Source organism: Arthrobacter sp. NPDC097144 (assembly GCF_044762205.1).
Taxonomy (GTDB): domain Bacteria; phylum Actinomycetota; class Actinomycetes; order Actinomycetales; family Micrococcaceae; genus Arthrobacter_B.
Window position 1 is genome coordinate 389,262 of sequence record NZ_JBIWDW010000003.1, and the last position, 54,387, is coordinate 443,648.

General features: G+C 65.1%; 59 protein-coding genes and 1 tRNA gene (1 of these 60 cut by a window edge). 27 read left to right on the plus strand and 33 right to left on the minus strand.

From position 1 onward, the window contains the following. Positions 1–177: 177 nt before the first annotated feature. Complete coding sequence (locus ACIQXM_RS08870) at positions 178–1,005, plus strand: sugar-binding transcriptional regulator (RefSeq protein WP_400930531.1); 828 nt, start codon at positions 178–180, stop codon at positions 1,003–1,005. On the opposite strand, the gene ACIQXM_RS08875 is transcribed toward ACIQXM_RS08870, so the two are convergent. Then, on the minus strand, positions 1,002–2,486 hold the full coding sequence (locus ACIQXM_RS08875; protein WP_400930533.1) for a mannitol dehydrogenase family protein: 1,485 nt from the start codon (positions 2,484–2,486) through the stop codon (positions 1,002–1,004). The genes ACIQXM_RS08870 and ACIQXM_RS08875 overlap by 4 nt on opposite strands. 228 nt (positions 2,487–2,714) lie before the next feature. Here ACIQXM_RS08875 and ACIQXM_RS08880 point away from each other — a divergent pair, with 228 nt between their 5' ends. The 3 genes from ACIQXM_RS08880 (at position 2,715) to ACIQXM_RS08890 (ending at position 6,135) form a co-directional block, all read left to right on the plus strand. Next, on the plus strand, positions 2,715–4,493 hold the full coding sequence (locus ACIQXM_RS08880) for an L-lactate permease (RefSeq protein ID WP_400930535.1): 1,779 nt from the start codon (positions 2,715–2,717) through the stop codon (positions 4,491–4,493). A gap of 2 nt (positions 4,494–4,495) precedes the next feature. Further along, positions 4,496–5,893 (plus strand): FAD-binding oxidoreductase, encoded by a 1,398-nt coding sequence (locus ACIQXM_RS08885; RefSeq protein WP_400930536.1) that lies wholly within the window; start codon positions 4,496–4,498, stop codon positions 5,891–5,893. Between the two features lie 101 nt (positions 5,894–5,994). Further along, positions 5,995–6,135, plus strand: a complete 141-nt coding sequence (locus ACIQXM_RS08890; protein ID WP_400930538.1) for a hypothetical protein — start codon at positions 5,995–5,997, stop codon at positions 6,133–6,135. A gap of 18 nt (positions 6,136–6,153) precedes the next feature. On the opposite strand, the gene ACIQXM_RS08895 is transcribed toward ACIQXM_RS08890, so the two are convergent. Continuing rightward, on the minus strand, positions 6,154–7,344 hold the full coding sequence (locus ACIQXM_RS08895) for an XdhC family protein (protein ID WP_400930540.1): 1,191 nt from the start codon (positions 7,342–7,344) through the stop codon (positions 6,154–6,156). A gap of 87 nt (positions 7,345–7,431) precedes the next feature. Here ACIQXM_RS08895 and ACIQXM_RS08900 point away from each other — a divergent pair, with 87 nt between their 5' ends. Next, positions 7,432–8,277, plus strand: coding sequence for an HpcH/HpaI aldolase/citrate lyase family protein (locus tag ACIQXM_RS08900; protein ID WP_400930542.1), 846 nt, complete (start codon positions 7,432–7,434; stop codon positions 8,275–8,277). A 28-nt stretch (positions 8,278–8,305) separates the two neighbouring features. Here ACIQXM_RS08900 and ACIQXM_RS08905 read toward each other — a convergent pair whose 3' ends face one another. The 3 genes from ACIQXM_RS08905 to ACIQXM_RS08915 form a co-directional block, all read right to left on the minus strand. Beyond that, entirely contained in the window at positions 8,306–8,887 is a 582-nt protein-coding gene (locus ACIQXM_RS08905) for a dienelactone hydrolase family protein (RefSeq protein ID WP_400930544.1), read from the minus strand. Between the two features lie 9 nt (positions 8,888–8,896). Next, positions 8,897–9,364 (minus strand): ribonuclease E activity regulator RraA, encoded by a 468-nt coding sequence (rraA, locus tag ACIQXM_RS08910; RefSeq protein ID WP_400930546.1) that lies wholly within the window; start codon positions 9,362–9,364, stop codon positions 8,897–8,899. Between the two features lie 71 nt (positions 9,365–9,435). Further along, the gene (locus ACIQXM_RS08915; protein WP_400930548.1) at positions 9,436–10,008 is read right to left on the minus strand and encodes a TetR/AcrR family transcriptional regulator; all 573 of its coding nucleotides are present in this window, start codon (positions 10,006–10,008) and stop codon (positions 9,436–9,438) included. 121 nt (positions 10,009–10,129) lie between these two features. Here ACIQXM_RS08915 and ACIQXM_RS08920 point away from each other — a divergent pair, with 121 nt between their 5' ends. Next, on the plus strand, positions 10,130–11,653 hold the full coding sequence (locus ACIQXM_RS08920) for an MFS transporter (protein ID WP_400930550.1): 1,524 nt from the start codon (positions 10,130–10,132) through the stop codon (positions 11,651–11,653). A gap of 41 nt (positions 11,654–11,694) precedes the next feature. Here the strand turns inward: ACIQXM_RS08920 and ACIQXM_RS08925 are convergent, their stop codons facing one another. Next, on the minus strand, positions 11,695–12,141 hold the full coding sequence (locus tag ACIQXM_RS08925; protein ID WP_400930552.1) for a universal stress protein: 447 nt from the start codon (positions 12,139–12,141) through the stop codon (positions 11,695–11,697). 144 nt (positions 12,142–12,285) lie between these two features. On the opposite strand from ACIQXM_RS08925, the gene ACIQXM_RS08930 reads away from it, so the two are divergent. Continuing rightward, the gene (locus ACIQXM_RS08930) at positions 12,286–13,455 is read left to right on the plus strand and encodes a multidrug effflux MFS transporter (protein WP_400930554.1); all 1,170 of its coding nucleotides are present in this window, start codon (positions 12,286–12,288) and stop codon (positions 13,453–13,455) included. Positions 13,456–13,767: 312 nt separating this feature from the next. Further along, complete coding sequence (locus ACIQXM_RS08935; RefSeq protein WP_400930556.1) at positions 13,768–14,676, plus strand: SDR family oxidoreductase; 909 nt, start codon at positions 13,768–13,770, stop codon at positions 14,674–14,676. A gap of 83 nt (positions 14,677–14,759) precedes the next feature. Here the strand turns inward: ACIQXM_RS08935 and ACIQXM_RS08940 are convergent, their stop codons facing one another. Beyond that, the gene (locus tag ACIQXM_RS08940) at positions 14,760–15,701 is read right to left on the minus strand and encodes a hypothetical protein (RefSeq protein ID WP_400930558.1); all 942 of its coding nucleotides are present in this window, start codon (positions 15,699–15,701) and stop codon (positions 14,760–14,762) included. 126 nt (positions 15,702–15,827) lie between these two features. Here ACIQXM_RS08940 and ACIQXM_RS08945 point away from each other — a divergent pair, with 126 nt between their 5' ends. Beyond that, positions 15,828–16,328 (plus strand): DUF456 domain-containing protein, encoded by a 501-nt coding sequence (locus tag ACIQXM_RS08945; protein ID WP_400930560.1) that lies wholly within the window; start codon positions 15,828–15,830, stop codon positions 16,326–16,328. 30 nt (positions 16,329–16,358) lie between these two features. Here ACIQXM_RS08945 and ACIQXM_RS08950 read toward each other — a convergent pair whose 3' ends face one another. Then, complete coding sequence (locus tag ACIQXM_RS08950) at positions 16,359–17,846, minus strand: S10 family peptidase (RefSeq protein ID WP_400930562.1); 1,488 nt, start codon at positions 17,844–17,846, stop codon at positions 16,359–16,361. 293 nt (positions 17,847–18,139) lie between these two features. On the opposite strand from ACIQXM_RS08950, the gene ACIQXM_RS08955 reads away from it, so the two are divergent. Further along, the gene (locus ACIQXM_RS08955; protein WP_400930564.1) at positions 18,140–19,021 is read left to right on the plus strand and encodes a manganese catalase family protein; all 882 of its coding nucleotides are present in this window, start codon (positions 18,140–18,142) and stop codon (positions 19,019–19,021) included. A 20-nt stretch (positions 19,022–19,041) separates the two neighbouring features. Here the strand turns inward: ACIQXM_RS08955 and ACIQXM_RS08960 are convergent, their stop codons facing one another. From ACIQXM_RS08960 to ACIQXM_RS08980, 5 genes are all read right to left on the minus strand, one after another. After that, entirely contained in the window at positions 19,042–19,416 is a 375-nt protein-coding gene (locus tag ACIQXM_RS08960; RefSeq protein WP_400930566.1) for a hypothetical protein, read from the minus strand. A gap of 10 nt (positions 19,417–19,426) precedes the next feature. Continuing rightward, a complete protein-coding gene (locus ACIQXM_RS08965) occupies positions 19,427–20,149 on the minus strand; it encodes a GAF domain-containing protein (RefSeq protein WP_400930568.1) in 723 nt (240 codons plus the stop codon). 165 nt (positions 20,150–20,314) lie between these two features. Beyond that, entirely contained in the window at positions 20,315–20,563 is a 249-nt protein-coding gene (locus ACIQXM_RS08970; RefSeq protein ID WP_400930570.1) for a hypothetical protein, read from the minus strand. Next, on the minus strand, positions 20,560–20,907 hold the full coding sequence (locus ACIQXM_RS08975; RefSeq protein WP_400930572.1) for a hypothetical protein: 348 nt from the start codon (positions 20,905–20,907) through the stop codon (positions 20,560–20,562). The genes ACIQXM_RS08970 and ACIQXM_RS08975 overlap by 4 nt, the downstream gene beginning before the upstream one ends. Positions 20,908–21,071: 164 nt before the next feature. Further along, positions 21,072–21,836 (minus strand): ANTAR domain-containing protein, encoded by a 765-nt coding sequence (locus ACIQXM_RS08980; RefSeq protein WP_400930573.1) that lies wholly within the window; start codon positions 21,834–21,836, stop codon positions 21,072–21,074. A gap of 135 nt (positions 21,837–21,971) precedes the next feature. Here ACIQXM_RS08980 and ACIQXM_RS08985 point away from each other — a divergent pair, with 135 nt between their 5' ends. The 4 genes from ACIQXM_RS08985 (at position 21,972) to ACIQXM_RS09000 (ending at position 26,550) form a co-directional block, all read left to right on the plus strand. Beyond that, positions 21,972–22,853 (plus strand): manganese catalase family protein, encoded by an 882-nt coding sequence (locus ACIQXM_RS08985; RefSeq protein ID WP_400930575.1) that lies wholly within the window; start codon positions 21,972–21,974, stop codon positions 22,851–22,853. 65 nt (positions 22,854–22,918) lie between these two features. Beyond that, positions 22,919–23,938 carry a glycosyltransferase gene (locus tag ACIQXM_RS08990; RefSeq protein ID WP_400930577.1) on the plus strand — a complete coding sequence of 340 codons (1,020 nt, stop codon included), beginning with the start codon at positions 22,919–22,921 and terminating at the stop codon, positions 23,936–23,938. Positions 23,939–24,082: 144 nt separating this feature from the next. Then, the gene (locus ACIQXM_RS08995) at positions 24,083–25,435 is read left to right on the plus strand and encodes an MFS transporter (RefSeq protein WP_400930579.1); all 1,353 of its coding nucleotides are present in this window, start codon (positions 24,083–24,085) and stop codon (positions 25,433–25,435) included. Then, entirely contained in the window at positions 25,432–26,550 is a 1,119-nt protein-coding gene (locus tag ACIQXM_RS09000; protein WP_400930581.1) for a zinc-binding dehydrogenase, read from the plus strand. The genes ACIQXM_RS08995 and ACIQXM_RS09000 overlap by 4 nt, the downstream gene beginning before the upstream one ends. Here the strand turns inward: ACIQXM_RS09000 and ACIQXM_RS09005 are convergent. Continuing rightward, positions 26,547–26,945 (minus strand): META domain-containing protein, encoded by a 399-nt coding sequence (locus tag ACIQXM_RS09005; RefSeq protein WP_400930583.1) that lies wholly within the window; start codon positions 26,943–26,945, stop codon positions 26,547–26,549. The genes ACIQXM_RS09000 and ACIQXM_RS09005 overlap by 4 nt on opposite strands. Beyond that, positions 26,942–27,937: a magnesium and cobalt transport protein CorA gene (locus tag ACIQXM_RS09010; protein WP_400930585.1), complete on the minus strand. Its 996-nt coding sequence runs from the start codon at positions 27,935–27,937 to the stop codon at positions 26,942–26,944. Before ACIQXM_RS09010 ends, ACIQXM_RS09005 begins: the two co-directional genes overlap by 4 nt. 217 nt (positions 27,938–28,154) lie before the next feature. Here ACIQXM_RS09010 and ACIQXM_RS09015 point away from each other — a divergent pair, with 217 nt between their 5' ends. Further along, positions 28,155–29,087 (plus strand): acetamidase/formamidase family protein, encoded by a 933-nt coding sequence (locus ACIQXM_RS09015; RefSeq protein ID WP_400930587.1) that lies wholly within the window; start codon positions 28,155–28,157, stop codon positions 29,085–29,087. A gap of 63 nt (positions 29,088–29,150) precedes the next feature. Here ACIQXM_RS09015 and ACIQXM_RS09020 read toward each other — a convergent pair whose 3' ends face one another. The 3 genes from ACIQXM_RS09020 to ACIQXM_RS09030 all read right to left on the minus strand — a co-directional run bounded on the left by ACIQXM_RS09020 (position 29,151) and on the right by ACIQXM_RS09030 (position 32,153). After that, a complete protein-coding gene (locus ACIQXM_RS09020; protein ID WP_400930589.1) occupies positions 29,151–31,064 on the minus strand; it encodes a heavy metal translocating P-type ATPase in 1,914 nt (637 codons plus the stop codon). 74 nt (positions 31,065–31,138) lie between these two features. Next, complete coding sequence (locus ACIQXM_RS09025) at positions 31,139–31,888, minus strand: IclR family transcriptional regulator (protein WP_400930591.1); 750 nt, start codon at positions 31,886–31,888, stop codon at positions 31,139–31,141. Positions 31,889–31,928: 40 nt separating this feature from the next. Beyond that, complete coding sequence (locus ACIQXM_RS09030; RefSeq protein WP_400930593.1) at positions 31,929–32,153, minus strand: hypothetical protein; 225 nt, start codon at positions 32,151–32,153, stop codon at positions 31,929–31,931. 154 nt (positions 32,154–32,307) lie between these two features. Here ACIQXM_RS09030 and ACIQXM_RS09035 point away from each other — a divergent pair, with 154 nt between their 5' ends. Continuing rightward, positions 32,308–32,823, plus strand: coding sequence for a DUF664 domain-containing protein (locus ACIQXM_RS09035; protein WP_400930595.1), 516 nt, complete (start codon positions 32,308–32,310; stop codon positions 32,821–32,823). Between the two features lie 17 nt (positions 32,824–32,840). Here ACIQXM_RS09035 and ACIQXM_RS09040 read toward each other — a convergent pair whose 3' ends face one another. Continuing rightward, complete coding sequence (locus ACIQXM_RS09040) at positions 32,841–33,260, minus strand: four-helix bundle copper-binding protein (protein ID WP_400930597.1); 420 nt, start codon at positions 33,258–33,260, stop codon at positions 32,841–32,843. Between the two features lie 247 nt (positions 33,261–33,507). Between ACIQXM_RS09040 and ACIQXM_RS09045 the strand changes: the two genes are divergently transcribed. Next, positions 33,508–33,580 (plus strand) — tRNA-Ala (locus ACIQXM_RS09045). 156 nt (positions 33,581–33,736) lie between these two features. Continuing rightward, complete coding sequence (locus tag ACIQXM_RS09050) at positions 33,737–34,291, plus strand: multiprotein-bridging factor 1 family protein (RefSeq protein ID WP_400930599.1); 555 nt, start codon at positions 33,737–33,739, stop codon at positions 34,289–34,291. A gap of 129 nt (positions 34,292–34,420) precedes the next feature. Here the strand turns inward: ACIQXM_RS09050 and ACIQXM_RS09055 are convergent, their stop codons facing one another. Beyond that, entirely contained in the window at positions 34,421–34,564 is a 144-nt protein-coding gene (locus ACIQXM_RS09055) for a hypothetical protein (protein WP_400930601.1), read from the minus strand. A gap of 206 nt (positions 34,565–34,770) precedes the next feature. Here ACIQXM_RS09055 and ACIQXM_RS09060 point away from each other — a divergent pair, with 206 nt between their 5' ends. After that, the gene (locus ACIQXM_RS09060; protein WP_400930603.1) at positions 34,771–35,655 is read left to right on the plus strand and encodes an NAD-dependent epimerase/dehydratase family protein; all 885 of its coding nucleotides are present in this window, start codon (positions 34,771–34,773) and stop codon (positions 35,653–35,655) included. Positions 35,656–35,774: 119 nt separating this feature from the next. On the opposite strand, the gene arfB is transcribed toward ACIQXM_RS09060, so the two are convergent. Together arfB and ACIQXM_RS09070 are read right to left on the minus strand one after the other, a co-directional pair. Continuing rightward, positions 35,775–36,197, minus strand: a complete 423-nt coding sequence (gene arfB / locus ACIQXM_RS09065; RefSeq protein ID WP_400930604.1) for an alternative ribosome rescue aminoacyl-tRNA hydrolase ArfB — start codon at positions 36,195–36,197, stop codon at positions 35,775–35,777. Positions 36,198–36,275: 78 nt separating this feature from the next. After that, a complete protein-coding gene (locus ACIQXM_RS09070) occupies positions 36,276–36,719 on the minus strand; it encodes a MarR family winged helix-turn-helix transcriptional regulator (protein WP_400930606.1) in 444 nt (147 codons plus the stop codon). Positions 36,720–36,779: 60 nt separating this feature from the next. Between ACIQXM_RS09070 and ACIQXM_RS09075 the strand changes: the two genes are divergently transcribed. Further along, the gene (locus ACIQXM_RS09075) at positions 36,780–37,148 is read left to right on the plus strand and encodes a VOC family protein (protein ID WP_400930608.1); all 369 of its coding nucleotides are present in this window, start codon (positions 36,780–36,782) and stop codon (positions 37,146–37,148) included. Positions 37,149–37,164: 16 nt separating this feature from the next. On the opposite strand, the gene ACIQXM_RS09080 is transcribed toward ACIQXM_RS09075, so the two are convergent. After that, on the minus strand, positions 37,165–38,451 hold the full coding sequence (locus tag ACIQXM_RS09080; RefSeq protein WP_400930610.1) for a Y-family DNA polymerase: 1,287 nt from the start codon (positions 38,449–38,451) through the stop codon (positions 37,165–37,167). Between the two features lie 8 nt (positions 38,452–38,459). Beyond that, on the minus strand, positions 38,460–38,891 hold the full coding sequence (locus tag ACIQXM_RS09085; RefSeq protein WP_400930612.1) for a LexA family protein: 432 nt from the start codon (positions 38,889–38,891) through the stop codon (positions 38,460–38,462). A gap of 166 nt (positions 38,892–39,057) precedes the next feature. On the opposite strand from ACIQXM_RS09085, the gene ACIQXM_RS09090 reads away from it, so the two are divergent. Further along, complete coding sequence (locus ACIQXM_RS09090; RefSeq protein ID WP_400930614.1) at positions 39,058–40,203, plus strand: glycerol dehydrogenase; 1,146 nt, start codon at positions 39,058–39,060, stop codon at positions 40,201–40,203. A gap of 5 nt (positions 40,204–40,208) precedes the next feature. Here ACIQXM_RS09090 and ACIQXM_RS09095 read toward each other — a convergent pair whose 3' ends face one another. The 6 genes from ACIQXM_RS09095 to ACIQXM_RS09120 all read right to left on the minus strand — a co-directional run bounded on the left by ACIQXM_RS09095 (position 40,209) and on the right by ACIQXM_RS09120 (position 46,096). Continuing rightward, positions 40,209–41,501, minus strand: a complete 1,293-nt coding sequence (locus tag ACIQXM_RS09095; protein WP_400930616.1) for an ABC transporter permease — start codon at positions 41,499–41,501, stop codon at positions 40,209–40,211. Further along, positions 41,498–42,175 carry an ABC transporter ATP-binding protein gene (locus ACIQXM_RS09100; protein WP_400930618.1) on the minus strand — a complete coding sequence of 226 codons (678 nt, stop codon included), beginning with the start codon at positions 42,173–42,175 and terminating at the stop codon, positions 41,498–41,500. The genes ACIQXM_RS09095 and ACIQXM_RS09100 overlap by 4 nt, the downstream gene beginning before the upstream one ends. Beyond that, positions 42,172–43,776 carry a hypothetical protein gene (locus tag ACIQXM_RS09105; RefSeq protein ID WP_400930619.1) on the minus strand — a complete coding sequence of 535 codons (1,605 nt, stop codon included), beginning with the start codon at positions 43,774–43,776 and terminating at the stop codon, positions 42,172–42,174. The genes ACIQXM_RS09100 and ACIQXM_RS09105 overlap by 4 nt, the downstream gene beginning before the upstream one ends. After that, complete coding sequence (locus ACIQXM_RS09110; RefSeq protein ID WP_400930621.1) at positions 43,777–44,685, minus strand: hypothetical protein; 909 nt, start codon at positions 44,683–44,685, stop codon at positions 43,777–43,779. It abuts the gene before it with no gap. A 302-nt stretch (positions 44,686–44,987) separates the two neighbouring features. Beyond that, a complete protein-coding gene (locus ACIQXM_RS09115; protein ID WP_400930623.1) occupies positions 44,988–45,353 on the minus strand; it encodes a hypothetical protein in 366 nt (121 codons plus the stop codon). Between the two features lie 59 nt (positions 45,354–45,412). Continuing rightward, a complete protein-coding gene (locus ACIQXM_RS09120) occupies positions 45,413–46,096 on the minus strand; it encodes a DUF6308 family protein (protein WP_400930625.1) in 684 nt (227 codons plus the stop codon). A 78-nt stretch (positions 46,097–46,174) separates the two neighbouring features. On the opposite strand from ACIQXM_RS09120, the gene ACIQXM_RS09125 reads away from it, so the two are divergent. Genes ACIQXM_RS09125 through ACIQXM_RS09135 form a run of 3 tightly spaced genes read left to right on the plus strand, consistent with a single transcriptional unit; the run spans position 46,175 to position 48,585 of the window. Continuing rightward, positions 46,175–46,729: a GNAT family N-acetyltransferase gene (locus ACIQXM_RS09125; RefSeq protein ID WP_400930627.1), complete on the plus strand. Its 555-nt coding sequence runs from the start codon at positions 46,175–46,177 to the stop codon at positions 46,727–46,729. Positions 46,730–46,780: 51 nt separating this feature from the next. Continuing rightward, positions 46,781–47,710, plus strand: a complete 930-nt coding sequence (locus ACIQXM_RS09130; protein WP_400930629.1) for an ATP-binding cassette domain-containing protein — start codon at positions 46,781–46,783, stop codon at positions 47,708–47,710. Further along, a complete protein-coding gene (locus tag ACIQXM_RS09135; RefSeq protein WP_400930631.1) occupies positions 47,707–48,585 on the plus strand; it encodes an ABC transporter permease in 879 nt (292 codons plus the stop codon). Before ACIQXM_RS09130 ends, ACIQXM_RS09135 begins: the two co-directional genes overlap by 4 nt. A gap of 23 nt (positions 48,586–48,608) precedes the next feature. Here the strand turns inward: ACIQXM_RS09135 and ACIQXM_RS09140 are convergent, their stop codons facing one another. Together ACIQXM_RS09140 and ACIQXM_RS09145 are read right to left on the minus strand one after the other, a co-directional pair. Beyond that, positions 48,609–49,193, minus strand: coding sequence for a GNAT family N-acetyltransferase (locus tag ACIQXM_RS09140; RefSeq protein WP_400930633.1), 585 nt, complete (start codon positions 49,191–49,193; stop codon positions 48,609–48,611). 9 nt (positions 49,194–49,202) lie between these two features. Beyond that, positions 49,203–49,805, minus strand: coding sequence for a GNAT family N-acetyltransferase (locus ACIQXM_RS09145; protein ID WP_400930635.1), 603 nt, complete (start codon positions 49,803–49,805; stop codon positions 49,203–49,205). Positions 49,806–49,916: 111 nt separating this feature from the next. Here ACIQXM_RS09145 and trxB point away from each other — a divergent pair, with 111 nt between their 5' ends. Continuing rightward, the gene (trxB, locus tag ACIQXM_RS09150) at positions 49,917–50,894 is read left to right on the plus strand and encodes a thioredoxin-disulfide reductase (protein WP_400930637.1); all 978 of its coding nucleotides are present in this window, start codon (positions 49,917–49,919) and stop codon (positions 50,892–50,894) included. Between the two features lie 60 nt (positions 50,895–50,954). After that, positions 50,955–52,184, plus strand: a complete 1,230-nt coding sequence (gene manD / locus ACIQXM_RS09155) for a D-mannonate dehydratase ManD (protein ID WP_400930639.1) — start codon at positions 50,955–50,957, stop codon at positions 52,182–52,184. A 45-nt stretch (positions 52,185–52,229) separates the two neighbouring features. Here manD and ACIQXM_RS09160 read toward each other — a convergent pair whose 3' ends face one another. Next, positions 52,230–53,561, minus strand: coding sequence for an Nramp family divalent metal transporter (locus ACIQXM_RS09160; protein WP_400930641.1), 1,332 nt, complete (start codon positions 53,559–53,561; stop codon positions 52,230–52,232). A gap of 235 nt (positions 53,562–53,796) precedes the next feature. On the opposite strand from ACIQXM_RS09160, the gene ACIQXM_RS09165 reads away from it, so the two are divergent. Then, positions 53,797–54,387, plus strand: partial view of a DUF222 domain-containing protein gene (locus tag ACIQXM_RS09165; RefSeq protein WP_400930643.1) — the start only. It continues 1,212 nt past the right edge of the window; only the first 591 of its 1,803 coding nucleotides appear in the window; its start codon is at positions 53,797–53,799; its stop codon lies beyond the right edge, outside the window.

The following is a 54,387-nucleotide window of genomic DNA, read 5'->3' on the forward strand; positions in this document are numbered from 1 at the left end:
ATTGGGCAACAGCCCCGGTGGTTTTCGAGGGCAGGCTTTCGGACAGGAAGGGCAAGGGCCATTACCGGAATAGACGAATCCCATGAGGAGCTGCTGGCCAGGATCGGGCGTGACTACTACCTCAACAACCGCTCCAAGGTGGAAATAGCCCGGACCTGCGGCATTTCCCGCTTTCAAGTGGCCCGCTATCTGGAGGAAGCCCGGGCACTCGGGATAGTGCGCATCGACATCCGCGTCCCCGCGGCGACCTCCGGGGGCGCCGAACCAGCCCGGCTGGCGGCTGCCCTCGGCATTGAACAGGTGCGCATCACGTCCACGGGCCCGGACGCCCGCACCACCCGGGAATCCATGGCGCAGGCCGCCGCGGAGGAGCTCATGGCGGCAGTTTTCGACGGCGCCGCCGTGGGCATGTCATGGTCCCGCACCCTTGACCTCGCAGCGGGTCATGTGACGGCGCTGCCACCGTGCAGTATTGTCCAGCTCGCCGGGGCGCTGCCGGTTCCCGGCAGCGGAAATTCGCTGGAACTGATCCAGAACCTGGGCCGGCACGACGGCGTGGAAACCTGGCCGCTCTGGGCGCCGCTGGTGGTGGATAACGCCGCCACGGCGCAGAGCCTGCGCGGGCAGCCCGAGATCGCAGAGACCTTGGCCCGGGCAGGCGCCCTGGACGTCGCCGTCGTCGCCGTGGGCGCCTGGCAGCCGGGTCTCTCCACTGTCTGGGACCGGGTGGACAACCGGGTGCGGCTGGCGGCCGCACGCGCCGGCGCGGTGGCTGAATGCTCCGGGCGGCTCCTGGACGCGGCGGGCAAGCCTGTGGAGTCGGAGCTGAACAGCCGCGTTGTGGCGGTAACCATCGAGCAGCTGCAGCATACTCCCCGCGTCATTGCCGTGGCCCAGGGCGCCGCCCGGGCCGAAGCGGTCCGGGCAGTGCTGGCAGCCGGCTTTGTCACCACCCTGCTGGTGGATCAAGAGCTGGCGGCAGCCCTTTCCGGCAACGCCGTCTAAGCCTGGCTTCCCGCCGCCAGATTGCTGACGGTGGCTACCGCTCCGGCCTGGTGCAGGGACTCCAGGGCAGCGGTGTAGGCCTGGACAAACCGGTCATTGGACGCCAGATCGCCAAAGAGGTCAGCGTTCGAGATGAAGGCCAGGGGATCTTCGCGGTTCCGCGCCGCTGAAGCCATCAGGGTTTCCCGCAGCCGGTCCACCACCTCGATCGCTCTGCCCTGCTCATCTGTGCCTTCCGCGTAGCGGGCCCAACCGGCCACAATGGTTGCCGAACGGTGGATCTCCCCGCCTGAAGCCAGGTTTTCGCGGATCACCGGCAGCAGCCATTTGGGTATCCGGTCCGAGCTCTCGGCACAGAGCCGGGCAAGGGTGTCACGGACGTACTCGTTGGAGAACCGTTCAATCAGGCGGTGCTGGTATGCGGGGAGGTCGACGCCGGGAAGGGGCGCCAGCGTGGGGCTCGCCTCCCGCACCATGTACTCCAGCAGGAAATCGGCGAAGAGCGGATCCTGGCTGACTTCATGTGCGTACCGGTATCCGGCCAGATAACCCAGATAACACAGGCCCTGGTGGCTGGCGTTGAGCAGGCGCAGCTTCATGAGCTCATACGGTTCAACGTCGTCCACCAGCTGAACGCCCGCGTCCTCATAGGCAGGACGACCCTGCGGAAAATCGTCCTGCAGCACCCACTGCTCAAAGTCCTCGCTCACCACCGGCCAGGCGTCCTCCACGCCAAAGTCCTCCGCCACCATCGCACGGTCCTGGTCCGTGGTCACCGGAGTGATCCGGTCCACCATCGAGTTGGGAAAAGCAACGTTCTCCTGCATCCAGGCACCGAGCTCCGGATCGCGCAGGGAGGCGAAGGCCGTGAACATTTTGCGGGCCACCTCGCCGTTGCCCTGGATGTTGTCACAGGACATAACCGTGAACGGCGGCAGGCCCCTGTCCCGGCGCCGCTGCAGTGCCTCCGCAACCAGCCCGAAGACCGTGGCCGGAGTAGCACCCGGCTGCAGATCTGCCGCAACTGCGGGGTTGCCGGCGTCAAATTCCCCGGTGACGTGGTGGAAGTTGTACCCGCCCTCCGTGATGGTCAGCGAGACGATCCGCGTGCCGGGGGCAGCCATCTTCTCAATGACCGCTTCGGGGTCCTCCGGCGCCAGCAGGTACTCGATGATCGACCCGATGACGCGCCCCTCGCGGCTGCCGTCAGGATTCTTGAGCACCAAGGTGTACAGGCAGTCCTGGGCATCCATGACCGTCTTCATGGCTGCGTCGCCGGGCAGGACCCCGACGCCGCAGATCGCCCAATCCCGGGCCCCGCCGTCGCTCATGAGCCGGTCCAGATACATCGCCTGGTGGGCCCGGTGGAATCCGCCAACACCAAAATGGACAATGCCAACGCTGAGCTGAGACCGGTCATAGGAGGGAACGGACAGGTTGCCCGGCAGGTTGGATAGGGATGCGCTGCTGAGTTTGCTCATGGTTCCGCCTCGTGGCCGACAGTCGGATAGGTGCCGCTCAACCTACCATGTGAGCAAAATTCGGTCCTCAGATGAGCGAATGCCCCGCGCGGTGAGGAGGGATGGAATTCCTCCGCCACCGTTGACCCGCCCCTGGTTGCGGCCTACTCTCAACCCATCGTCACCGCGGATGATGCTGGAGCGGCAACACCGGGCAGACGGACGTGAAACAAAGACAAAGGAGTTTTTGTGAGAACACCGCTTGCTTTTACCCAGCCGCTGGACCCGATTGGCGATTCCCTCGTCCTGTCCGCCGTGCTGGCGGCCCTGCCGCTGCTGCTGTTGTTTGTCCTGCTGGGTGTCTTCCGGATGAAGGCCTATCAGGCCGGTCTCATCTCGCTGGTGCTGTCCATTGTGCTGGCAGTCGTGGGATGGCAGATGCCCGCGGGACAGGTGGCAGCAGCCACCGGGCTGGGTGCGTTCTACGCCATCTTCCCCATCCTCTGGATCCTGATCAACGCCCTGTGGATCTACAAGCTAACGGTTGCCACCCCCTGGTTCGAGGTCCTGGGACGCACTATCCGTTCCATCTCCGACGACCTGCGGATCCTGTCCATCCTGATCGCCTTCTGCTTCGGTGCACTGCTGGAATCCCTCGCCGGATTCGGCGCGCCGGTGGCCATTGCCGCTGCCATGCTGATGGCGGCGGGGATGAAACCGCTCAAATCCGCAATTGTGGCGCTGCTGGCCAATACGGCACCCGTAGCCTTCGGTGCCATGGCGGCCCCGATTATTGCGTTGAACGGTGTCACCGGAATTCCGCTTCACGAGCTGTCGTCCATGACCGGGCGGCAGACACCGTTCATTGCGCTGGTGGTACCGCTGATTCTGGTTTTCCTGGTGGACGGCAAGCGCGGGCTGCGGCAAACGTGGCCGGTTGCCCTGGTGTCCGGAATTGTCTTTGGGCTTTCGCAGTTTGTCGCCTCGAATTTCTTTGTGGTGGAACTGACCGACGTGGTGGCTGCCGTTGCCACCGTCGTTGCCGTGCTGCTGATGCTGCGGGTCTGGCAGCCAGCGGAAATCATCGGCATGTCGGGGCAGGTGCAGGGTGCCGGGGACGTCCGGGAGGAAGAGGCAGCACCCCGCGAAACGGTGGATGCAGCCGGCGCGGGAAGTGCAGGAAGCTCCCTGGAAGGCCCGGGGCCGGAAGCTTCGGACAGGGGCCGTCATTCGGCCGGACTGCCGGGAGGGGGAGCCGCTGAGGGCGGAAGCACTCCCCGTCCGGATGCCCGCAGCGTATGGATGGCCACGGCCCCGTACCTGATCATCATTGCCGTCTTTTCCCTTGCGCAGATACCGGCTGTGAAGGCCTGGCTGATGGAAATCGGCAGTGTCACCTTCCACTGGCCGGGCCTGGACGTCGTGGATTCGAACGGCAAGCCCGTCAGTGCCCAGACGCTGCGCTTCGACCACATCCGGGCCACCGGAACCCTGTTGCTGTTCGCCGGAATCCTGACCATGCTGCTGTACCGGATCCGCCCCGGCCAGGGGGTCAAGGTTTACGGAGAAACGCTGAAACAGCTGCGCTGGACCATTGTGACGGTCTGTGCCGTGCTGGCGCTGTCCTTCGTGATGAACCTTTCCGGCCAGACCACCACGCTGGGCGTGGCCCTGGCCTCGGCCGGCGGGTTCTTTGCGCTGCTCTCACCCCTGCTGGGATGGATTGGCGTGGCGCTGACGGGTTCGGACACGTCCTCAAATTCGCTCTTCGGCCAGCTGCAGGTGGCAGCTGCCAATGAGACGGGGCTTTCGGCCACCCTGATGGCGGCGTCAAACTCCTCCGCCGGTGTCCTGGGGAAGATGCTCTCGCTGCAGAACCTGGCCATCGCCTCTGCAGCGGTGGGCCTTGAGGGGGCCGAGAGCACGCTGCTGCGCAAACTCATCGGTTGGAGCCTTGGCCTGCTGGTGCTGATGACGCTGCTGGTCTGGCTCCAGTCAACCTCCATCCTCGGCTGGATGGTCCCGTAACTGTGAGCATTTTCTCCGGCCCTGACGCCGCCGTCGGGCCAGCAGGTCCGGCGCCGAGCACCGCACTGCTGGATCTGGCGCCGCACGCTTCCCGCGAGGCAGCGCATCGGGAGCATGCCAGCACGGACCGCTCGGGCTTCGTGGCGGACTCGCACCCGGACGGTGTGGTGTTTGCCGAGTCTGCGGAGGAGGTGGCGGCGACGCTGCGCCTGGCCACCCGGCATCGGGTACCGGTGGTACCACGCGGTGCCGGCACGGGCCTGGCCGGCGGATCTTCCGCGCGTTCAGGGGAAATTGTCCTGGACGTCTCCCGAATGAATAAAATCCTGCGCATCGATCCCGTGGAACAGCTGGCCGTGGTCCAGCCCGGTGTCCTTAACGCGGAGATCAACGCGGCGGCGGCGGAATACGGCCTGTTTTATGCGCCGGATCCTGCCAGCACTGCCATCTGTTCCATCGGCGGCAACATCGCGACCAACGCCGGCGGAATGCGCTGCGCGAAGTACGGCGTCACCCGGGAATCCGTGCTCGCCCTCCGTGTTGTCCTGGCCGACGGCCGGGAACTGCGCACCGGCAGGGAAACCATCAAAGGGGTCACCGGGTATGACCTGAACGCGTTGATCATCGGCTCGGAAGGAACCCTGGGCGTCGTCGTCGAAGCCACGCTGCGGCTGCGCCCGCTGCCGGTGGCCACGGCCACCGTGGCGGCGTTTTTCCCCGACGTCGAAAGCGCCGCCCGGGCGGCATCGGCGGTGGTGGCCGCCCGGATCCAGCCCTCCATGATGGAACTGATGGACGGGCCCACCCTGGAAGCGGTTGATGCTGCAACGGGCACTGATTTCCGCTCCCGCGGCGCCTCGTTCCTCCTGGTGCAGACGGACGGGTACGGTGCCTTCCTGGAACAGGACATAGTGCTTCAGGCCGTCCGCGACCATGCTGCCTCGTGCGGGAAAGCCGCCGACGACGAGGAAGCGGCCGCCATGGTCCGCGCCCGCCGGGACGCCATCCCCTCACTGGAGAAGATCGGGCGGGTTTCGATCGGGGACATCGGTGTGCCCCGTGGCCGGTTGGCCGAAGCCGTCACCGGGCTGGAAGAAATTTCTGCTGCCACCGGAGTGCGGATTTTTACGATCGCCCATGCCTCGGACGGAAACCTGCACCCCATGATCGTGGTGGATCCCGGGGACTCCGTAACGGACGGGCCGGCCAAGGACGCGCTGGGCCGGATGTTCTTCCTGGCCAAGGGGCTCGGCGGAACCCTGACCGGCGAACACGGGGTGGGCCTGCTCAAGCGGGACTGGGTGGGAGCCGAACTCGGCGCCGTGTCAGTGGACGTGCAGCACGCCATCCGCCGTGCTCTGGACCCGCTGGGAATCTTGAATCCGGGAAAGGCCATCTGAGGTCCGGTAGCATTCGGGGCACCGGCCGGGTGCTGAAACAATCCCGGAACGCTGATCTACGGGGGAACATGATGAGTATTGGTTCAGGAATAGGTGCACTCATGATTATTGTGTACTTCTTGGTGGTTGCCGCGGTGGCGATTTTGGCGGTGTGGGCCCTGGTGCTGCTGGTCATCTTCCTGCGGCTGCGCATTGCCGAACTGCGCGCTGCGGCTGCTGGGTCCTCGTCTCCCCGCCGCTAGGCGCCTCACCTGCCACCGTCACGGTGCGCACACAGCGGCAACGTCCCCCGAGCGGGGCCCGGCGGGATGCAGGGGTCCGGACACGGCAGTAAGGGGCGCCCCGCTGCGGTTGCCGTTTCTCACGGCCACCATGTGGGCCAGAATGGAAACAGCCACCTCCGCCGGTGTGAGCGCACCAATGTCCAGCCCGACGGGCGAATGCAGGCGGGTGAGGCGGTCCTCGGAGACCCCTGCGGCCCGCAGCGCAGCCATGCGCTGGGCATGGCTGCGGCGAGATCCCATGGCGCCCACGTAGGCGAGATCCCGCTGGAGGATATACTCCAGCACCGGCAGATCGAACTTTGCGTCGTGGGTCAGGACACAGACCAGGGAAGTGGCATCAAGTTCTCCCGCCTCGGCGCGCTCGCGGAGAAACGTGTCCGGCCACTGCACTGCCACTTCTTCGGCCTCGGGAAAGCGGGTTCGGGAGGTGAAGGCAGGCCGGGCATCGCAGACGGTGACCCGGTAGCCGAGCTGATGAGCCATGGCCGAGAGCGCCGCGGAGAAGTCATTCGCGCCCACCAGGTACAGCCGCGGGGCCGGCTGCCGGGATTCCAGGAACAGGATGATCGGACTGCCGGTGAGGCGGACCGTCCCGGTATAGCCGCGGCAGATCAACTCCCGAAGGTGTTCAGCTGCAGGAGCCGCGGTGACGCCGGCAATTTTCTCCAGCGCGGCTTCCAGCCCTGACACGGAAGGATCACCAATAACGACGGCGCCGCCCTCCCCGTCAGCCCGGCGCACCACCGCTGCCGGGCCGCCGTCGGGCAGAAACAGGCAGGCGCCGGGACCGCCGGGGGGATAAAAGGGCTGGATCAGCACCTCCAGCGTCCCGCCGCAGCTGAGCCCCACGGCGAACGCGTCGTCGGCATTGAAGCCGAAGGTTTCTGTGCGCGCCCTGCCCTCCCCAAGAGCTGAAAGTGCAGCTTCAACCACTGCGGATTCCACGCAGCCCCCGGACAGTGAACCGGTGACGGCTCCGGAGCCCGAAACCAGCATGGAGGTACCTGCAGGCCGGGGAACGGAACCGGAAGCGTCGATGATGGTCGCAACGGCGCAGGCGCTGCCGCTTTCGAGAATGGATACGAGGTGGTTCACATACTCCAACATGGTGCTGATACCCTCCAGCAGCGCTCCCGGCCGGCACATAATTGCAGGGAAGCGTAGCACGGGCTTCCCCTGCCGGAGCCGTCATCATCGGCGGTGCCGCAGCCGCCAGTTGGAATAAGGCGGCGGCTGGAAAGTAGGGTCTATAGTATGGCCCCTTTTCGTAACAGCCGCGCCGCGTCGCTGCCTGCAAAACTGTCCCGCTCCTGGCTGCTCGCATCAGCTGCTGATGAAGCCAATTTTGGGCCGGCGCTAGCGTCGGAGGCGGATTCCGTGGTGTTCGACATGGAAGATGCCGTCCCGGCACCCGACAAGGCCGCTGCCCGCGAACGCGTTGTCGAGGCGCTTTCCACCGGAATGACCGCCTGGGTGCGCGTCAACGGCATCGAGACCGATTACTGGGCTGATGACCTGGCCGCACTGTCCAAGGCTCCGGGCCTGCGCGGCGTCATGCTGGCCATGACGGAGAAGCCGGAGCAGGTCACCCACACTGCCATGCGCCTGCAGGCCGGAACCCCGGTGCTGGCCCTGGTGGAATCCGCCCTGGGCATTGAGAACGCAACGGCGATTGCTTCAGCTCCGGGCACTTTCCGCCTTGCCTTCGGGGTGGGTGACTTCCGCCGTGATACCGGCGCCTCTGATGATCCGATGGCCCTGGCCTACGCCCGCTCCAAGCTGGTGGTCGCGTCCCGCGTGGGTCAGCTGCCCGGCCCGATTGACGGCCCCACCGTGGGTGCCCTGGGGGAGAAGCTGCTTGACGCCTGCAAGGTGACCCAGTCCATGGGAATGACCGGCAAGCTCTGCCTGCTGGCGGATGCCGCGGACACCATCAACCACGGATTGTCCCCGAGCGAGTCCGAGGTCCAGTGGGCCCACGAGCTGCTCGAAGCGCACGCAGCCGGTGCCGTGGTGGGCGACGGCTCCTACCTTCCGCGCCTGGCCCGTGCACAGAAAATCTCTTCGCTGGCCGACTCCTACGGCCTCTGGAACGCCTAACCCTTCCAGAGCCTCCGCCGGCGGTGTGCTAACGCTCCACCCGGGCCAACAACTCCAGCACCCGCGCCGTGAGCGCGGGTGCTGCTGTTTCGTCATAGTCCTCCGTGCTGATGTCCGCAAACAAGTGGGCGGTGCCCGGATACAGGAAAAGCTCTGCGTCGGCGGTGGTCTCCACGAGGTTTTGGGCCGCGCTGAGGTCACCCTCGTCCACAAAGACGGGGTCGTCCTCCATGCCGTGGATCTGCACGGGGACCCCCGCGGGCCACGTATCGCCAAAGACGCCGAGCGGAACGCAGGCGCTGATCAGCACCGCACCCCGGGCGCCGGTACGGGTCTGCGCCAGCCGCTGTGCCGGCATCACCCCGAGCGAAAATCCGATGTACACCGTCTCCGGCGGAAACCGCGCGGCGATGTGGACTCCGGCGTCCTCCAGCGCCTGGAAGCCGAGCTCCTCCGCGTAGGCGATTCCCGTGCCGAGGTCCCCGAAGGTGCGTCCGTCATAGAGGTCGGGGACGTTGACGGTATGTCCGTTTTCCCGCAGCACTTCTGCAAAGGCGTCCATCCCCGGCGTCAATCCCCGGGCGGAGTGGAACAGCAGGACGTTGGCCATGAATCTCTCCTAGCGTTCTACCAGAATGCCGTCTTCATCGGCGTAAAGGACTGCGCCCGGCCGGAACGTGGCCCCGCCAAACTCCACGGGAATGTCCACCTCGCCCACGGAATCCTTGGCGCTTTTGCGCGGATTCGAACCCAGCGCCTTGATGCCCAGCGGCAGTTTCGCGAGGGCTGCACGGTCCCGGACACCGCCGTTAATGACGACGCCGGACCAACCGTTCTCCACGGCCGCGGCGGCGATCAGATCCCCCATCAGGGCGGTGTTCAGTGATCCGGCACCGTCAACCACCAGGACTGCACCGTTGCCGGGGGAGTTCAGTACGGCCTTGACCAGGCCGTTGTCCTCCCGGCAGCGGACAGTGCGGACGGGGCCGCTGAAGCCCGTGTGTCCGCCCAGGTCCTGGAGCTGAAGGGATACCGAGGCCAGGAGCTCACCGTGCTCGTCATAAAGATCTGCTGTGCTGATGTCCATGGACCCACTGTGGCACAGGGGGACGGATGCTGCCGGGAGGCGGCACCGGGAACGGGCGGAGCGGGCAGCGCCTACCGGGACTGCGGAAGGCTGGCTGCATGGGACTTCAGGACGTCCACAACCTCCAGCAGTTCAGCGACGGACTCCGTGGTGGTGGAACCCTTTTCCCGCGGCCAGCCGCCCGGCAGCCCCTCGTTGTAATAGAGCCCGTCGCCGAGCAGGACAATGGCGCGCGCAATGGCCGGCTGGCCAACTTCGGCCAGAACCAGGTCCATCCAGCCGCGGTGGATCCGTTTCAGCAGGGCGGAAGCGTCCGGGTCCGAAGCCTGGGCCAGGCGAACGACGCCGATCAGCGCCCGGTCCAGTGCGCTTCCCACATAGACGGATTCCCGCACGAGGTACCGGGACGGGCCTTCCGGATCGGCGCTCATGGACCTCATGTCCTCCGCCGCCAACTCTTCAAGGCGGGCGATGAGGGCCGCAGCCAGGGCTTCCTTGTTCTTGAAGTGGTACAGCAGCCCGCCTTTGGATACGCCGGCCAGCGCGATTACGGCGTCCATGGTGGCGCCCCGGGGACCCTCATTGATGAGGAGTTCCTCATAAGCGGAGAGGATGCGGTCCCGGGTCGAAGTGTGTTCAGGCATACGTTTACGCTACGCCATCTTTTGCTGTACAGTCTAGACGGTACAGTAAGTGGCTCGGGGCGTGCAGACTTCCGCTCTGCCGCTGCTGCCGCCCCCCCTATCACCCGCGAAGGAGACAGCTGTGCTTGCCGTACAGGAAACGCCCCAAATCCATCGAGCCGGACGGCGCGAATGGCTTGGCCTTGCCGTCCTGATGCTGCCGGTGCTGCTCATCTCCATTGACAACAACGTCCTCAGCTTCGCCATCCCGTCGCTGTCCCAGGCCCTGGCACCCAGCGGCACGCAGCTGCTCTGGATTGTGGACATATATGCCCTGGTCCTGGCCGGACTGCTGGTTCCGATGGGCAGCTTGGGGGACCGGATCGGCCGCCGTCGTCTGCTGATGATCGGCAGCGTCGGTTTTGGTGTCCTGTCTCTGGTTGCAGCGTTTGCCCCCAGCGCTTCCATGCTGATCCTGGCCCGGGCCCTGATGGGTGTTTTCGGTGCCATGCTGATGCCGGCCACCCTGTCCCTGATCCGCAATATCTTCACCGTTCCGTCCCAGCGGCGCGTTGCGGTGGCCATTTGGGCGGCGGGTTTCTCCGGCGGTGCGGCTCTGGGCCCGATCGTGGGCGGCGTGCTGCTGGAGAACTTCTGGTGGGGATCGGTATTCCTGCTCTCCATTCCGGTGCTGCTGCCGCTGCTGATCTTCGGACCCATCCTGCTGCCCGAATCTAAGGACCCGAGCCCGGGCCCCGTGGATGTTCCCGGGGTGGTGCTGGTGATGAGCTCCATGCTTGCCATCACCTACGGCATTAAGTCTTTCGCGTCCGACGGCGTTGTCCACGGCCTGCCGTTCATCCTCGCAGGCCTGGTGCTGGGAGCGCTGTTCGTGCGCCGCCAGCTGAGCCGCGAAAAGCCGATGCTGGACGTACGGCTGTTCCGTAATCCGGTGTTCACGGGTTCCATCAGTGCCAATCTGCTCAGCCTCTTCGCCATGGTGGGCTTCATCTTCTTCCTGTCCCAGCACCTGCAGCTGGTAGTGGGACAGTCGCCCATCGAAGCGGGCCTGACGATGCTTCCCGGACTGGTGCTGACGATCATCACCGGCCTGGCTGTGGTGCCCTTGGTCAAGCATGTGCGGCCGGCTTACGTAGTGGCCGGCGGGCTGCTGTTCAACGCCGCCGGCTATGCCCTGGTGTTTTTCGCCGGACAGTCGGTCACCCTGCTTCAGCTGGTGCTGGCCTTCCTCTTCCTGGGCGTAGGCGTGGGGGCAGCGGAAACCATTTCCAATGACCTCATCCTGGCCAGTGTTCCGCCGTCCCGCGCCGGTTCCGCTTCGGCGATCTCCGAGACGGCCTATGAGATCGGGTCCGTTCTGGGTACTGCAGTGCTTGGCAGCATCCTCACGGCCGCCTACCGCAATGGCGTGCAGGTGCCTGCCGGGCTGAGCCCCGAACAGGCCGAGTCTGCCGGGGAAACCCTTGGCGGTGCCGTTGATGCAGTGCAGGCGCTGCCGCCGGAGCAGGGTTCGGCCCTGCTGCATTCGGCGCAGGCCGCGTTCGATTCAGGTGTCAGCGTCACGTCCCTGATCGGCGTCGTCATCATGCTGGCTGCTGCCGCCGGTGCGGGAGTGCTGCTGCGCAAGGCCCCGGCCGGACACTGAGTTCCGCCGCAGTGTCCCGCACCAAGGGAAGGCGCCCCCCGCTAAGCAGATTCGCCCCGGTGCACGATCAGCACCGGACAGTGGGCATGCGCTGCCAGGGTTGAACTAACGGAGCCGAGCAGCAGTCCGGCGAAGCCTCCGCGCCCGCGGTTGCCCACCACAAGCATTTCCGCTCCGCGGCTGACCTCGATGAGGAGTTCCACCGGCAGTCCCACCAGGGGAGTCTGCTTGAGATCCGGAGGGATGTCGTCGCCGAATGCTTCCTCCACGGCCTCCGCGAGGGTCTGCGAGGCCTGGGTCTGCGGAGACCACACTTCGGAAGGAACGGGCGGAGCAAGGGAAATGCTGTACTCCCAGACCGTAACCACCTCCAGTGAACACCCCAGCACAGCAGCCAGGCGCCGGGCCTTCCAGAGCGCTTCAATGGAAAGCCGGGAGCCGTCCACACCCACAACTATGCGCTTGCGGTCCTGTTCACTGGTGCTCATGATGCATCCCGTCCTTCTTGTTGGTTTGGGGTATGCCGGCTGGTGTGCTGTGCTGCCATCCTCCCCCTGAATGGAGCTCCGGGGGAGGGTCCCCGTACCATCAGGCCTATGTTCAGTCCTTTTCGCCGCACGCCGGTCACCTCTATGACCACCGGCTTGCTGCTGGTCCTGGCGCTGCTCTCGGCGACCGGGCCGTTTGCAACCGATCTGTACCTGCCGTCCTTCCCTGCCATGACAGTTGAACTTGGCACCTCTGCCACCGGCGTCCAGCTGACTCTTACGGCTTTCCTTTTGGGCATGGGGGCGGGGCAGCTGGTATTCGGACCGCTTTCAGACCGGCACGGTCGGTTTCCGCCGCTGCTGCTGGGCTCGGCCGGTTTTGTCGTGGCTTCGGCGGTCTGTGCGCTGGCCCCCAACCTGGCTGTGCTGGTGGGAGGGAGGCTTCTCCAGGGACTGTGTGCTTCCGCCGGAGTGGTCATTGCCCGGGCGATGGTCGCTGACCTTACAACCGGCATGACGTCGGCACGCACCTTCAGCCTGCTCATGACCATTGGCGGGGTGGCGCCGGTGGTTGCACCCACGGCAGGCGGACTGCTGGCGGAAAGCCTGGGCTGGCGGGGCGTCCTCTGGGTGCTGGCCGGGCTGTCCCTGGTGATGTTTGTCTGCGTGGCCGGAGTGCTTTCGGAATCCCAGCCGCGGAGCCGCCGCAGCAGCGGGCCCCTGCTGGCGGGGCTTGCCGGCGTGGCGGGAAACCGGAAATTCCTGGGTTACGCCGTCCTGTTCGCGAGTACTTTTGGCGTGCTCATGGCTTATATTTCGGCGTCCCCCTTTGTCTATCAGAACCTGATGGGGCTCTCAGCGTCCGCCTACGGGATTGCCTTCGGCGTCAACGCCATGGGGCTGGTGGCTGCCGGGTTCATCTCTGCTCGTCTCGCCCGCCGGATACCGCCGCGCAGAACTGTCACGGTGGCTGTGTCCGTACTTCTGATCATGTCGCTCGCCGTGCTCGCCCTTTCCGCCGGGGGTGCTCCGCCGCTGCTGCTGGCGATCCCCATCTTCTGTGCGGCCACCTCGGTGGGATTCATCATGGGCAACACCACTTCGCTGGCCCTGGCGGAAGCGGGCACCGCGGCCGGAAGCGGATCCGCCATCCTGGGCGGAGGACAGTTCTTCGCCGGAGCGCTGGTCTCCCCGCTGACGGGGCTGGCCGGGAAGGAATCCGCGGTGCCGCTGGCCATCATTATGAGTCTTTCCGCCCTGATGGCCGCAGCCGCGCTGGTGGCCACCCGTCCGCGCACCCCGGCGGATCGGTAGACTCGACGGACTATGCGAACCATGAACAAGTACCGAACGCTCATTGTCTGGCTCCTCGTCATCGCGCTGGTGGGCAGCGTCAGTGTGGGGTTCCTCGGCTTGATCTTCTAGCGCCCGGATCCTCCCGGCGCAGGGCCCTCAGTGCGCGCCTGCCTGCGCCTCGGTTTGATGCGGCTGCGGGCGAAACTTGAGTCCCCCGGGCCCGCGGGTCTAGGGTAGTAAGCATACTTACGCTTCTCTTGAGGCAGTAAAAGTGACTGTCTCAACTGGCGTACCGCATGCAGAATGACCTACCGAAAGTGGGGAAACTCTATGACCAACGGCAGCACAAACGATCAGTACACCTTCCAGAATCCCGTCGACCGCTTCCCGACGATCACTCCGCCGAAGCAGGACCAGCCCGAGCCCGGCCTGGACGCCACCCTGGAGCCGCAGACGGACCGCGGGGAGGATTCGTACCGCGGAACGGGCCGGCTGGAAGGCCGCAAGGCCCTGATTACCGGCGCTGACTCCGGCATTGGTGCCGCAGTGGCCATCGCCTACGCCCGCGAAGGCGCCGACGTCGCCCTGGCGTACCTGCCCGAGGAGGAGGAAGACGCACGTGAAATCGTGCGCCTCGTGGAGGCAGCCGGCCGCAAGGCCGTGGCCCTTCCCGGCGACGTGCGCGATCTCGCCTACTGCAAGCAGCTGGTAGCGGACGCAGTTGAGGCCCTGGGCGGCCTCGACATCCTGGTGAACAACGCCGGCAAGCAGGTTGCCGTGGAGAACCTTGAAGACCTCTCCGACGAGCAGTTGGATGACACGTTCAAGACCAACATCTACGCCTTCTTCCGCATCACCAAGGCGGCCCTGCCGCACATGCCCGCCGGATCGAGCATCATCAACACCACGTCGATCCAGGCGTACAGCCCGTCGCCCTTCCTGCTTGACTACGCCAGCACCAAGGCGGCCATCAACAACTTCACGAAGGGCCTTTCGCAGCAGCTTGCACCCAAGGGCATCCGCGTGAACGCCGTGGCTCCGGGCCCGTTCTGGACGCCGCTGCAGGTCTCCGACGGCCAGCCAAAGGATGCGCTGCCGGAGTTCGGGAAGGACACCCCGCTGGGCCGTGCCGGCCAGCCGACCGAGCTCGCACCGGCGTATGTCTTCCTGGCTTCCCCGGAGTCCAGCTATGTCATTGGCGAAACCCTGAACGTCAACGGCGGAATGCCCACTCCGTAACCGGACAGGCATTTCGATCCCGGAAACAAAAGAACCGGCCCGCACCTTTCAAGAAGGTGCGGGCCGGTTCTTTTTCATTCCGCCTAGGCGCGGATCTCGGTGTCGCTGAAGTCCGCGCGGTCGATCCGGCGGTGATAGCGCATGCCGGCCAGGCCGCCCAACAGCGCGCCGACCAGGGTGGCAGCCAGTGTGGCAGCCACGGCAATCCACGTTGCCGCATTGGCGCCGTCCAGGTCCTCCGGCAGCGGGGCCACCGTGTTCAGCTGGCTGATGCTGCGGATGTCGTCACCGAAGATCAGCCCCAGGACCACCACTGCGACTCCGGCGATCAGGGCCCACAGCCAGACGGCCAGGCCCTGCTTGAAGCCGTTGAAGCGGGCCATCCGGCCTGCCACGTAGCCGCCGGCAAAGTAGGCCAGAAGCAGGATCACGAGCAGGATGACGGTGCCGATGATGCCGGCACTCTGGTTGGCCATCGCCTGGTCCAGCGACTGGCCCAGGTCATTGTCGGTGGAGAAGTCGACGGCGGCACCAATGGCCGCAGCCAGTGCGGACAGGAGCACCACCATCCCGGTGGCGGTCAGCCAGCCGAAGAACGCGGCACCGAACTTCATGCCGCCGAACCGTTCCTTTTCCAAAGCCAGGCGGGCTTCGCGGTTGGCCTTCTCCGGCAGGGCGGAGCCGGTGCGTTCGCCGCGGGCAGCGTTCCCGCCGGTCCGGGCGCCGTCTGAAGCGCCGGGGCGGGCGGTGCCGCTTGGGCGGGTAACGCCGGTGCCGGTGTTGCCGGCGTCCGGGCTGTACTCGGCGTCGGCATAATCCGCGTGGGGATCCTTGGTGTGGCTCAGCGGCAGTGCCCGGGTGCGTCCGTCGTCGTTGGCAGCCGCTGTGCTGCCGGCGGTGGTTGCACCGGCAGGATGAGTCGGTGGTGTCTCTCCGGTCGGAAGGACCTGGGTCTCGTCCGCGGGCGCCAAGCGGTCGGAGTCGTTGGCTCCGGCCCGGCTGTTGTTGCCTGATTCCGTGCTCATGTGTGTCTCCTGTTGCCAGTCGGTGGATCGGGCTGTAGATGCAACCTTATAAGCAACCTTACTATTGACTCCGCCCCGCCGGCAGGGCTGCACTTAGCGGCGGACGGCAAATGGAAGACTGGGGGGATGGACCCCGACATAGTCATAACCGTCATTGCTGCCCTTGCCATTGCCGTGGGACTGACGGGAATTGTTATTCCGGTCCTGCCGGGCAGCATCCTGATCATTGCGGCGCTGCTGGGCTGGGCGCTCGGACTCCAGAGTGCCCCCGCGTGGTGGGCTTTTGGCGTGGGAGCGGTGCTCGCCCTTGCCGGCCTGCTGTCCAGCGCTGTACTGACGGGCCGGCGGCTGAAGCAGCGCCAGGTGCCCAACATTTCGGTTCTGGCAGGAGTGGTGGTGGGCGTCGCGGGAATGTTTGTCATTCCCGTGGTGGGACTGATCGTCGGGTTTGCCGTGGGGCTGCTGCTGAGCGAATACTTCCGCCGCCGCAGCCTGCCCGCGGCCTGGTCCGCCAGTTACGCGGCGCTGAAGGCCATGGGTTTGGGCATCCTGGTGGAGCTGGGGCTGGCTTTTGCCGCCGGGACGGTCTTTGTTGGCGGTATCTGGTGGCACTTCGCCACTCGGTAGCCCGCTTGCTTCTGCCGGACGCCTGCCCCGCTACTGCCCTCCGGTCACAAAATCGGCCAGGGCTGAGAGCTGATCCAGCCGGCATTCGGGCTTCAGGTACATCATGTGGCCGGCCTCGTGATAGTGATGCGAGAACCGTGCCCGGGCTGCATCCTCGAGCCGCATATGCGCCCACACGTACTCTGCCGCGAAGTGGGGCGTGGCGCCGTCGTAATAGCCGTAGTCCACGTGCACCCGCAGGGCCGGGTTGTGTGACAGCAGCCGCTCAAGGGTCCCGGTGACGTCCACCGGAACACCTTCGAAGTTCTTGTAGCTCCAAGGCTGGACCCGGCCGGTGAGGATTTCATACGGCAAGTCGTTTTCATAACCCAGCTCGGCCCGCACATAGTGGTTGATGGCCGCTGCGTAGGGTCCGTTAATGGCGCGCAGGCTGGGATCATCCCAGTTGATGGAGTCCTGCTGACTTGCACCCGGGGCAGTGAAACGGCCGTCGATCCTGCCCACCACCAGATTCTCGTTCCGCAGCAGCTCCGCCGAGAACTGCGCGTAGTCCCAGCGCAGGTTGGTGCGGCGAATGAAGCCCTCGTCCAGGGTGGTGATGTCAGCGAGCCGGCGGACGACGTCGTCGTACTCCTCCGTGCTCAGCCGCGCACCCTGCGTGAGGGCATAGCCGAACTCCCGTCCGGCAAACTCCTCGGCCCGGGACACCGCGTCGGACAGGTCCAGGTCCCCGTGCCGCCCGTGGAAATGGGCGATGGCCGCATAGGTGGGCAGGTGCAGGGCGTAAGGGGTGTCGCGGCCCGGGGCGAAGTCGAGGGTGGCCATGTTCAGCACCGTGGAAATTAATCCCAGGCCGTTGACGGCCATTCCGTAGGCGTCAAAAAGGCGTCCCGCGACGGCGACGGCCCGGAGGGTGCCGTAGGACTCGCCCACCAGATATTTCGGGCTGAGCCAGCGGTTGTTGCGGGTGGTCCAAAGGCGGATGACTTCGGCCACCAGGTCCCGGTCTTCCTCGAAGCCGTGGAATTCACCGGCTTCGTTGCCATCCACCACGCGGGAGAATCCCGTGTTGACCGGGTCGATCATCACCAGATCCGCGTGCCGCAGGATGGTTTCTGGATTGTCCACCAGGCCAAACGGAGGAGGAGTCAGCGAACCCACGTCTCCGGAGTCCACCATCCGCGGACCCAGCAGGCCCATGTGCAACCAGACCGAGGATGAGCCGGGCCCGCCGTTGAAGGCAAAAACCACGGGCCGCCGATTGGCGGCGGGGGCAGCGGACTCAGTCTTTCCGGTTGTGTCCGCGTCCGCTGTGTAGGCAACGAGGAAAATCTCCGCTTTGGGCTGGAACCCCTCGGACTTCCCGTCCTTGGTTTCCTCCCGGCGAAGCACCATTCGTCCGGTGGTGGTGGTGTAGGCCAGGCCCGACGGCAGCGTGTGGCGCCGCATGGCGAAATCGTCGGTCACCCGCTCCTGCGGCTGGTTGTTGGCGTCCTGGTGCGGCTCATCGTGGGGCATTGGAGCAGTCTAACCAGTTCTGCCGCGACAGCCGTCAGGTTGCGGCATGGGGCATTGGTGATCCGTGCGCCCCTGCGAAGGTGCGGAGGAGGTTCACCTGCTCGCCCAGGAGGAGAATATCAGTGGTATCCCGGCCTTCCGCTGATCCTGAAGCATCCAAAAGAAAAGAGATAGTAAGTAAGCTGACTATCTTCCCTGGGGGCCGCCGCGGGGCTACGTTTAGGACACGCGCACCGGTTCGCCGAGTCCACAGCGGCGCGGATCCAGGTGCTCCAACTCACAGGGAGGTACCGATGTTTTTCCATAAGCAGGAACTGCAGTTCAAATCCACCCCCAGCCAGCCCGACGCCGTCTATGCCCGCAAGCTGCAGGAAGTCCTCGGCGGCCAGTACGGTGAAATTACCGTCGCCCTGCAGTATGAATTCCAGGCCTGGAACACCCACATACCCGGCAAGTACCGTGACCTGCTGTTCGGAATCGGCGCCGAGGAAATGGGCCACGTGGAGATGCTGGCCGTCATGATCGCCCAGCTGCTGGAAAAGGCACCGCTGGGAATCACCTCGGATGCAGTGCAGGATGATCCCACGGTGGCGGCAGTGGTTGGCGGCATGGACGTCCAGCATGCCATTGTGGCCGGTGCCGGAGCACGGGCCGTGGACTCCAACGGAAACCCCTGGCAGGGCAGCTACATCACCGCCAGCGGCAACCTGCTGGCAGACTTTACCGCCAACGCCAACGCGGAAATGCAGGGCCGTCTGCAGGTGGCCCGCCTCTATCACATGACCGATGACCACGGCGTGCGGGATCTGTTGTCCTTCCTGCTGGCGCGGGACACGATGCACCAGAACCAGTGGACCACAGCGGCACTGGAACTCCAGGCCGAAGGAGCGGAGCAAATGCCCGTCCCCTCCAATTTCCCGCTGAACAAGGAATACCGCGAGGTGTCTTACCAGTACCTGAACTTCTCGGACGGCCAAACAGCGTCAGAGGGGAGCTGGGCCTCCGGCCCCACGCCGGACGGCCACGGCGAATTCAGCTACCACGACGGGCCGACGACGTCGGCGCCCATGCCGCCGCCCACCCATCCCGATTCGCGCTACTACGGCACCACTGAACTGCCCAACACGGTTGAAAAAGCGGCCGGCGCGGCGCAGGACAAGCTGAAGAAAGAGTAAGACACCGATGCCGGCCCTGATCATTCCTGATCCGGGCCGGCATCTCGGCGCGGTCTCCGGGATCCCTCCCGGCCCGACCCTTCGTCGCCGGGGGGCTGCTCATCGGTCTGCCCGCCGTTACTGCCGCGGCCCGGCAAGTCGTCGTCGTCACAATACGGGGCGCGCAGGCGGGGCGGCAGGTCATCAATGAGTTCGTTCGCCGCATGTGCCAGAATGTCGCGCTGCAGCGGGGGAAGGGACAGGGATCCGTTCACATAGGCGTCCACCTCGTACTCTCCGGCCTCGCCGCCGATGCTGAAGTACCTCATCCACAGCTGGGACGTATCGATTTTTGCCTGCGTTAATGCCTCCCTCAGCCGCCTGCGCTGTTCCGGCTCTACCGCGTCAAAGCCCATTCTTCCGTCCTTAACCCTGGTGGTGCTTTCCGCTGCCCGCGACAATTGACGCGGCAGCAGTGCGGAGAGTTTCCCTGCGTTTCCGGGCAAGCTCCAGCAGGCGTGCCATGGATTCGTCTTCGCTCAGTCCTTCCCGCTCCATGAGGATCCCGCGTGCGAAGGCAATGCTGTCACGGCTGGTGATGGCGTCCTTGAGCTGACTGCTGAGGCGGCGGGGAGCCTGCGCGGATTGGACGTTGGCCAACAGCGTTGCGGCCGGGCCGGCAAAGAGCGTCAACAGGCGTTCGCTGCGGGCGTCGAAAGCTCCCGGCAGTTTCGAATAGACCTTGATGGCTCCGACCGACTCGGCCTTAAACACCAACGGTGCGCTCAGGACTGACCGCAGGCCCAGTGCGGCAGCCCTCGGCGTCCAAAGCTTCCACCGTTCTTCATTGAACAGGTCATCCGATCGGACAGTCCCGGTTGTTGCCCAAGCCGTGAGGCACGGACCTTCACTGAGCTCGTACTGCAGCGAATCGGCATCCTTGACGATGCCGTCCGTGGCCCCGCGGCTGGTCCTGCGGCCTTGTTCGTCCATCAGGGACACACCTGCGCCGGAAGTTCCCGGAATGGATTCCTTTGCCGCATCAGCAAGAAGATCCACTGCATGACTCACCGTCTCCTCAGTCAGCAGCAGACCTTGGATCCGGGCAAAGGTTGTTGACAGTTCATCCAGCGGAAGGTCGGCAGTCATGGTGGGCCTCGCATTCGTTTCGGGGCCAGTGAGTGCCGGTCCGATGGGGGCCGTGTGGGGGACAATGCGTGAGCATGAAAAGTCTCGGCGCCACGGCCCGAATACTTCCGATACTACACATTCCGGACGCCTGTGAGGCGTCCCTCCGGGTGCGCAGAAGGCGGCTCAGGCTGGGCGGTCCAGCACGTCCGGCCCGTCCGCCCGCTGGTCCAGGACCTCCGTGAGGGCGTTGTACCAGTCGGCCGCTTCAAGCGAGGGATAATCGGTGTCCAGCTGCTCATAAACGCGGTCCACCATCCCCTGCAGCGTGGGGGTCGGAAGGGCCGCCAAGCCGTGGGTGTCAGTCGGATCCGTGGGAAGTCCCATCGACTCGAGCTGGTCCGGAAAAAAGGGTTTCAGATATCTGGTTCTCATAAGTCAGTCCCCCCGATGGTGCCGAGGCCGCTGGCAGCGAAGTCAAGGCCGCCGGAGGGGCATTCCGGCAGGCGGTCCGGAGCCTGGACCCGCAGCTTCAGCGGGGAACCGGTCAGGGAATCCGGCGACATGGAATTCAATCCCTGGAGGTAGGCCAAGCCCTCTGCGTCCACATGCACGGCGGATAGGAGGCTGACTGTGACGCAGTGGAGCCCTGTCTCCCGGAGGTCTCCGAGGCGACGGATTACCGGCAGGAGCGCCCGGGAGCCGCCCAGAGTAAGGCAGCCGGTAATTTCGATAACAGCGGCGGCCGGCTCAAGGTCCAGTCGGATGAGTGCGTTCAATTTGTGGTCCATAGCTTCCCCGAGACATGCCTATGATCTTGGAAAGTTGGCGCACTTCTGGGCCGTAAAACTACGCTAGCGCCCGGGCTGACGTGACCGCAATCCCCTGAGCCGCTTCATTTTGGTGAGATTTCAATGAGCCGGCGGCGCGGGACCGGGCTGTCCTACGGGTCGAAATGAGTCTGCGGCGAAGGCTCTCCCATGGACGCCACGATCTGTCCGGCGAGGTTTCGCAGCTTCATGTTGGAGCGCCCCGAAGCTGCCCGCAGGATGGTGAAGGCTTCGTGCTGGCTGCACCGGTTTTGGCCCATAATGATCCCCACTGCAAGATCTATGGTCGTCCGCGACTCCAAGGCAGCCTTCAAGTCAGCGGCATTGTCCTCCCGAACGGAAAACCTCACGGCCAGCCGCAGGGATTTCGCTGCCCTGCGGGCATAATCCTCGGCAGTGGCAATCGTCGGTGCGTCCAGGGCCTTGGGGTGCGTTGCATAGAGGTTCAGCGCCGCCTGGCCCTCCGATTCAAGATTGAACGGAACGGCAGCAACGGATGAGACACCGTTCGCCCGAAGAGCTGCTACGTACTCCGGCCAGCGCGTTTCTGACTCCAGATCGGATACGTGCACCGTGACCTGCTCGCGGGCCGCCTGGAGGCAGGGCCCGTCGCCGAAACCGTTCTGGATTTCGTCCAGCCGGCGGCCCCGCTCATCGCTGAATGCGGCACTTGCCCGTTTCCGGTCCCGCAGCAGGGTCAAGCCGCAGATGATTTCCGATTCGTCTGTTGAGAGGCGTCTCGCTGAATACCCGGCGAATCGGGACAGAAATTCGTCTACATCGACGCTGTCCAGAATCAGGGTCTGGAGGTGATCGCCGAGGAACTCATCGAAGGCCTCCAAGGGTGCGCTGTGCATCTCCCGGGGACCGTTGCTCATGTCAAACAGCTCATACCCCATGTCAGAAGTCTATTAGAAAGCTTGCTTATGAGTCAGTCCTTGAGCTAATTTTTTGTCCCATCACAGGAGGTTCCCCAACGGGACCGCATGAGAAAACACCATTGGAGGCACAGATTGTTCTTTCATCGACAGGAGCTCCAGTTCAAGGCCACACCGGAAAAACCGGACGCCGTCTATGCCCGCAAACTCCAGGAAGTCCTCGGCGGCCAGTACGGTGAGATCACCGTTGCCATGCAATATGGATTCCAAGCGTGGAACTCCCATATCCCGGGTAAATACCGGGACCTTCTCTACGGGATCGGGGCCGAGGAGATGGGCCATGTGGAGATGCTGGCGATCATGATTGCCCAGCTGCTGGAAAAGGCACCGCTGGGAATCACCGAGGATGCTGTTCAGTCCGACCCGACTGTCGCTGCCGTTGTCGGCGGCATGGATGTCCAGCAGGCCATTGTCGCCGGTGCCGGAGCACGCCCGGTGGATTCCAACGGGAATCCCTGGCAGGGCAGCTACATCACCGCCAGCGGCAACCTGCTGGCAGACTTTACCGCCAACGCCAACGCGGAAATGCAGGGCCGTCTGCAGGTGGCCCGTCTCTATCACATGACCGATGACCACGGCGTGCGGGATATGTTGTCCTTCCTGCTGGCGCGGGACACCATGCACCAGAACCAGTGGCTGGCAGCCGCGAAGGAGCTGCAGGAGGAGGGCGCGGAATTGCTGCCGGTGCCCTCGAACTTCCCGATCAAGAAGGAAGAACGGTCCGTGTCCTACCAGTACCTGAACTTCTCGGACGGCAAGGCGGCATCCGATGGGAGCTGGGCCTCCGGCCCCACGCCGGACGGCCACGGCGAGTTCAGCTACCACGACGGGCCGACGACGTCGTCTCCCATGCCGCCGCCCACCCGGGTGGATGCGCGCTATTACGGGACAACCGATCTGCCCAACTCAGTCGAGAAGATGGCCGGCAGGGTGCAGGACAAACTGCACAGGGAATAGCAGCGGGTTCCGCGGCTGCCTCTTCGGCAGCCGCGGAGCCTCCGGGGCGGCTAAGGAGGGAACCAGTGACGCGCGCGGTGGCACCCATGGTGTCGGAGGCCGGATACATTTTGCCGCTTAAATGGAACGACGACGCGGATCTGGAACCGCTGTCTTCGTACCTGGAGGAGCTGAGCCGGTGGCTCCCGGTCCTTGTGGTGGACGGATCGCCGCCGCACGTTTTTGCGGCCCATGCCCGTTCCTTTCCCCGCGCGGTGCGCCACTGCCGGCCCCGCAACTTGGACTGCGCCAATGGAAAAGTGGCGGGGGTCCTGACGGGTGTGCAGCTGATGGAGCGCGAATACCTGGTCATTGCCGACGACGACGTGCGGTACACCCGGGAAGCGCTGGAGCGGGCCGTCGCGCTGCTGGCGGAGGCCGACGTCGTCCGCCCCCAAAACTACTTCCCGGCGCCGCTGCCCTGGCACGCCCGCTGGGACACGGCCAGAACCCTGGTGAACCGGGCTTTTGGGTCGGATTATCCCGGGACGCTCGTGCTCCGAAGGTCCACCTTCCAGGCCGCCGGCGGGTACAGCGGAAATGTATTGTTCGAAAACCTCGAGCTGCTGCGGACCATTCGCGCAGCAGGCGGACGCGAGATTCGGGCAGATGACCTGTTTGTTCCCCGGGTTCCGTGTTCGGGCCTGCATTTCCGTCGGCAGCGGGTACGCCAGGCCTACGATGACTTCGCCCAGCCGGGGCGCCTGGCCGCCGAACTTGCGCTGCTCCCGGCACTACTGATGTGCCTCCGGAAACCGGCAGGGCTGGCAGCGCTGGCGGCTGCAGGCATCCTTGTGGCCGAGTCCGGCCGGCGCCGGTCGCACGGCGCTCGGGTGTTCAGCGCCGATGCCGCGCTCTGGGCGCCGCTGTGGGTAGTGGAGCGGGCGTTCTGCGTGTGGCTGGCAGCCGGATGGCGCCTGCGCGGCGGCATTCCCTACGGCGGGACGCGACTGCGAACGGCCGGCCATTCACTGCGCCGGCTTCGCCGGATGCGCGCGGGGACGTCTCAACGGCGAACCCCAGGGGCACGCCCGCCGCTGTCATAAAACGGCACCACACTCTGCTTGCTGTGAAATACGTCTCATTCAGTGTATTTTTACCGCAGACAGTGAGTGACCGACCGTTCTTTCAGTTATTGCCCGAGTCCACGCTGACCTGACAGCGGCCCCCCAGACAACAACGGAGTTTTCATGAGCAGCAGCATTGCAGGCGCGCCTTCCACCGGCCGGATGACCCGGGAGGAGCGGAAGGTCCTTGCCGGGACCCTGGTGGGCACCACCATTGAGTGGTACGACTTCTTCATTTATGCCCAGGCTGCGGGGCTGGTCCTGGCCACCCTGTATTTCGGGCCGGTCAGCGAAGGCCCGCTGAGACAGGTCGTCTCATTCGCGACCATCGGCATCAGCTTCCTGTTCCGCCCGCTCGGCGCTGTCGTGGCCGGACATCTTGGCGACCGGCTGGGACGCAAGAAAATGCTGGTCTTCACCCTGCTGATGATGGGCGCGTCCACCTCCCTCATCGGCCTGGTCCCCACGTACGCGCAGATCGGAGTGGCTGCCCCCATTCTGCTGGTGCTGCTGCGCATCCTGCAGGGCTTCTCGGCCGGCGGCGAATGGGGAGGCGCGGCGCTGTTGTCGGTTGAGCACGCCCCGGTGAACAAACGGGGAATGTTCGGCGCCTACCCGCAGATCGGCGTTCCGATCGGAATGATCCTGGCAACCTTCGTCATGTACGTGCTGAGCACTGCCCTCACCGAGGATCAGTTCCTGGCCTGGGGCTGGCGGATCCCGTTCCTGTTCTCCGTGGTGCTCATCGGCGTCGGCTACTTTATCCGCCGCTCCGTCGATGAGAGCCCCATTTTCAAGGAAATCCAGGAACGTAAAAAGGAGTCCTCCGCGCCCCTGGGCCAGCTGTTCAAGCACAACACCCGCGAAGTCGTCCTCAGCGCCCTGATCTTCATTGCGAACAACGCCGCCGGTTACCTCGTCATCGCTTTCTTTGCCTCCTACGCCGCAGGCAAACCCGAAGCGGGCGGACTGGGCATGCACCGGCCATCCGTCCTGCTGGCCACCACCCTGGGCTCCTTCGGCTGGCTGATCTTTACGCTCTACGGCGGGATCCTCTCGGACCGGATCGGCCGGATCCGCACCTTCCAAATTGGCTATGTATGGGTTTTCCTTTGGTCGGTTCCCATGTTCCTGCTGATCGACACCACCAACATCATCGCGTTTGCCGTGGCGATTTTTGTGCTCACCATCGGGTTGGGCCTCTCCTACGGACCGCAGTCGGCCATGTACGCGGAAATGTTCCCTGCCCGGGTGCGCTATTCAGGGGTATCCATCGGTTACGCCCTCGGAGCGATCCTGGGCGGGGCGTTCGCGCCGACCATTGCGCAGGCCCTGCTGAATGAAACGGGATGGTCGCCGTCGATCGGCATCTACATCATGGTCCTGTGCGTCATTTCCTTCACCGCCGTCAGCATGGTCAAGGAGACCAAGGGTGCTGACCTGCACGTGGACGAGGTCCACAAGAGCACACGGTGAAAATCCGGGGAGCAGTGCTTGAGCAGATTGGGGCGGCGGCAAAATACGCGGACTCCCGCCCGCTGACCGTCTGCGATTTGGACTTGGACGACCCGGGGGACAACGAAATCCGCGTCCGGATCGAATGCGCCGGGATATGCCACTCGGACCTGTCCGTGGTGAACGGGGACCGGACGCGGCCGGTCCCCATGCTGCTGGGCCACGAAGCCTCCGGAATAGTGGAAAGCGCCGGTAGCTCAGTGACGGACCTGGTTCCGGGGGACCGGGTGGTGATGACCTTCCTCCCGCGCTGCGGAAAGTGCCGCGGCTGCGCCTCCAACGGGCGGCTGCCCTGCAGTGAGGGGACCGCCTCAAACACCAAAGGCACGCTGCTGTCCGGGCAGGTCAGGCTGCACCGCGGCGGCGCGGACGTGCTGCATCACCTCGGAGTGTCCGGTTTTGCCACCCATGCCGTGGTGGATCAGCGCTCCGTGGTGAAAGTTGAGGACGACGTGCCGCCGGAAGTTGCGGCTCTGCTGGGCTGCGCGGTCCTGACCGGCGGCGGGGCCGTGCTCAACCTGGCCCGGCCTGAACCGGGAGACACCCTCATGGTGGTGGGCCTTGGCGGGGTGGGAATGGCTGCGCTGCTGACAGCCCGGGCCCTGGGCGCCGAGGTCATCGGCGTTGATGCCAACGAGGAGAAGCTGGAGCAGGCACTGGCTCTGGGTGCAGCGGCGGCGTACACCCCGGCGGACGCTGCGTCTAAGGGCATCACGGCGGCCGTGGTGGTGGAAGCCGCCGGCAACGCCCGCGCTTTTGAGACCGCGGTGCAGCAGACGGAACCCGGCGGAACAACAATCACAGTGGGGCTTCCCGCTCCAACGGCCCTGGCACAGATTTCGCCGCTCACCCTGGTGGCGGAAGCCCGGACCGTCATTGGAAGCTACCTGGGATCAGCGGTCCCTTCCCGCGACGTGCCCATCTTTGCCGATCTTTGGCGACAGGGACGGCTCCCGGTGGAGAAGCTGGTGTCCGCCCGGATCCCGCTGGCGGACATCAACAGGGCCATGGATGACCTGGCTGAAGGCCGGGCCCTGCGCCAGATGATCCACTTTGAGAAGGAAACCGCCGGCTAACGCTCCAACGTGCCGATCGGTTCGCCATCCTCGTTAAACACGGCCAGGGTTTCCCCGTCAATTTCAGCGGTGAAGGCAGCGGAAAGCCACGTGTCGACATCCTGACAGAACATCATGGTGGCAGCGAGATCGATGATCCTGACTTCAATACCGTCCTGGGTCCAGCGGCCCATGAGGCGGTTGCAGCCGTCGGTGCCCGTGACCCGCCCGTCGGAGGCAAAGTCCAGGGACGGAGCACTGGAATCAGAGGTGTTGCCCCAGGTGCCTTCCACCGACGGGACGGGCGCGCCGGCGGAGTCCGCACAGGATGACAGCCCGGCGGCGGTCAGCACCGCACCGAGCAGGAGGGTGGCTCGCAGCAGGAACGGACCAGCAGGACGGCGTCGCGTGCTCAAAGCCACTTGTTCCTCTTAAAGGTCAGATACAGAGCGGCCGCCATGACGGCCATGGCGCCGAGGGCTAAAGGATATCCCCATTCCCAGGACAGTTCCGGCATGTTTTCGAAGTTCATGCCGTAGATGGCGCCAATGAGGGTTGGGGCGAACAGGATGGCAGCCCAGGAAGAGATGCGTTTGACCTGCTCGTTCTGCGCAATGGAGGTTTCTGCCAGCCGGTTCGAGGCCAGGGTGGAGGAGAGGTTCAGGGCATTCTCCAGCAGGGCACGGTAAGCGTTGGCCCGGTCGATCAGGCGCAGGACGTGGTCCAGGACATCGCCCAGGTTGTCCTGCAGCTGATCCGGGATGCCAAACTCTCCGGTGTTGCTCCGCAGGGTGCCCACCATGCCTTCGAGCGGCGTGATCGCCCGCTGGAACTGGATGACTTCGCGGGAAAGTTCATAGATGCGGCGGGAGACCTCAACATCGCCGCCGAACAGCTGGTCCTCGATCTCGTCGATATCGTTCTCCAGCCCCGCGGCAACCGGTGCGTATTCGTCCACCACCTGGTCCAGGACGGCGTACAGCACGGCATGCGGGCCCAGCGCCAGCAGGTCAGGTTCCTGCTCAAGGCGCTTGCGGACGCGGCCCAAATCCGGGGACTCGGCATGCCGGACCGTCACCACAAAGTTCGGCCCCACAAAAACGTGCAGCTCACCGAACTCCACCCGTTCGATGTCGTCCAGGTAACGCGCGGGGCGCAGCACCGCAAAAAGCGTGGTGTCATAGTGCTCCAGTTTGGCGCGCTGGTGTCCTGCCAGGGCGTCCTCCACCGTCAGCAGGTTCAAGCCGAATTCCTCGGCGACGGCCAGCAGCTCAATGTCATCGGGGCGGTACAGGCCAATCCAGGCCATTCCGCCGGAACTGCGCGTCAGCTCGAAGGTCTCGTCAAGGCTTTCGGGGGTGTGCTGCCGCTTGCCGTCCACATACACACCGTTATCGATCAAGGTCATGGACGTCCCCTAGCTTGTTGAACCCGGCACAGCCGGCCGCAGCTGCGGCCGGACGTCGTCCATTATCCCTGTCTTCGGCCCGCACCCGGACTGCGGACCCCTTTTCCGGGTTGTTCCGTGATGATCGGGGAGCCTGTAGTGTCCGCTCATGGAGACCATTGAATACAGGCCGCGTCGTGACCAGCTGGTGTACACCTTCGGGGGAGCTGCTCCCGTTATGAGAGTTAAGCCGGGCACCGCTTTGAAACTGTGGTCCGAGGATGCCTTCAATAACGCGCTGACCTCCGTTGAGGATCTCTCCAGCGAGAAGGTGGACCTCAATTTCGTGAATCCGCAGACCGGTCCCTTTTATGTGGAAGGGGCCGAGCCCGGAGACACGCTGGCGCTGCACATTGTGGAGCTGACCCCCGCGCGCAGCTTTGGTGCCTCGGCCACCATCCCCTTTTTCGGCGGCCTCACCAGCACGGACCGCACGGCGTTCCTGCAGGACCCGTTGCCGGACACCACCTGGATTTACCATGTTGATTCGGTCCGGAACACCGTGGGTTTCACGGCCAGGTTCGGCAACTTTGAGCTCGCCTTGCCGCTGGAACCCATGCTGGGGACCGTGGGCGTTGCACCGCCGGGAGGAGAGGTCCGTTCGGCGCTCGTTCCGGAACGCTTCGGCGGAAATATGGATTCTCCTGAGGTGAAGGCCGGAACAACGGTCTACCTCGGTGTCAACCAGGAGGGGGCACTGTTTTCCGTCGGCGACGGCCACTACCGCCAGGGTGAGGGCGAAGCCTGCGGCACCGCTGTGGAGGGTGCCATGAACTCCACCATCATTGTGGAACTCATCAAAGGCGGGGCGCCGGCCTGGCCGCGGCTGGAAACCGACTCCCAGTGGATGGCCGTTGGCTCCTCCCGGCCCATGGAGGACTCGTGGCGGATAGGGCAGGTGGAGATGGTCCGCTGGTTCTCGGAACTGTTTGGCCTGCACCAGATGGATGCTTACCAGCTGCTGACCCAAACCGCCCTTGCCCCCATCGCCAACGCAGTGGACGCCAATTACAGCGTGGTGGTCAAGGCGGCCAAGGCTCTTTTCCCGGAAGTCCACGCCTACGGCGGCCTGCACGCGGACCTGCGCCGGCGCAGCACCCAACTCATCTGAGCTCCTATCCGCTCCGCCAGCCCGGGCAAACATCCTGGTGGACGGGGGATTGTCGCGCGGGATTCAGTTCTGAGCAGGCCCCGGCGCTGCGGCGCCAACCCTGGCGGGCAGGTCTGCGCCCGGCTTGGGCACAGCGGAAGGCCGTCCGCCGCCCAGGGCGCGCAGGGCGTTCAGGATGGCGGCCAAATCCACGAGTTCCTGAATGAGGGCTCCGGCCACGGCGGGGATGAACCCGAACGCGGCCGCCAGCATCAGCCCCACGCTCAGGGAAATCCCCAGCCAGATGCTGCCCAGCGCAATCTGCATTGTCCGCCGGCCAATGACGACGGCGTCGGCCACCTTGGAGATGTCATCGGCCACGATCACGGCGTCAGCGGATTCCCCGGCGGCAGTGGAGCCGCGGGCTCCCATGGCGATGCCGACGTCGGCTGCCGCCAGCACCGGTGCGTCATTCACGCCGTCGCCCACCATGACGGCAGGCCGGCCCGGCAGGGCGGCGACCAGCCGAACCTTGTCTTCAGGCAGAAGCTCTGCGTGGACCTCCCGGATGCCCAGGGCCGCGGCGGTGCTTTCGGCCGAGGCGCGCCCGTCGCCGGTGAGCATGACCGGCGGCTCCAGGCCAAGTGAGGCCAGCCGCTCCAGGGTGGCGCGTGCATTGGGCCGGGGAGTGTCGCTCAGGAGCAGGACGCCGGCAAAGCTGCCGTCCACGGCCACATAGACCCGAAGCTGCCCGCCGTGCGTCCGGGTGCCGGTGCCGTCCGGGGTTTCCGGAGCCTCCGCGGCCACAAAGCTGCGCTTGCCCACCAGGACCGTGTGGCCGTCCACCTCCGCGCGCACGCCGTTGGTGGCGTATTCGGACGCGGAGGCTGCCGGACTCAGCTGCAGGCCGCGCTCGCGGGCGGCGTTTTGGACCGCGGCTGCCAGCACGTGGGAGGAATACTGTTCGGCGGAGGCGGCCAGGCGCAGCACATCCTCGGCGGCAAAAGCCGGCGCGGGTTCGACGGCGGCAAGTTCAGGCCTGCCGTATGTGAGGGTGCCGGTCTTGTCGAAAGCGATGCTGCGAGCCCGGGCGAGTTGCTGCAGGGTGGCTCCGCCCTTGACGATGATGCCGTTGCGGGCGGAACGGCTCATCCCGCCCATGAAGGCTACCGGTGCGGCAATCAACAGGGGGCAGGGCGTGGCGAGCACCAGCACCTCGGCAAACCGGACCGGGTTGCCCGTCAGCAGCCAGGCCGCTCCTGCAAGCAGCAGCGAGAAGGCGGTGAACGGCACGGCGAACCGGTCCGCCAGACGCACCACGGGGGCTTTGGACTCCGCGGCTTCGCGCACCAGGGCAACGATGCGCTGGTACTGGCTGTCCGCCGTCGTCTCGGTGGCCCGGATCAGTGCCGCCCCGGTACCGTTCACCGAGCCGCTCATGACTTTGTCGCCTTTGGTGCGGCCCACCGGCAACGGCTCGCCGGTCAGTGAAGACTCGTCGAAACTGGCTTGTGCACTCAGCAGTACTCCGTCCACCGGGACGAGTTCTGCCGGTTTGACCAGCAGTACATCACCCGGAACGACGTCGTCGGCCGGGATATCCACGGGGGTCTCGCCGTCGGGCGGCAGCCGGTGTGCTGCCTGCGGCGCCTTGGCCAGGAGGGCGTCTAGCTCGCCGCGGGCACGCCCTGCGGCGTAGTCTTCCAGGGCTTCGCCGCCGGTGAGCATCAGGACAATGATCAGGGCGGCAATGTATTCGCCCACGGCTACGGTGGACAGGATGGCGACAACAGCCAGGATGTCCAGTCCCCAGTGGCCGCGCAGGATGTCGCGGATCATGCGGGCAGCGGTCACGGCGGCGACGAGCAGCGCGTAGGCGGAGGCCGTCCAGGCGGCTGCGGTGTGCAGGTCAGCTCCCAGGAGTGCGGCCACCGCCAGTCCGACGACGACGGTCGCCGCCACCACCGGATAATTCCGGATTGTGCGCAAGGCTTTCATGTCTCTTGTTATAGGCCTGCCGGTGGTCTCTTGCCAGCAAGAGAAAGCTTGCCTAACTCATGGGGGCTGGTCCGTTAAGTCAGTCGGGAGGAGATCAGCCGCGCACTTTCGGCCAGCCGGCGGCCCAGGGTTTCCTCGTCACGGCCGGACCCGAAATACACCACGGACACTGCTGCGGGCAGCTGGCCGGAAGCAGTGATGGGTGACGCGACGGCGGAAACGCCCTGAATGACCTCATCGTGGCTGACGGCGTAGCCCCGGGTGCGGGCCAGTGCTGATTCCGGCCGGTAGGGCTGTCCCGGAGCGAGCAGGGCCCATTGTTCCTCGCCTACGGCGGACTGGATGGCGATGCCCGGAGCGCCGGCAGCGAAGGAATGCCGGGTGCCGGGGCGCTGCACCAGTGCCGTGCGGCTGTGGCGCGGCTCCACCGTCACGAGGGTGACGCAGTCGCGGGTGTCCCACACTGCCACGAAGGCGGTCATGGAGAGTTCGTCGGCCAGTACGGTGAGTTCGGGCAGGGCTGCGGTCTGCAGGTCCCGCGATACGCCGCGGGCCAGCGCTGCCAGGCCGGGCGCCGTCGTGACCCGGCCGGCGTCGTCGCGCATAACCAGTGAATGCGCCTCAAGGGTGCGCAAAATGCGGTACGCGATGGAGCGGTGCACGCCGAGTCCCCGGGACAGTTCAGCAATGGTCAGGGGTGCCTCTGCCTCGGCGAGCAGCTCCAGGGCCTGGATGCCGCGCGAGAGTGTCTGGGACAGGGAGCCGGCGCCTGGCCCCGGGGAGAGGGCGGGGGCTGGCACGCCGGCGTCGGGGGCATCAGTCATGAGCCCCATCTTAGGCGGGCAGGACTGGGCGACGGTTAAGCTAGGGCATTCGGCGGCGGCTGAGCAGGCCGGACATGAGCAGGCCAAGTCCCGTGGCCAGCGGCCACCAGGTGTACATGCTCAGTGTTTCGCCCAGGAAGGCGACCACCAGGATGCCCAGCATGCAGCACACCACCAGGATGATGCCCAGCACAATGCGGATCCGGCCGCGGTTGGGCGAGGGAAGCGGAGGAAGCCACGGAGGACGCTGGTCGGTCCAACTCATGGGAGCAATCGTAGGTCCCCCGGAGCAGGATGCACCCGGCCGGCGGTGGGTTTTTCTTCAAAGGTATTTGTCCGTGCCGGTGCTCTGTTCCGCGGCTCCGGTGCGTGAAAGGATGGCGGCGGTTCCCCCACTACAAGAAGTTCGGAGTACCTACATGGAACAGAGCGATCTCCTCATTGATGCCTTTGGCAGGCTTCCCCAAACTGTCCGCCGTGCGGTCCACGGCTTGGATGCCCGGGCACTGAACCACCGCCCGTATCCGGAGGGCAACTCCATCTCCTGGCTGATTTGGCATCTGGCCCGGGGTGAGGACGCCCAGATTGCTCCCCTGGCCGGGCACGAGCAGGCCTGGACCGCGGAGGGATGGTATGAGCGGGTGGGGCTGCCGCTGGCTGTCGAAGACACCGGATACGGCCATGACTCGGAGCAGGTTTCGGCCGTGCAGGTGAAGTCCGCCGATGTGCTGCTGGGCTACTACGAGGCGGTGCACTCTCGCACTGCTGCCTTTGTTTCCGGTCTGGCCGGAGGAGATCTGGACCAGGTGGTAGATGAGGCGTGGGATCCTCCCGTGACCCTGGGCGTGCGGCTGATCAGCATCCTCGGTGACGGGCTGGAGCATGTGGGTCAGGCCGCTTATGTCCGCGGAATGGTGCTGGCTTCAGGCACGTAGGCGGGCAGCCGCCGCGTTCAGCCGCGGGACATGACCACCAGCAGTTGCTCGCACATGGCGGCGCAGCGCCGGCAGGTCTCGGCGCAGATCCGGCAGTGTCCGTGTTCGGCGGCATGCTGGGCGCATTCTTCGGCGCACTGGTGACAGGCTGCGGCGCAGGCTCTCAGCAGTGCGGTTGTACTGTCCGGATAGCCGGCGTACCTGGTGCCGACACGGGCGATCACCGTTCCGGTGGCAGCACAAATGTCCGCGCAGTTGAGGTCCTTGCGGATGCATTCCACCATGTCACCGAGCATGTCCTCGCTGAGGCAGGCATCGGCGCAGGCGTTGCAGACCTGCACGCAGTCAAAACAGGCAATGATGCAGGTGGAGACGGCTTCCAGGTCTGTTCCGGCGCCGTCGGGACGTTCGGCAAGTACGGATTCGATGAGGGTCATGGCACTGCTCCTTTGGGCGGTTCGCTGATCGGTGCGGTTTCGCTGGGAGTGCGGCCGGGGGACTGCTGCCGCCCGGGCTGTCAGGATAGCGCCGCACCGGAAGCGGCAACCAGAGAAGAAGCGGCCGCAGGTGTTGCGGACCGCCAGAACGCCGCGGCGATTTGCCTATGAACCTGTGCCCGGGTCTAGAATCGGGGTTATGCCCCTCGGGGCTGTCCGGCCGGCCTTAGGGCGAAGCGCCGGGCTTGGGGCTTTAGCTCAGTTGGTAGAGCGTTTCGTTCGCAATGAAAAGGTCAGGGGTTCGATTCCCCTAAGCTCCACTATAAAACGCCTAGTCAGACGGGGGTCTGGCAAGGCAAACGGACAAAAACCGAAAATGTACGGACACACGGACCGTATTGCCGGGCAGGACAAGGGTTCGGGGAAACTTCCTTAACTTCGTCATTGTTTGCGTATTTCCTGCATACTCTCGTCTTATGGCGATTTCCGCGAAAGCACACAGTGACGAACTGGCAAACAGAAAGCGTCTTGGCGAACTGATCCAGGATGGCTACAAGGCGGCCGGCCTAACCCGGCGGTCCCTCTCCCAGAAGGTTGGGGTTTCAGAGCGGTCCCTTTATTCACTTGAGGCGGGCGAGCGGGTGCCGCGTGAAATCACCCAGCGCCGCATCGAGGAAGTCCTTAGCTGGCGTCGCGGGGCGATGATCGAGATCCTCGGCCTTGGCCCGGACTCAGACCTCCCAAAGGTGCCACTGTCCTTCATGCAGGAGTCGAAGCGGAGTGCGTGGGCCAACATGTCACAGGAGTCTGGTGCCGACGTGATCCATCGTCTGAGCGCAGCGGCTACGGATGCCGCGGTCATGCTTCGAGAGAAGGACCGCCGCATCCAGGAGTTGGAGCAGCAGGTGGCGGAACTGCAGTCCCGTTATGGCCTTTCCGTGGATAGATCCCCTAAGAAGGGGACGGCGGGGCTCGAGCATGTCGACTCTGTAGCGCAAGAGGATCAAGGGACCCTTAGCCGCCGTTTGTAGCCCAGATCTTTTTTGTGGTCAGTTTCTATCCCGCGGCCACGCTAACGCACTGCTGGGGGTTTCATGGCGCGGGCCGGACGATCTCGGCTGGACAAGACAAAGCCTCGGTCGGATCCGGGATTGGAAGCATCAATTTATGCTGCGGCGGGCGGTACGTTTGACCACGCGCTGCGGCACACCCTTGCGGGCAACGTAGATAATTCCTATCGTCACCGCGGAAATAAGGAAGATGATGAGGAACACGGTCAACGTCCAGCCGGCGACAACACCCATTGCATTTGTCCTTCCGTCGAGCTTGTAGCTATTCGGAGTAGGTCATGTAGGCAGTAGCGTAGCCCACGTTGACTGAAGCCGGATCCGTGATCCCGGGCCATAGAATCCGCGCGGAGTCCCGTGTCCACGGCGCAGTGTCTGCCGTCACGTACCCCTCCTTTCCGTGGCCTATACTCGGGCGACATGCAATAACCCAAGGAGCAGCCATGAAAGTCCTCATCACCGGAGCCCACGGAAAAGTCGGACGTGCCACAACGCAGGCAATGATCGACGCCGGGCACGAAGTCATCACCACCGACCTGGACCGACCCTCGTACGAGCGGAAGCCGGAGGGTGCGCCCCGCTACATCATGGCTGACCTCACTGATGCAGGTGCAGCCTACGCGCTGGCCAAGGGAGTGGACGCGGTGGTGCATGTCGCCGCGATCCCCGAGCCTACGGGCCACGCTCCCCACGTTGTCTTCCAGAACAATCTCATGGCCACATTCAATATCCTGGAGGCAGCGGTCAGCTTCGGCGTCAAGCGCTTTGTCTTCATCTCCAGCGAAACCGTACCGGGCTTCTTCTTCCCGGAACGGGATTTCCTTCCGGACTACGCTCCCGTGGACGAAGAGCATCCGATCCACCCGCAGGACCCCTACGCGCTCGCGAAGCATTTCGGCGAGCAGCTCATGGACGCAGCTGTTGCCCGGTCCGGCATCCAATGCATCTCGATCCGGCCCAGCTGGGTGCAGTTCGAGGGTAACTATGAGAACAACCTGGGGCCGCAGATCCGCGACAGCTCGGTACTCAGCGCCGGACTGTGGAGCTACGTGGATGTCTATGACCTGGCGGACGCGATTGTGCTCGCAACCGAGTCGGACCTGCCCGGACACGAAGTCTTCTACATCGCCTCACCGGACAACGTGGGCGGCCACGACTTTGCCGAAGTGCTGACGAAGTACTACGGAGACCAGATCGAACTGCGCGATCTGGACCGCACCGACGCCTCGGGCATCTCCACCGCGAAGGCGCAAAGGATGCTTGGCTGGAAGCCCAAGCGGTCCTGGCGCGATTACCTGGACGCCGAAGGAAAAGCGCTGCAGAAATAGCGCCTGAACGGCACCACTGGCTGATGGCCCGGCTGGGGAAGCATTTCCCCGGCTGGGTCCCGGCAGGCCTAATGGATTTGCGGGTTTGAGCGGCGACCGTGGTCGGGCAGCACGGGCAGCTAGTCGGTGGGTGGACGCTGCCGCTGCCGCTTGGTGGCGGAGCGCTGCTTCTTGGCATCGAGGCGCCGGTGATTGGAACCCCGGGTCGGTTTGGTTTTACGCCGGGCAGCAGCTTCCGGCGCGAGGCCGTCCGCCACCATCTCCGCAAGTTTGGCCAAGGCAATCTCCCGGTTGCGCAGCTGGGAGCGCTGCTCCGAGACGGTCACGGTGACGGTACCGGCAATAAGGTGCCGCTTCAGGCGCCTCAGCAGTATTTGCCTCTGCGTGTCGGACAGCGAGGCCGAGGCAGCCACATTCCAGGAAAGCGCCGCGCGGCTGTCCGAAGTATTCACATGCTGACCGCCCGGGCCTGAGGAGCGCGAGAAACGCCAGCTCAGTTCCGACGCGGGAATTGTCAGCGCTGGGGACACGGTCAGATCCATGTCTCCAGCCTCCCACGGGAGCATCCCGGCCGGGTTAATCCCCACCCGTGGGCGCGGATTTCAGCAGGTCCGGCCGTTTCAGCCTGCCTGCTCGCCATCCTCGAGGGCGGCGGTGCATTGGGTGAGCCCCCGGCCCAGCGCCGCTGCGCCGGATTCGCCGAGGCGGGACAGCATCCGCTGCTCCACGCCGTCGACCGCCGCTTCCGCTTCGGCCAGGGCGGCCATGCCGACGGCGGTAACCGCCGCGGGCAGTGCCCGGCCCGACGCCGGACGTGCCGGCCGCTCGACCAGACCGCGGTCCTGGAGGCCCTGCAGCAGTGCATTCATGGACTGGCGGGTGACGAAGGCGCTCCGGGCAAGCTCAGCGGCCGAAATGCCCGGCTCCTGCTGCAGGAAGTGCAGGCACACGTACTGGGGAACGCTCAGTCCCAGCGGACGGAGCACCTCGTCCATCCTGCTGTGAAGCACCGCCTGGGCGCGCTTGAGCAGATAACCAATCTGCAGTTCTTCATCCTTGACCATGTCAATATCCTGACATATGCTCAACATGTCAGGACCCTGACATTGACCAAAGGAATCACAATGACAGTAACCGGACCCGATTTCATTGCCCTGCAGGTACGCGACCTGGCCAAAGCCGCGTCCTTTTACGAGGATGTTGTCGGGCTGACCCGCGCGCCCGTCTCACCGCCGCATGCCGTCGTCTTTGCCACGACGCCCATCGCGTTTGCCGTGCGGGAAACCATTCCCGGCGTTGACCTGGACTCGGTGGCACAGCCCGGACTCGGCGTCGTTCTCTGGCTGCACGATCCGGAGGCCGCGGCGCTGCACCGGACCATGGCGGATGCCGGGGTAACCATTCCCCAGGAACCCTTCGAGGGGCCGTTCGGCACCACCTTCACCTTTCTGGATCCGGAGGGCTATGCGGTGACCATCCACAGCGGGAGCTAGGTCCGCTGCTCCGCGCTTAGACCGCTTTCACCACCGGCAGGTCCGACCACTCCGTGGTGTAGCGCGGCGAAGCGAAATTCCGCGCCATGGACCAGTCCGGCTTGGCCGAAGACATCCCCGCCAGCCCCAGTCCGATGCTGGCGGCGCCGTACTTGTTTGTCACCTGCGCCAGCAGCGGGCCGATGTCCTTCTGCTCCGGCCCCGCGTCGAACAGGTCGAACGCCGGTTCGGCCCCGGCGGGGGAGAGGCCGGTGAGCATGATTCCGGCCTTGACGTACCGGGCGCCCTCCACCACCTGGGAATCCATGGCGGCTATTGCCGCGCGGGTGAGGACCAGCGGATCGGCCGTGGGCCGCTGAAGCCGGACCGTGGCCGAGGGCGAGGAGCCCTCCTTGCCGCTGAACCGCGACGTGGCCGCGAAGACCGTCATCACGGTTGCCAGCTGGCCCTCTTTCGCCAGCCGGATCGCCGCCTTCTGCGCATACAGGCTCATCACCTGGCGCATCGATTCCCGGGTGACCACCGGTGTCGCAAAGCTGCGCGAGAACAGCACCTGCTGCTTGTCCGCGGACTCGGTCTCCATGGGAATGCACGCGGTGCCGTTTAATTCCAGCACCGTCCGCTGCAGCACCACGGAGAATTTGGCGCGGATGACGGCGGGGTCCGCGGCACGCAGATCGGCCACGGTATGGATGCCCAGCGCGTTCAGCCGTGTGCCGTTGCGCGCACCCACGCCCCATAATCCGGTGACGGGCACGCGGGACATGATGGTGTCGACGACGGCGGGACCCAGGGTGTCGAGGTTGCAGACCCCGCCCATGTGGGGATTCTGCTTGGCGATCCGGTTCGCGAATTTGGCCAGGGTTTTGGTGGGTCCGATCCCCACACACACCGGCAGGCCGATGTTCCGCGCCACGCCGGCCCGAATCTCGGTGCCCCGGTTCCGCAGTTCTTCATCGGTGCCGTGCAGATGCAGGAAACACTCGTCAATCGAGTAGATCTCCTGCTCGGAGGAATAGCGTCCCAGCAGCTGCATCACCCGCGAGCTCAAGTCCCCGTACAGCTCGTAGTTGCTGGAGCGCTGCACCAGGCCCAGCTTCGGGGCGGCCTCGGCCAGCTTGAACCACGGCTCGCCCGTCTTGATCCCGAGCGCCTTGGCCTCATCGGAGCGGGCCACCACGCAGCCGTCGTTGTTGGAGAGCACCACCACCGGAATGCCGGCCAGCCGGGGATCGAAGACGCGCTCGCAGGAGACGTAGAAGCTGTTTACGTCCACCAGGGCGATGCGGTGCCGCTCAGCCACGCTGGACGCTAAACATAGTGCAGGCACCGGGTCACGACGCCCCACACGGACAGTTCCGCCGGATCCGGCACCCGGATGTCCACGGAATCGGGGCTGTCTGCATGCAGGAAGATGCCCTGTCCCGTCAGCAGCAGCCGGCGGACAATCAGCTCACCGTTGAGGACGGCGACGACGACGGACCCGTCCCTGGGCGTCAGTGAGCGGTCCACGATCAGCTCGTCACCGTCGCTGATTCCCGCACCGTCCATGGCCCCGCCGGAGACCCGCATGATGAACGTGGAGGTGGCATCCCGGATGAGGTGCCTGTTCAGGTCGATTCCGGCATCGTAATAATCCTGGGCGGGGGAAGCGAACCCGGCGGGAAGGGTGGAGCCGCGTGCGGCCGGCTGCTCATTGGCGCCGCCGGAACGCGGGCCGGGAGCGGAAGAAAAGACGGGCACCGCGCAACCTCCCTAGAACACACCTTCGAATGCTTTCAGGTTAGCACCGGCCCGGAATTCCACCAGCCCCTCCGCGCCGGGCCGGGCCGGAGGTCTGGCCCATCCGGGAAGAGGGACCTAGGCTGACAGCGGCGGCAGGCTGCCGCCGTCAACCCCAGGAGAAACGATGAAGCAGACACCAGTACGTACCGTCATCAGCCCCGGCCGCTATGTGCAGGGGGCCGGTGCCATCCACCGGCTCGGTGAGTTTCTCAGCCAGATCGGCAAAACGCCGCTGCTGGTGGCCGACGACGTCGTCTGGGGTTTTGTAGGACACGACATTGGCAGCTCCCTGCAGACAGCCGAGCTGCCGCTCACCCGCGAGGTCTTCAACGGAACGCCCACGGCCGCTGAAATCGACCGGCTTACCGACGCCATCCGGTCCGCCGGCGCGGATGTGGTGGTGGGAGTGGGAGGCGGCAGCACCATAGACGCGTGCAAGGCAGCCGGCGACGCCGCCGGAATCCGCTGGGCATCGGTGCCCACTGTCGCCTCCACTGACGCGCCGACGTCGGCGCTCGCCGTTGTCTACACGGCCGACGGGGCCTTCGAGGAATACCGGTTCTTCGCACGGAATCCTGATCTGGTGCTGGTGGACTCCCAGATTGTAGCCAACGCACCGGCGTCGTTCCTGGCCTACGGTGTGGGGGATGCCCTGGCCACCTGGCTGGAAGCACGGGCCACAGCCGCCTCCTTTTCTCTGACCATGGCCGGGGGACTGCCCACCGAGACCGGCACGGCGCTGGCGCGGCTGAGCTGGGATGTGCTCTGGGAATTCGCGCTTCCCGCCCTCGACGCTGCCCGGGACCACCTCGTTACGCCGGCGCTGGAGAAGGTTATCGAGGCCAATACGCTGCTGTCCGGCCTGGGGTTTGAATCGGGCGGGCTGGCAGCGGCACATGCCATTCACAACGGCCTGACCGCGGCACCGCAAACACACGGACTGGCCCACGGGCAAAAAGTGAACATCGGCTCAGTGACGCAGCTCGTGCTCGAGGGCGCTCCCACGGCGGAGATCCGCGACTTTGTGGAGTTCACAACGCGCGTGGGCCTGCCGAACACGCTGACCGAGGTGGGCCTGTCAGTGGACGATGCCCGCGAACTTGACCTCGTGGCGGAGGCAGCCACGGTTCCCGGGGAAACCATGAAGTCCATGCCCTTTGACGTTGGCCCCGCCGACGTGGTTGCCGCACTGAAATCGATCGAACGTTTTTCACGCCGGGTGCGGCGGGAAGCGGGCCTGCCCGAACCGGTGCCGTACAAAACGCACTAGGCGCACTAGGCTCCCCGCAGAGCTGCGACGGGTTCAATGCGCGTGGCCCTGCGGGCCGGAAAGCTGCCGGCCGCGAGCCCGACGAGCGCTCCGAGGAGCGCCCCGCCGCACGCAACCAGCGGGCTCAGGACAGGCGTCCACTGTTGGGACAGGGAGATGGTGATGACGGCGAAGACCCCCGCCGCCGCCCCGAGGATCCCGCCCAGGAGCCCGATAATCACCGACTCGGCGACAAATTGGGCCGCGATTTGGCGGCGGGTTGCACCAATGGCCCGGCGCAGACCGATTTCTCCCGTGCGTTCCATGACGGAGAGCATCGTCACGTTCGCAATTCCCACGCCGCCGGCAAGAAGCACCACCACGGACATCACCACAAAAATGAGATTGACATCCGCCTGGATGTTTCCCGCGAGCTGGGACCGTCCCTGCGGGGCGGCGACGTCGATGCGTTCGGGGTCGTCGGGGGAAAGGGACAGTGCGGCCTGGTCCGCAACCTGGGGACCGGCACCAATAACGATCCTGGCCTGGACCTCCCCGGGCGCACTGAGGCCAAAGTCGGAGCGCGCCGCTCCGGTGGAAATGACCACGCTCTCCAGCAGCTCGGTGCGCTGCTGCACGTCACCGAAGACGCCGACGACGGCGTAGGGCAGGCCGTCGATGAAGATGGACGGCTGGGAGTCCACCCGGGTGATGCCCAGGCGGTCTGCGAGCCTGTTGCCCAGGACCGCCACGCGGTCATGCCGCAGGTCATGTCCGGAGTCAAAGAGGCGGCCGTACCGGACGTTGCCTTCAAGCGTGTCGACGAGCCCGGCGGAGGCGGCAAAGACCCGCGGCGCCGCTCCGGGGACAGCGGAGGGATCGTTGACGGGCACCGCCGTCACCGTGCCGTCCCGGAGTTCCACTTCCGCGATAAGCGCTGCCTGTTCAATTCCGGCGATGCGCTCCATGCGTTCCACCGCGTCCCAGGGCAGGGAAGCTGTTGCCACACTGTTGCCGTCGGCGTTCCGTGCCGTGGCGGGGGATGCGATGACCTGGGTGGCGGCGAAGGCGTCGAATTGCCGGGCGAGTTGCCCCGCAGTGGTCTGGGCGAACCCGAGAGTGGCCACCAGGGCTCCGATGCCGAGGATGGTTCCGGCAAGGGTCATCAGGAGCCGGCCTGGCCGAGTCCCCAGATCCGCCGTTGCTTCGAGCAGCAGGTCAGCAAAGCTGAAGCGGTCTGCGGCGGGAACAGGTGAAACGAGTCCGGTCGCTGCCGGGTCCTCAGGGTTCCGGTGCTGTTTTGTGCGGGCGAGCTTCATGCGGGCGAACTCACCCGGCCGTCGGCAATCCGGACGCACCGGGGCGCGCGCTGCGCCACGGCGTGGTCGTGGGTAATGATGACCAGCGCCAGGCCGTCGGTGACCAGTTCTTCGAACAGTGCCATGACATCCTGCGTGGTGGCTCCGTCAAGGTTGCCGGTGGGCTCGTCAGCCAGCACCAGGCTGGGCCGGGTGACGACGGCGCGTGCCACCGCCACCCGCTGGCGTTCACCGCCGGACAGGGTGCCGGGCAGGAAATCGATGCGGTGGCCCAGACCCACGCGGACGAGCGCTTCGCGGGCCCGGTCAACACGTTCGCCGCGGGGAGTTCCGCTGTAAAGCATGGGCATCATGACGTTTTCCAGCACCGACCGCCGCGGCATCAGGTGGAAGGCTTGGAACACGAATCCGATGCGCTGTGCCCGGACCGCCGCACGCCGGTCCTCGTCCAGGACGCCGGTCAGGTGGCCGTCAAAGCGGTATTCGCCGACACTGGGCCGGTCCAGCAGACCGAGGATGTTGAGCATCGTGGACTTTCCGGATCCGCTCGGGCCGACGATCGAGACGTAGTCTCCCTCCTGCACCGTGAGGTTAATGCCCTTCAGCGCCTGCACTTCCGGCGGGCCGGGAAAGGACCGGGTGACGTCGCGCAGTTCCACAAGGGGGACGCTCACTTGCCCACCACAACCAGGTCACCCTCGGCCAGCGTCCCGTCAAGCGGGGTTATTTCCACGGCACCGGGAGTTGCCAGGCCGCTGCGGACAACCACCAGCCGGGTGGCTGTCTGTTCACCGTCCCGGGGGTCTCCTTCGGCAACTTCCACGCGGGTCTCGCCACCCGGACCGGCGGTGAGGGCTGCATAGGGGACGGACAGCACCTCGCCGTCCGTGGCGCCGACGGCGATCGACACGCGAACGTTGGAGCCTTGGAGCTCCTGGATTTGTTCCGGGTTCAGGGGATCGGGCCGCAGCTCGACGCCCCACCGGGAAGAGTCTCCTTCCCCCGGAGCCACTGCTGTGATCGTGGCCGAATGCGTGCTGCCGTCAGGCAGGGCAAAAGTGGCCTTGTCCTCGACTTTGAGCAGGCGGGCGTCTGCTTCCGCAGCGGAGCCGGACAGCCCAAGGGTTGCACCGGAAACCGTCATGGCGGGCCCGTCCAGAATGGAGCCGCGCTGGGTGGTTACCGCGTCCACCCGGCGGGGAAGATTCGCCAGATACAGCACCTCGCCGGCCGGCAAAGCGGGCAGGGCGGCTTCTTCGGCACGGACGAGTTCCGCCTGAACCTGAGCGAGCTGTTCGGTTGCGGTGTCCACCGCCGCGCGCTGCGGTGCATCGGTCCGGTCCGAGCCGATTTCCTGCCGGCGCAGCTGAGCCAGCTCGAGCGCATCCGTCAGGTTGCCGATCTGTACCGGATCCTGGGGCTTGGACTGCCTTGCTGCGGCGAGTTCCCGCTGCATGCTGGCCACCGTGTTGTCGGCTTCGCGGATCTCGACGGGCGTGGCACCCACGCGCGTTGCTGCAAGCTCACTCCGTGCCGCGGCCAGGCTCTGCTCCGCCATCCGGACTGACTCCTGCGCTGCCCGGAGGGACTCCGGACTTCCCTGCTCCGACTCGGGAACCGCGTATCCGGCCGTCGCATAAAGGGCGGCGACGGCGTTGGCCGCCTCAATGCCGAAGACCGGATCCGCCGGGTCACCGGCATCAATGCCCACCGTGCGGACGGCCGTCTTGAACTGGACCACATCGGGACCGGAGACCCCGAGGAAGAGAGCCCGGTACGCAGGCAGCTCGCCGGGAAGAACAATGACGGGCCGGCCGGCAACCTCCAGGGCCACCGACAGCGCCTCCAAGTCCGCGCCCACTTCCGGCACCTGACCGGTGACGACTGCCGGCCCGGCAATCGAGGTGGTGTCGATGCGTACTTCCACGGGGTCCGCGTAGGCCACTTCTCCGCGGATGGTCACGTCGTTGCTGAGCTTCCCGTACTGGACGGGAACGGTAATCAGGCCGGGTGCCGGTGCCTCCGCATCAGTGGCGTCTGCGGGGGAGATCAGGAACCTTCCCAGGACCAGTCCGGCCACCAGGCTCAGTATTGCCGCGGCGGCCACCATCCACAGGGTCCTGTTGCGCTGGAACATTGCGGCGAGGCCTGCCCGCCGCGATGGCCCGGAGGTGTCCTGCTCACTTTGCCGTCCGTCGGTGTCGTCCAGGAGCAGACCCAGATTGGTGGTTTCCTCCGGCTGCCGGCGTGAACGCCTGCGTCCGAGCTGCGCCACTCAGCTTCCCTGCTCAAGGTCAGCCCGGAAGGCTTCGAGTTCCGCCTTATGGTCATCCACAAACTGCTGCTCGCGCTTGAACTGGACCTCCAGCATTTTGTCCCGGTATTCCGTCTTTTCCCGGCAGTCGAGATCGGCGAGGGCGAGCTCAATTTCCTCTTTGCCGAGTTCGGACATGTCGGCTTCGTCCGATCCGGCGGGGGCGGTTTCGCCAGACGCGGCGCTGGTGGCCGTGGCCGTTGGGGCGGAATTTTCGTAGGCGGCATTCATCTTCTCGTTGATGCTGTTCTGGGCATCCTGCTGCGCCGAGAATCCGGGGTGCCCGGCGTCGGCCATGCAGGCAGCCCACTCAGCATTAAGCGTGGAAATTTCCGGGGCGCTCATTGCGTCTTCCCAAAGCGTATTCATGGCATCCATCAAGGGCTTGTGCTCATCGGATGTCATGGCGTTGTCCCCGTCCCTCTCATGCTGCGCCCAGCCGGAGCAGCCGGCTGTCGACCAGTCCCATTCCACGGCTTCACCGTCCGCCGGCATATCTTCTTCATCCGGGGCCGGACCGTATAAGGCCTCATAGAAAGCGGTTCGCTCTGATTCCGACAGGGTTTCCGCATAGTCGGCGTTGACGTCTTCGTACTCGGTGGCATCGCTGGAGTCCGTTTCTTCCCTCCCGGGGAAGTTGACCATGCCGTAGCCGTATTGGGATACCCATTCCCGGGAGTCAGGATTCCATTCCTCGGCGGATCCCTCGGAAAAGGAGAAACTCTGGACATTCGGCTTGTATTCGAACCCTTCTTCCTTCATGCACTGGGCCACCAGTTCTTCCCGTTGGCGGTCCTCCTCTGCATATTTCTTCTCCTGCTCTTCAGGGCTCAGGTCAGCCCCATAGGCGGACGCCATGAATTCAGTCAAAGGTGAGTCTCTGGCGGCGGGAGATTCTTCAGCTTCACCGGACGAGCCGCACCCGCTAAGCACGATGGAGAAACACAAAGCGGCAAAAAGCGCTGCGGCGCGCGGGGAATGTTGCACGGGAACCTCTTTTAGGAATGCGGGCAGTGAACCTGCGGATTCAGGTATGTCAAAGAATGCCCCACGCTCTGCCCGGAAACAGGCTGTCCGCCGGTAACATTTCCATCTCATCTGCTCTTCCCGGCATTTAGGGAGCAGGATTCCGCGGCCATGCCGGCGGAGCCCTGCCGGCATGTGGATGCGGTTTAGGGCGCGTCCGCCGGTACGGACACCGAGGTGACGGCCGGCTGGGGGCTGCTGCCCGACTCCGTAGTAAAGAGGAAAACTGATGCCAGAATGCCAATGGCCAGGACCGCAGCAAGCAGGACGCCGCTGATGATGGCGATCACCCAGGCGCTGCGCGGCCGCGGGCGCCGGCGGACCAGGGCAATGACCGCCAGTACCAGGGAGAGTCCGGCGAGGGGGAAGAACAGGGGAGTGAGGAAAACGGACAGAACGAGCGCGGTGAGGGCAATAATGCCCGACGGCGTGCCCAGCCATGTGCGGTCGGCCCCCGCCCGCACGGCCGAGGCAGTCTCTTCCGGCTCCGTGCCGGCGGCCGTATCATTCATGTGCTCTGTTCCTTCGGGAGTATGGCGAGCAGCGGTGGATGCCGGGGACGGGCGGGACCTCATGACTCGAGATCCTCCTCCTGTGCCAGGAACCCCTGCCGTTTTCCGTGCATCGACAACACAATGTCCAGCACCCGAAGGTCCGAGACGGGCTCGGTAATGCCGGAGAGCCTGCGGATATCCTCCAGCCGTTCGGACAGCACCCCGTCGGTGAAGGAGTCGTGCCAATACTGCCATTGTTTCTCAGGCCCCGGCAGCGCCGTTACCCTGCGAATGATGGAGTCATACACCGGAATCAGGCGGGGGCGCTTCCGGGACAGAAGTTTGCTGGCGGTGCTCGGACCCACACCCCAGCCACCGCCGTCGCTGTGCCGTTCGCGCAGGAGGTTCCAGAGCTGGCGCGCCGGACTGTCCGGGCCCAGATCCTGCAGGGGATCGGCGTCGGGCAGATCGAGGTCTGCTGGAATGGAGGCCAGCACATCGGAAATGGCTGCGGCGTGCGTGTCCAGCAGAGCCACAGCTGTCCGGGCCGGAATCTTCACTGAGCGGAAAGAGGCGGCCACGACGTCGTCCGCCGTGAACCGGTTCCTCACAGCGGAGGCGTCGCCGCCGCCGGCCCAGGAATCAAACCGTGAACTGCTGCGGACCTGGCCGGTGCGAGGCATAAGTTCGGTGAAAAAGTCGTGCAGATTCCGGGCGGCCGACTCAACGGTGATTTCCCCCGTCGAAATAACTCTCTTCATGAATGCCCCAAAGGGAAGTAGGAACGGTGATGGACGCTTATTGACCCACACCCTACTGGCGTCTTATAGGCTCCGGCTATGGTTATAACCTTTCGGCCCATGATCGAATCCGCGGAGGAAACGCGGCACATCATGCAATTCCTTGTTTCGAACCGGTTTCCGTTCCATATGCGGGCGGAGCACTCGGAAGAGTCCGCCCGCGAAGCAGTGGACAGCGGCCGCTTCTGGTCCGCGGAGTCCGCAGGCTACTGGATTCTTGCTGACGCCGAATGCGTCGGGCTGGTGGTCCTCGACGACCTTACAGATGACACTCCCATGTTCGATCTGCGGCTGGGCGAGGCATACCGCGGCCGGGGCCTGGGCCCGCAGGTCCTGAAAGCCCTCTGTTCGTTCGTGTTTGAACGGTTTCCCGAACCGGTGCGGTTTGAGGGCCAAACGCGGGAGGACAACATTGCCATGCGCCGGACCTTCCTGCAGGCGGGCTTCATTAAAGAAGCCCACTACCGGATGGCCTGGCCCACCAGGGAGGGGACGAGGGTGGCATCGGTTGCCTATGCCATCCTCCGCCCGGACTGGGAAAACAATGCGACCACGCCCCTGGAATGGGACGATCTGCCTCTGACCTCCCGCTAGACTTCTCCGCAACCGGCCGTTGCTGCCGGAGGATCCGGGGGAATCGTGGCCATGAGCTCAGACACCGCTATATCCGTGCGCGGGCTGACCAAGAAGTACGGTGCCACCACGGCCGTGGACGACCTCTCCTTTGAGGTGGAACCCGGCAGCGTCTTCGCTTTCCTGGGGACCAACGGCGCCGGGAAGTCCACCACCATTTCCTGCCTTACCACCGTGATTTCCTTCAACGCCGGTCAGGCCACGGTCAGCGGGCACGACGTGCGCACCGAGGCCGGGGAAGTCCGCCGGGACATCGGCGTTGTTTTCCAGGACTCCGTGCTGGACCCAATGCTCACCGGCCGGGAGAACCTGCGGACGCGGGCCAGGTTCTATTCGGATGACGCCGCAGACAACGATGCCCGCATCAAGGAACTGAGCATCCTGATCGGGATCGGCGATTTTATGGACCGCCGCTACGGCACCTATTCCGGCGGCCAGCGGCGCCGCGTCGACATTGCCCGCGCACTGCTGCATTCGCCGTCGATCCTCTTTCTGGACGAACCCACCGCAGGGCTTGATCCGGCCAGCCGCGCCATGGTCTGGTCCACCATCCGCGAGCTGCGGGACCGGCACGGGCTCACAGTTTTCCTCACCACGCACTACATGGAGGAAACCGAGGAAGCTGACCGGGTGTGCATCATCGAGCGGGGCCGGATCATCGCCGACGGCACGCCGGCGCAGCTGCGGGCACAGCACAGCAACTCCGTCCTCAGCATCACCACTGCCGACCGTCCGGCCCTGCTGGCACTTGCCGCCGCGCAGGGCGCCCACATCCGCGACGCGGACGACGGCGGGGTGGTGCGTCTCGTCGTCGACAGCGCCGAAACCGCACGCCGAATCCTTGCGGAGCACGCAGACGCTGTGGAGGACTTTGAATTCCGGCACGGCACCATGGATGACGTTTTCCTGGCGCTGACCGGGCATGAGGGGGAAACGGCATGAACATCGTAGGAACGCTGATGTCCCGCAACCTGCGGCTGTTCTTCCGCGACCGGATGGGCGTGTTCTTCTCGCTGCTCTCGGCGTTGATCCTCTTCCTGCTCTATACGCTGTTCCTGGGCAGCAACCAGGTTGACGGGCTTCAGGAGTCCTTTCCGGCAGCCACGAGGGACGACGTCAAGGGCTTCGTGGACACCTGGATGTTCGCCGGAATTGTCGGCATTACCGCCGTCACCACCGGCCTGGGCGCGATGAACGTTTTTGTGGACGACTCGTCGTCGGGCCGTTTCCGGGACTTCCTGGTCTCCCCGATCCGCCGTGAAACGCTGATTGTGGGCTACCTGCTCTCCGCCGCCGTCGTTGCCCTGATCATGACCACGGTGGTGCTCATCATCAGTCTGGTCTACCTGTATTTGGTGGACGGAGTCAGCTTCGATGCGGGAACAATCGCCACGGTGTACGGCTTTCTGGCGCTGAGCTGCGTGGCGTTCGCGGCGCTGAGCGCCTTTGCGGTGTCCCTGGTGCGCACTGCCGGGGCGTATTCGGCCCTTTCAACCATTGTTGGCACCATTCTCGGTTTTCTCGCCGGCTCCTACATTCCAGTGGGTGCCCTGCCCGAGGGGGTCCGCACGGTAGTCAACGCACTGCCTTTCATGCAGTCGGCGGTGCCCGTTCGGCAGGAAATGACGGCGGATTCCCTGCAGGCGCTGACCGGCGGCTCCCCGGAAGCGGTCACCGAGCTGCAGGAACTGTTCGGCATCACCGCCTCCGTGGGGGACTGGGCCGTCACCAATACCTACGTGGTGATCATTCTTGCCGCGATGACGGTGGTGTTCACCCTGCTGGCCGCCGTCCGGATCCGCCGCCGGATCGGCTGACTGGCGGCGGCATTACCGCGGCATCACAGCGGCAGGGCGGGCCGGGGATCCCGGGAGAGGATTCCCATCGTCAGCGAGTCCGCCCAGTCGCCCTCCCACAGCAGGGCTTCACGCTGGCGTCCCTCCACCGTGAACCCGGCCTTTTCATAGGCGCGCCGGGCGCGCGGATTGAAATCAAAAACTTCCAGTGCCACCCGGTGCACGCCCAGGTCATCAAACGCATGCCCGACGACGGCGGCGGTTGCCTCGGTGCCGTAGCCCTGTCCCCGCGCGTCAGCCGGTGTCAGGGCGATGCGGAACCCCACTGACTCATTGTCTGCGTCGAGATCATTCAGGACGACTTCGCCCAGATACCGTTCGTCCGGGTGCTGTTCATCTGCTCGGCGGATCACCGCCCAATCTCCGCGGTCGTGCCGGGCGGCAAGCCCTGCCAGCCACTCCCGGATCTGTTCGGGGGTGAATTCTGCGTGGGTTCCGGTCAGCCGCCGTGCTTCCGGATCCTGGAGGCCGGCCCACGCACCCTCAAAGTGTTCCGGTCCCAGCGGTTCCAGGCGAAGCCGTGCCGTGGTCAGGGTGGCCTGATGGGCAAAGAGGTTTCCGGGAAGCATGCGGTTAGCCTACTGGGGGCCTGCGGAAACCTCGTAAATGATTTCCAGCCCGTCTTCGTCGTCCCACTGGGAGCCGTTTTCAACAAACCCGTACTGCAGCACCAGGTTCCGGGATGCTTCATTGTCCGGGCTGACGGTGGCCCGCACGGTGCGGACGGCCGGTTCACGCGCCGCCCGGGCCAGCAGCAGTTCCAAGGCGGCGCGGGCGTACCCGCGTCGGCGCAGCAGCGGATCCACTGAATAGCCCAATTCCACCATGCCGTCCGTATCCGGCGGTCCGTGAAAGCCTGCACAGCCCACGGCCTGGCCCGAGGTCCTGTCCACGATCGCCCCGGTAACCCAGCCGGCGTCGTCGGGCGCTGCCGCCAGCTGGGCGCTGCGGTATTTCCACAGCGACTGCCGATCGGAGGAAAAATGCCGGGTCAGCGGGACGGGTGAAAGCCGGTTGGCGGTGTCCAGATCCCCTGCGGCCAGCGCGTTGATGGCGGCCGGCGGCAGCTGCACCAGGTCAACGGCGGGTTGCTTGGAGGCGGGGAGCTTGGAAGCGGGGCGCTGCGGTGCGCGGTGCTGCTCAGTCGCCCGCGGGGCGGGGCTCGGTGATGGAGTGGCCATCGGTCCATTATGGGTGCGCCGGCACGGAACTTCTTCACGGCCGGAGCCGGGACGCTCACACTGGGAGTCAGAACGCTTCCGGTTTCCGAGCTGTCAGCACAAGGAGCACCCATGAATACCGATCAGGTTCTCATCATCGGCTCCGGGCCGTCCGGATACACGGCAGCCATCTATGCCGCCCGTGCAGGTTTGAAGCCGCGGGTCCTGGCCGGTTCGGTGACTGCCGGCGGAGCCCTCATGAACACCACCGAGGTGGAGAACTTTCCCGGTTTCCCGGACGGGATCCAGGGTCCGGACCTTATGGACAGCCTGCGCCGGCAGGCGGAAAAGTTCGGCGCCGTGGTGCAGTATGACGACGTCGTGTCGGTGGAACTGCGCGGGCACACCAAGCGGGTGGAGACCGGAGCCGGGGACAAGTACAAGGCGCGCAGCGTCATCCTGGCCACGGGATCTGCGTACAAGGAACTGGGCCTGCCCGAGGAGAAACGCCTCAACGGCCGCGGCATCTCCTGGTGTGCCACCTGCGACGGTTTCTTCTTCCGCAACCAGGACGTGCTGGTGGTGGGCGGCGGGGATTCGGCCATGGAGGAAGCGCTGTTCCTCAGCCGGTTCGGTAGAACCGTGACGGTAATTGTGCGGCGCGGCGAGCTGCGGGCGTCACGCATCATGGCCATGCGGGCGAAGAACCACGAGAAGATCCGGTTCGAGTGGAACAGTGAAGTGACTACAGTGCACGGAGATGACAAGGTCACCGGGGTAACCCTCACGGATACTGTCACCGGCGAGAAACGGAAGCTGGCGGCAACGGGTGTGTTCGTGGCAATCGGACATGTGCCGCGGACCGAGCTGCTGCACGGCCAGGTGGAGCTGGATCCGGAGGGCTACGTCACCGTTGCCGCTCCCACCACGGCCACCACCGCTGACGGTGTTTTTGCCTGCGGGGACGTGGTGGACCACCGCTACCGCCAGGCCATTACCGCCGCAGGCACGGGCTGTGCCGCGGCCCTTGATGCGGAGCGGTATCTCGCTGCAGTGCAGGACGCGGACAGCATCGCCACGGCACTGGTGGAAGGCACGCTGTCGGACTGAAACACTGCTGTGGGCCGTAGGATCTCCAGACAGGCACCACAATCCAACTGGAGGCTCCTCGTGAAGATCATTGCGGCCGACGTCATTGTGACGAGCCCAAGCCGGAACTTCGTCACCCTGAAGATCACCACTGATGAGGGAATCACCGGTCTTGGGGACGCCACCCTGAACGGCCGGGAGCTTGCCGTGGCCGCATATCTGACCGAGCACGTGACCCAGCTGCTGATTGACCGGGACCCGCACCGGATCGAAGACACCTGGCAGTTTCTGTACCGCAGTTCCTACTGGCGGCGCGGGCCCGTGACCATGGCCGCCATCGCCGCCGTCGACATGGCGCTGTGGGACATCAAGGGCAAAGCCGCCAACATGCCCGTTTACCAGCTGCTGGGCGGTGCCTCGCGCACGGGGCTGCGGACCTACGGGCATGCGTCCGGGCGGGATATTCCCGAGCTCTTTGACTCCATCCGCGAGCATCTTGAAGCCGGCTACAAATCCATCCGGGTGCAGTCTTCCGTGCCCGGGATCAAGGCGCTGTATGGGGTTGCCGCGCAGGTGCAGGCCACCGGAGAGCGCTACGACTTTGAACCCGCGGGCCGCGGCGCCCAGCCGGCGGAGGAAGACTGGGACACCCGTGCCTACCTGCGCCACGTGCCCACGGTCTTTGAAGCAGTCCGCAGTGAATTCGGTCCGGAACTGCCGCTGCTCCACGACGGGCACCACCGCATGACACCCATTCAGGCCGCCAAGCTGGGCAAATCACTGGAACCGTATGACCTCTTCTGGCTCGAGGACGTCACCCCTGCCGAGAACCAGGAGGCCTTCCGGCTCATCCGCCGGCACACCACCACGCCGCTGGCCGTGGGGGAGGTTTTCAACACGGTCTTTGATTTCCAAACCCTGATCCGCGAACAGCTGATTGACTACGTGCGGGCAGCGTCGACGCACTTCGGCGGTATTTCGCCGCTGAAGAAAGTCATGGACTATGCGGCGCAGTACCAGATCAAGTCTGGTTTTCACGGGCCCACTGATGTCTCACCCGTCGGTCTTGCGGCCCAGAGCCATGTGGGCCTGGCCATCCACAACTTCGGCATCCAGGAGTACATGGAGCACAGCAGCAGGACCAACGAGGTCTTTGAGCAGTCCATGGTCTTCAAGGACGGTTACCTCCATCCGGGGGACAAGCCCGGCCTCGGCGTCGAGCTCAATGAGGAGGCAGCGGCGTCGTACCCCTACCAGCAGGCCTACCTGCCGTACAACCGGCTGACCGACGGAACCGTCCACGACTGGTGAGGCGCGCCGTCGTCGTTCTCCTGCCGGGCTTTCGCGGTGCCGGGCTCAGGCGGCTCCGCTGAAAGTCAGCACCAGCAGTGTGATGTTCAGGCCCACCAGGAGGACCGCCACCAGGGTGCCCAGCGCCGTCGTCCACCAGCGGTTGGTGTGCGCGCCCATCAGGTCACGCCGGGACGTCAGCCATACCAGCGGGATCAAAGCGAAGGGGATGCCGAAAGAGAGGATGACCTGGCTGAGGACCAGCGCCCAGGTCGGATCGATTCCTGCGGCCAGAATCAGCAGTGCGGGAATCAGCGTGATGAGCCGGCGCAGGAGCATGGGCATCTGAATGTTCAGCAGTCCGTGCATAATTTCGGCGCCCGCATAAGCACCCACGGAGGTGGAAGCCAGCCCGGAAGCCAGCAGTCCGACGGCGAACAAAGTGGCCACAGCGCCGCCCAGCGATGCGGCGATCGCTGCATGGGCACCTTCCAAGGTGTCCGTTCCTGCCACGCCCTGCAGGGAGCTGGCTGCCAGCAGCAGGATCGCCAGGTTCACGGTTCCGGCGACCGCCAATGCAATCGTGACATCCCACTTTGTGGCACGGATCAGCCGCAGCGTAGTCAGCACAGCAGTGCGTTCCGGGAACCTGTCCCGGGTGAGCGCGGAATGCGCGTAAATGGCGTGCGGCATCACTGTTGCGCCAAGAATTGATGCGGCCAGCAGCACGGACTCACTGCCTTCGAAGCGGGGGATCAGCCCCGCCGCCACGCCTCCGGCATCGGGAGGGGAAATGACGACTCCCGCGGTGAAACCTACGGCGATGATCGCCATCATGGACACAATCACGTACTCAAATGTGCGGTGCCGTCCGCTGCCCTGGAGTCCGAGGACTGCGATGGAAACCAGGCCCGTAATGATGCCGCCCAGCAACAGCGGCAGATCGAACAGCAGCCAAAGGGCGACGGCGCCGCCGATCACTTCTGCGATGTCCGTTGCCATCGCTACGAGTTCCGCCTGCAGCCAGTACAGGCGCCGTCCCGTGTTCCGGCCCATCCGCTGTCCCAGCAGTTCAGGCAGGGATTTGCCGGTTACGAGTCCGAGTTTTGCCGAGAGGTACTGGATGAGCCAGGCCATGATGTTCGCAGCAACCACCACCCATACGAGCAGGTAGCCGAAGCGCGCTCCGGCAGTCATGTTGCTGGCCACGTTTCCGGGGTCCAGATAGGCAACGCCGGCAACCAGGGCAGGTCCGAGCATCCAGATCAGCCGCTTGGGTGCCGGCATGGTCAGGGTCTGGCTGCCGCTGTTGGGGGTCGCTTTTTCGTGGCGGCCCTCCGTTTCATCGGCATCCTCGGACTGTGGTGCTCCTGTCTGCAGGATTGTCTTACGGCTCATGACAGCAAGCTAGCACGAAAGTTCGGTGCACCGAAGTCTTGGTGGAGGTCTGGCTCAAAGTAGGGGCTGGGACGGCTGCGGGGGTGGCAGTCGGGGTGATCGCGTGGGTGGTTGCGGGCAGCAGATGATCCTCGGAAAAAGACGGGTATCCGGCCCGTATTAAAAGCGCCGATTTTGGGTCTTTCGGAGCTGTTTTCGGGTCGGGAATGTCGGTGGCGGGTGAAATCCTGAGGACATGGATCAGCACGGATCTTCTTCAGGGAACGCTTCTGCCGGTAAGGGCGGAAGCCGCGATGGTGCGCCCGCAGGTGGTGTTTGCGTTGGTGACGCTTGCGCCGGGGGCCGGACGGCACCGGGACCGAGCCTGTCTGTCTACGCCGCCGAGCCCGGCACCGTCGAGACTGTTTCTTCCGGTCCGTCCTGCCGTGACGGGTTCACCGGTGGTCTGGCTCTGCAGGGGGTTGAGGTCTTTGACCAGGATGAAGCCGGTGCGGTTCTGGCCCGGTTGGATCACCTTGTCCGGTGGGCTCAGGCCCAGCAGGCCAGAGTCCTGAACCGGATGGAAGACATTTTTCGGAACGGTTTCCTGCCGGAGACCAGCTCGAGTGAGGCTGATGCGCAGCAGACGGGCCTACCGAAAAACCGTCAGGTGGATCCGGGGCTGGCTTTCAGTCTCGCTGCGGAGGAAGCAGCAGCGATCCTGCATCTGCCTACCGGCACCGCGAAGATGCTCATGATCGACGCCGGTACCCTCTGCCACACCCACACGGCCACCCTTGAGCATCTGGAAGCGGGCGCCCTCGGGTATGGGCAGGTGCAGACCGTG

Coding starts and splice junctions, on each gene's coding strand:
- ACIQXM_RS08960 (WP_400930566.1), bottom strand. CDS start 19,416: ATGGGCTTTGACGCGGTAGAGCCGGAACAGCGCAGGCGGCTGAGGGAG.
- ACIQXM_RS09125 (WP_400930627.1), top strand. CDS start 46,175: ATGGTTATAACCTTTCGGCCCATGATCGAATCCGCGGAGGAAACGCGG.
- ACIQXM_RS09055 (WP_400930601.1), bottom strand. CDS start 34,564: ATGGGTGTTGTCGCCGGCTGGACGTTGACCGTGTTCCTCATCATCTTC.
- ACIQXM_RS08995 (WP_400930579.1), top strand. CDS start 24,083: ATGAGCAGCAGCATTGCAGGCGCGCCTTCCACCGGCCGGATGACCCGG.
- arfB (WP_400930604.1), bottom strand. CDS start 36,197: ATGGATCTGACCGTGTCCCCAGCGCTGACAATTCCCGCGTCGGAACTG.
- ACIQXM_RS09120 (WP_400930625.1), bottom strand. CDS start 46,096: ATGAAGAGAGTTATTTCGACGGGGGAAATCACCGTTGAGTCGGCCGCC.
- ACIQXM_RS08980 (WP_400930573.1), bottom strand. CDS start 21,836: ATGAGCAACGGTCCCCGGGAGATGCACAGCGCACCCTTGGAGGCCTTC.
- ACIQXM_RS09130 (WP_400930629.1), top strand. CDS start 46,781: ATGAGCTCAGACACCGCTATATCCGTGCGCGGGCTGACCAAGAAGTAC.
- ACIQXM_RS08955 (WP_400930564.1), top strand. CDS start 18,140: ATGTTTTTCCATAAGCAGGAACTGCAGTTCAAATCCACCCCCAGCCAG.
- ACIQXM_RS09160 (WP_400930641.1), bottom strand. CDS start 53,561: ATGAGCCGTAAGACAATCCTGCAGACAGGAGCACCACAGTCCGAGGAT.
- ACIQXM_RS08875 (WP_400930533.1), bottom strand. CDS start 2,486: ATGAGCAAACTCAGCAGCGCATCCCTATCCAACCTGCCGGGCAACCTG.
- ACIQXM_RS09095 (WP_400930616.1), bottom strand. CDS start 41,501: ATGAAGCTCGCCCGCACAAAACAGCACCGGAACCCTGAGGACCCGGCA.
- ACIQXM_RS09090 (WP_400930614.1), top strand. CDS start 39,058: ATGAAGCAGACACCAGTACGTACCGTCATCAGCCCCGGCCGCTATGTG.
- rraA (WP_400930546.1), bottom strand. CDS start 9,364: ATGGACATCAGCACAGCAGATCTTTATGACGAGCACGGTGAGCTCCTG.
- ACIQXM_RS08905 (WP_400930544.1), bottom strand. CDS start 8,887: ATGGCCAACGTCCTGCTGTTCCACTCCGCCCGGGGATTGACGCCGGGG.
- ACIQXM_RS08900 (WP_400930542.1), top strand. CDS start 7,432: ATGGCCCCTTTTCGTAACAGCCGCGCCGCGTCGCTGCCTGCAAAACTG.
- ACIQXM_RS08935 (WP_400930556.1), top strand. CDS start 13,768: ATGACCAACGGCAGCACAAACGATCAGTACACCTTCCAGAATCCCGTC.
- ACIQXM_RS09140 (WP_400930633.1), bottom strand. CDS start 49,193: ATGCTTCCCGGAAACCTCTTTGCCCATCAGGCCACCCTGACCACGGCA.
- ACIQXM_RS09060 (WP_400930603.1), top strand. CDS start 34,771: ATGAAAGTCCTCATCACCGGAGCCCACGGAAAAGTCGGACGTGCCACA.
- ACIQXM_RS09075 (WP_400930608.1), top strand. CDS start 36,780: ATGACAGTAACCGGACCCGATTTCATTGCCCTGCAGGTACGCGACCTG.
- ACIQXM_RS08965 (WP_400930568.1), bottom strand. CDS start 20,149: ATGACTGCCGACCTTCCGCTGGATGAACTGTCAACAACCTTTGCCCGG.
- ACIQXM_RS09040 (WP_400930597.1), bottom strand. CDS start 33,260: ATGACCCTCATCGAATCCGTACTTGCCGAACGTCCCGACGGCGCCGGA.
- ACIQXM_RS08915 (WP_400930548.1), bottom strand. CDS start 10,008: ATGCCTGAACACACTTCGACCCGGGACCGCATCCTCTCCGCTTATGAG.
- ACIQXM_RS09050 (WP_400930599.1), top strand. CDS start 33,737: ATGGCGATTTCCGCGAAAGCACACAGTGACGAACTGGCAAACAGAAAG.
- ACIQXM_RS09070 (WP_400930606.1), bottom strand. CDS start 36,719: ATGGTCAAGGATGAAGAACTGCAGATTGGTTATCTGCTCAAGCGCGCC.
- ACIQXM_RS09135 (WP_400930631.1), top strand. CDS start 47,707: ATGAACATCGTAGGAACGCTGATGTCCCGCAACCTGCGGCTGTTCTTC.
- ACIQXM_RS08945 (WP_400930560.1), top strand. CDS start 15,828: ATGGACCCCGACATAGTCATAACCGTCATTGCTGCCCTTGCCATTGCC.
- ACIQXM_RS09020 (WP_400930589.1), bottom strand. CDS start 31,064: ATGAAAGCCTTGCGCACAATCCGGAATTATCCGGTGGTGGCGGCGACC.
- ACIQXM_RS08940 (WP_400930558.1), bottom strand. CDS start 15,701: ATGAGCACGGAATCAGGCAACAACAGCCGGGCCGGAGCCAACGACTCC.
- ACIQXM_RS08950 (WP_400930562.1), bottom strand. CDS start 17,846: ATGCCCCACGATGAGCCGCACCAGGACGCCAACAACCAGCCGCAGGAG.
- ACIQXM_RS09145 (WP_400930635.1), bottom strand. CDS start 49,805: ATGGCCACTCCATCACCGAGCCCCGCCCCGCGGGCGACTGAGCAGCAC.
- ACIQXM_RS09025 (WP_400930591.1), bottom strand. CDS start 31,888: ATGACTGATGCCCCCGACGCCGGCGTGCCAGCCCCCGCCCTCTCCCCG.
- ACIQXM_RS08970 (WP_400930570.1), bottom strand. CDS start 20,563: ATGAGAACCAGATATCTGAAACCCTTTTTTCCGGACCAGCTCGAGTCG.
- ACIQXM_RS09115 (WP_400930623.1), bottom strand. CDS start 45,353: ATGAATGATACGGCCGCCGGCACGGAGCCGGAAGAGACTGCCTCGGCC.
- ACIQXM_RS08925 (WP_400930552.1), bottom strand. CDS start 12,141: ATGAGCACCAGTGAACAGGACCGCAAGCGCATAGTTGTGGGTGTGGAC.
- ACIQXM_RS08930 (WP_400930554.1), top strand. CDS start 12,286: ATGACCACCGGCTTGCTGCTGGTCCTGGCGCTGCTCTCGGCGACCGGG.
- ACIQXM_RS09030 (WP_400930593.1), bottom strand. CDS start 32,153: ATGAGTTGGACCGACCAGCGTCCTCCGTGGCTTCCTCCGCTTCCCTCG.
- trxB (WP_400930637.1), top strand. CDS start 49,917: ATGAATACCGATCAGGTTCTCATCATCGGCTCCGGGCCGTCCGGATAC.
- ACIQXM_RS09010 (WP_400930585.1), bottom strand. CDS start 27,937: ATGACCTTGATCGATAACGGTGTGTATGTGGACGGCAAGCGGCAGCAC.
- ACIQXM_RS09035 (WP_400930595.1), top strand. CDS start 32,308: ATGGAACAGAGCGATCTCCTCATTGATGCCTTTGGCAGGCTTCCCCAA.
- ACIQXM_RS08890 (WP_400930538.1), top strand. CDS start 5,995: ATGATTATTGTGTACTTCTTGGTGGTTGCCGCGGTGGCGATTTTGGCG.
- ACIQXM_RS09015 (WP_400930587.1), top strand. CDS start 28,155: ATGAGAGTTAAGCCGGGCACCGCTTTGAAACTGTGGTCCGAGGATGCC.